The organism is Streptomyces sp. NPDC018000, from assembly GCF_044328025.1.
Lineage (GTDB): Bacteria > Actinomycetota > Actinomycetes > Streptomycetales > Streptomycetaceae > Streptomyces.
This window is the reverse complement of the sequence record NZ_JBIRGM010000002.1, coordinates 530,421-587,096: the sequence shown is the minus strand read 5'-3', so window position 1 is coordinate 587,096 and position 56,676 is coordinate 530,421. Positions and strand designations below refer to the sequence as shown.

49 protein-coding genes and 1 pseudogene (1 of these 50 cut by a window edge) are annotated in these 56,676 nt (G+C 70.3%); 16 read left to right on the top strand and 34 right to left on the bottom strand.

Going from position 1 to position 56,676, the window contains the following annotated elements; genetic code table 11:
• Positions 1–312, bottom strand: the 5' portion of a protein-coding gene (locus ACH4EW_RS07240; RefSeq protein WP_266365457.1) for a YbaB/EbfC family nucleoid-associated protein. Its footprint begins 24 nt before the window's first position; only the first 312 of its 336 coding nucleotides appear in the window; its start codon is at positions 310–312; the stop codon falls past the left edge of the window.
• Positions 313–669: 357 nt separating this feature from the next.
• On the opposite strand from ACH4EW_RS07240, the gene ACH4EW_RS07235 reads away from it, so the two are divergent.
• A complete protein-coding gene (locus tag ACH4EW_RS07235) occupies positions 670–1,458 on the top strand; it encodes an SLATT domain-containing protein (RefSeq protein ID WP_398252621.1) in 789 nt (262 codons plus the stop codon).
• A 94-nt stretch (positions 1,459–1,552) separates the two neighbouring features.
• Here ACH4EW_RS07235 and ACH4EW_RS07230 read toward each other — a convergent pair whose 3' ends face one another.
• The 3 genes from ACH4EW_RS07230 to ACH4EW_RS07220 form a co-directional block, all read right to left on the bottom strand.
• Positions 1,553–2,203, bottom strand: a complete 651-nt coding sequence (locus tag ACH4EW_RS07230; protein WP_398252618.1) for a hypothetical protein — start codon at positions 2,201–2,203, stop codon at positions 1,553–1,555.
• A 175-nt stretch (positions 2,204–2,378) separates the two neighbouring features.
• Positions 2,379–3,152, bottom strand: a complete 774-nt coding sequence (locus tag ACH4EW_RS07225) for a GntR family transcriptional regulator (protein WP_398252615.1) — start codon at positions 3,150–3,152, stop codon at positions 2,379–2,381.
• A 106-nt stretch (positions 3,153–3,258) separates the two neighbouring features.
• Positions 3,259–4,632, bottom strand: coding sequence for an aspartate aminotransferase family protein (locus tag ACH4EW_RS07220; RefSeq protein WP_398252613.1), 1,374 nt, complete (start codon positions 4,630–4,632; stop codon positions 3,259–3,261).
• A 294-nt stretch (positions 4,633–4,926) separates the two neighbouring features.
• Between ACH4EW_RS07220 and ACH4EW_RS07215 the strand changes: the two genes are divergently transcribed.
• The 3 genes from ACH4EW_RS07215 to ACH4EW_RS07205 are packed head-to-tail and all read left to right on the top strand — an operon-like array spanning position 4,927 to position 7,731.
• The gene (locus tag ACH4EW_RS07215) at positions 4,927–6,807 is read left to right on the top strand and encodes a serine/threonine-protein kinase (protein WP_398252611.1); all 1,881 of its coding nucleotides are present in this window, start codon (positions 4,927–4,929) and stop codon (positions 6,805–6,807) included.
• Positions 6,808–6,847: 40 nt separating this feature from the next.
• The gene (locus ACH4EW_RS07210; RefSeq protein ID WP_398252608.1) at positions 6,848–7,042 is read left to right on the top strand and encodes a hypothetical protein; all 195 of its coding nucleotides are present in this window, start codon (positions 6,848–6,850) and stop codon (positions 7,040–7,042) included.
• On the top strand, positions 7,039–7,731 hold the full coding sequence (locus tag ACH4EW_RS07205; protein ID WP_398252605.1) for a pyridoxamine 5'-phosphate oxidase family protein: 693 nt from the start codon (positions 7,039–7,041) through the stop codon (positions 7,729–7,731). The genes ACH4EW_RS07210 and ACH4EW_RS07205 overlap by 4 nt, the downstream gene beginning before the upstream one ends.
• Before the next feature lie 68 nt (positions 7,732–7,799).
• On the opposite strand, the gene dnaN is transcribed toward ACH4EW_RS07205, so the two are convergent.
• Positions 7,800–8,927 (bottom strand): DNA polymerase III subunit beta, encoded by a 1,128-nt coding sequence (gene dnaN, locus ACH4EW_RS07200; RefSeq protein ID WP_398252603.1) that lies wholly within the window; start codon positions 8,925–8,927, stop codon positions 7,800–7,802.
• Positions 8,928–9,304: 377 nt separating this feature from the next.
• A complete protein-coding gene (locus ACH4EW_RS07195; RefSeq protein ID WP_398252601.1) occupies positions 9,305–10,588 on the bottom strand; it encodes an adenylosuccinate synthase in 1,284 nt (427 codons plus the stop codon).
• A gap of 186 nt (positions 10,589–10,774) precedes the next feature.
• Between ACH4EW_RS07195 and ACH4EW_RS07190 the strand changes: the two genes are divergently transcribed.
• Positions 10,775–11,632 (top strand): diacylglycerol kinase, encoded by an 858-nt coding sequence (locus ACH4EW_RS07190; RefSeq protein ID WP_398252598.1) that lies wholly within the window; start codon positions 10,775–10,777, stop codon positions 11,630–11,632.
• Positions 11,633–11,710: 78 nt separating this feature from the next.
• Here ACH4EW_RS07190 and ACH4EW_RS07185 read toward each other — a convergent pair whose 3' ends face one another.
• Positions 11,711–12,247, bottom strand: a complete 537-nt coding sequence (locus ACH4EW_RS07185) for a GbsR/MarR family transcriptional regulator (RefSeq protein ID WP_398252595.1) — start codon at positions 12,245–12,247, stop codon at positions 11,711–11,713.
• Between the two features lie 100 nt (positions 12,248–12,347).
• Between ACH4EW_RS07185 and ACH4EW_RS07180 the strand changes: the two genes are divergently transcribed.
• Both ACH4EW_RS07180 and ACH4EW_RS07175 read left to right on the top strand, forming a co-directional pair.
• Entirely contained in the window at positions 12,348–13,280 is a 933-nt protein-coding gene (locus ACH4EW_RS07180; RefSeq protein ID WP_398252593.1) for an ATP-binding cassette domain-containing protein, read from the top strand.
• Positions 13,277–14,911 carry an ABC transporter permease gene (locus tag ACH4EW_RS07175; RefSeq protein ID WP_398252591.1) on the top strand — a complete coding sequence of 545 codons (1,635 nt, stop codon included), beginning with the start codon at positions 13,277–13,279 and terminating at the stop codon, positions 14,909–14,911. Before ACH4EW_RS07180 ends, ACH4EW_RS07175 begins: the two co-directional genes overlap by 4 nt.
• A gap of 102 nt (positions 14,912–15,013) precedes the next feature.
• On the opposite strand, the gene ACH4EW_RS07170 is transcribed toward ACH4EW_RS07175, so the two are convergent.
• The 15 genes and pseudogenes from ACH4EW_RS07170 to ACH4EW_RS07100 form a co-directional block, all read right to left on the bottom strand.
• Positions 15,014–16,243, bottom strand: coding sequence for a cytochrome P450 (locus ACH4EW_RS07170; RefSeq protein WP_398252588.1), 1,230 nt, complete (start codon positions 16,241–16,243; stop codon positions 15,014–15,016).
• Between the two features lie 128 nt (positions 16,244–16,371).
• Positions 16,372–17,034 (bottom strand): response regulator, encoded by a 663-nt coding sequence (locus tag ACH4EW_RS07165; protein WP_398253323.1) that lies wholly within the window; start codon positions 17,032–17,034, stop codon positions 16,372–16,374.
• An 11-nt stretch (positions 17,035–17,045) separates the two neighbouring features.
• Positions 17,046–18,389: a sensor histidine kinase gene (locus ACH4EW_RS07160; RefSeq protein ID WP_398252585.1), complete on the bottom strand. Its 1,344-nt coding sequence runs from the start codon at positions 18,387–18,389 to the stop codon at positions 17,046–17,048.
• 104 nt (positions 18,390–18,493) lie between these two features.
• Positions 18,494–19,369 carry an alpha/beta hydrolase family protein gene (locus tag ACH4EW_RS07155; protein ID WP_398252582.1) on the bottom strand — a complete coding sequence of 292 codons (876 nt, stop codon included), beginning with the start codon at positions 19,367–19,369 and terminating at the stop codon, positions 18,494–18,496.
• A gap of 131 nt (positions 19,370–19,500) precedes the next feature.
• The gene (gene kynU / locus ACH4EW_RS07150; protein WP_398252580.1) at positions 19,501–20,691 is read right to left on the bottom strand and encodes a kynureninase; all 1,191 of its coding nucleotides are present in this window, start codon (positions 20,689–20,691) and stop codon (positions 19,501–19,503) included.
• Positions 20,684–21,532, bottom strand: a complete 849-nt coding sequence (locus tag ACH4EW_RS07145) for a tryptophan 2,3-dioxygenase family protein (protein WP_398252577.1) — start codon at positions 21,530–21,532, stop codon at positions 20,684–20,686. The genes kynU and ACH4EW_RS07145 overlap by 8 nt, the downstream gene beginning before the upstream one ends.
• A gap of 228 nt (positions 21,533–21,760) precedes the next feature.
• Positions 21,761–22,174, bottom strand: coding sequence for a DUF3151 domain-containing protein (locus ACH4EW_RS07140; protein WP_398252574.1), 414 nt, complete (start codon positions 22,172–22,174; stop codon positions 21,761–21,763).
• Between the two features lie 57 nt (positions 22,175–22,231).
• Positions 22,232–23,803: an MFS transporter gene (locus tag ACH4EW_RS07135; protein WP_398252571.1), complete on the bottom strand. Its 1,572-nt coding sequence runs from the start codon at positions 23,801–23,803 to the stop codon at positions 22,232–22,234.
• A gap of 16 nt (positions 23,804–23,819) precedes the next feature.
• Positions 23,820–23,969, bottom strand: a pseudogene (locus ACH4EW_RS07130) (transcriptional regulator); the annotation flags it as partial.
• An 87-nt stretch (positions 23,970–24,056) separates the two neighbouring features.
• The gene (fbaA, locus tag ACH4EW_RS07125) at positions 24,057–25,079 is read right to left on the bottom strand and encodes a class II fructose-bisphosphate aldolase (RefSeq protein ID WP_398252568.1); all 1,023 of its coding nucleotides are present in this window, start codon (positions 25,077–25,079) and stop codon (positions 24,057–24,059) included.
• Between the two features lie 212 nt (positions 25,080–25,291).
• Positions 25,292–25,831, bottom strand: a complete 540-nt coding sequence (gene pyrE, locus ACH4EW_RS07120) for an orotate phosphoribosyltransferase (RefSeq protein ID WP_398252565.1) — start codon at positions 25,829–25,831, stop codon at positions 25,292–25,294.
• 99 nt (positions 25,832–25,930) lie between these two features.
• Positions 25,931–26,728 carry an aldose 1-epimerase gene (locus ACH4EW_RS07115; protein ID WP_398252562.1) on the bottom strand — a complete coding sequence of 266 codons (798 nt, stop codon included), beginning with the start codon at positions 26,726–26,728 and terminating at the stop codon, positions 25,931–25,933.
• Between the two features lie 22 nt (positions 26,729–26,750).
• A complete protein-coding gene (locus ACH4EW_RS07110) occupies positions 26,751–27,680 on the bottom strand; it encodes a carbon monoxide dehydrogenase (protein ID WP_398252559.1) in 930 nt (309 codons plus the stop codon).
• A 78-nt stretch (positions 27,681–27,758) separates the two neighbouring features.
• Positions 27,759–29,366 (bottom strand): polyamine aminopropyltransferase, encoded by a 1,608-nt coding sequence (locus ACH4EW_RS07105; protein ID WP_398252556.1) that lies wholly within the window; start codon positions 29,364–29,366, stop codon positions 27,759–27,761.
• Between the two features lie 17 nt (positions 29,367–29,383).
• On the bottom strand, positions 29,384–29,905 hold the full coding sequence (locus tag ACH4EW_RS07100; RefSeq protein ID WP_398252554.1) for a DUF2617 family protein: 522 nt from the start codon (positions 29,903–29,905) through the stop codon (positions 29,384–29,386).
• Positions 29,906–30,694: 789 nt separating this feature from the next.
• Between ACH4EW_RS07100 and ACH4EW_RS07095 the strand changes: the two genes are divergently transcribed.
• The 4 genes from ACH4EW_RS07095 to ACH4EW_RS07080 all read left to right on the top strand — a co-directional run bounded on the left by ACH4EW_RS07095 (position 30,695) and on the right by ACH4EW_RS07080 (position 34,412).
• Positions 30,695–31,864 carry a pyridoxal phosphate-dependent aminotransferase gene (locus tag ACH4EW_RS07095; RefSeq protein WP_398252551.1) on the top strand — a complete coding sequence of 390 codons (1,170 nt, stop codon included), beginning with the start codon at positions 30,695–30,697 and terminating at the stop codon, positions 31,862–31,864.
• Positions 31,865–32,018: 154 nt separating this feature from the next.
• Entirely contained in the window at positions 32,019–32,567 is a 549-nt protein-coding gene (locus ACH4EW_RS07090; protein ID WP_398252548.1) for a hypothetical protein, read from the top strand.
• Between the two features lie 211 nt (positions 32,568–32,778).
• Positions 32,779–33,684 carry a LamG domain-containing protein gene (locus ACH4EW_RS07085; RefSeq protein ID WP_398252545.1) on the top strand — a complete coding sequence of 302 codons (906 nt, stop codon included), beginning with the start codon at positions 32,779–32,781 and terminating at the stop codon, positions 33,682–33,684.
• A gap of 143 nt (positions 33,685–33,827) precedes the next feature.
• Positions 33,828–34,412, top strand: a complete 585-nt coding sequence (locus ACH4EW_RS07080) for a sigma-70 family RNA polymerase sigma factor (RefSeq protein WP_398252542.1) — start codon at positions 33,828–33,830, stop codon at positions 34,410–34,412.
• Between the two features lie 36 nt (positions 34,413–34,448).
• Here the strand turns inward: ACH4EW_RS07080 and ACH4EW_RS07075 are convergent, their stop codons facing one another.
• Entirely contained in the window at positions 34,449–35,393 is a 945-nt protein-coding gene (locus tag ACH4EW_RS07075) for a hypothetical protein (protein ID WP_398252539.1), read from the bottom strand.
• Between the two features lie 243 nt (positions 35,394–35,636).
• Here ACH4EW_RS07075 and ACH4EW_RS07070 point away from each other — a divergent pair, with 243 nt between their 5' ends.
• Positions 35,637–40,019 (top strand): FtsK/SpoIIIE domain-containing protein, encoded by a 4,383-nt coding sequence (locus ACH4EW_RS07070; RefSeq protein WP_398253321.1) that lies wholly within the window; start codon positions 35,637–35,639, stop codon positions 40,017–40,019.
• A 90-nt stretch (positions 40,020–40,109) separates the two neighbouring features.
• Here the strand turns inward: ACH4EW_RS07070 and ACH4EW_RS07065 are convergent, their stop codons facing one another.
• From ACH4EW_RS07065 to clpB, 6 genes are all read right to left on the bottom strand, one after another.
• On the bottom strand, positions 40,110–41,360 hold the full coding sequence (locus ACH4EW_RS07065) for a hypothetical protein (protein WP_398252536.1): 1,251 nt from the start codon (positions 41,358–41,360) through the stop codon (positions 40,110–40,112).
• A 10-nt stretch (positions 41,361–41,370) separates the two neighbouring features.
• Positions 41,371–42,069, bottom strand: coding sequence for a hypothetical protein (locus ACH4EW_RS07060; RefSeq protein ID WP_398252533.1), 699 nt, complete (start codon positions 42,067–42,069; stop codon positions 41,371–41,373).
• Positions 42,070–42,100: 31 nt separating this feature from the next.
• Complete coding sequence (locus ACH4EW_RS07055; protein WP_398252530.1) at positions 42,101–42,397, bottom strand: hypothetical protein; 297 nt, start codon at positions 42,395–42,397, stop codon at positions 42,101–42,103.
• Positions 42,398–42,462: 65 nt separating this feature from the next.
• Entirely contained in the window at positions 42,463–42,762 is a 300-nt protein-coding gene (locus ACH4EW_RS07050; protein ID WP_398252527.1) for a WXG100 family type VII secretion target, read from the bottom strand.
• Positions 42,763–43,143: 381 nt separating this feature from the next.
• Positions 43,144–43,704: a YbjN domain-containing protein gene (locus ACH4EW_RS07045; protein ID WP_398252524.1), complete on the bottom strand. Its 561-nt coding sequence runs from the start codon at positions 43,702–43,704 to the stop codon at positions 43,144–43,146.
• A 180-nt stretch (positions 43,705–43,884) separates the two neighbouring features.
• Positions 43,885–46,470, bottom strand: a complete 2,586-nt coding sequence (gene clpB / locus ACH4EW_RS07040; protein WP_398252521.1) for an ATP-dependent chaperone ClpB — start codon at positions 46,468–46,470, stop codon at positions 43,885–43,887.
• A gap of 202 nt (positions 46,471–46,672) precedes the next feature.
• Here clpB and ACH4EW_RS07035 point away from each other — a divergent pair, with 202 nt between their 5' ends.
• Positions 46,673–47,077 carry a pyridoxamine 5'-phosphate oxidase family protein gene (locus ACH4EW_RS07035; RefSeq protein WP_398252518.1) on the top strand — a complete coding sequence of 135 codons (405 nt, stop codon included), beginning with the start codon at positions 46,673–46,675 and terminating at the stop codon, positions 47,075–47,077.
• A 112-nt stretch (positions 47,078–47,189) separates the two neighbouring features.
• Here ACH4EW_RS07035 and ACH4EW_RS07030 read toward each other — a convergent pair whose 3' ends face one another.
• Positions 47,190–47,510, bottom strand: coding sequence for a (2Fe-2S)-binding protein (locus ACH4EW_RS07030; protein ID WP_093899390.1), 321 nt, complete (start codon positions 47,508–47,510; stop codon positions 47,190–47,192).
• 334 nt (positions 47,511–47,844) lie between these two features.
• On the opposite strand from ACH4EW_RS07030, the gene ACH4EW_RS07025 reads away from it, so the two are divergent.
• The gene (locus ACH4EW_RS07025) at positions 47,845–48,816 is read left to right on the top strand and encodes a helix-turn-helix transcriptional regulator (RefSeq protein WP_398252515.1); all 972 of its coding nucleotides are present in this window, start codon (positions 47,845–47,847) and stop codon (positions 48,814–48,816) included.
• Positions 48,817–48,919: 103 nt separating this feature from the next.
• Here the strand turns inward: ACH4EW_RS07025 and ACH4EW_RS07020 are convergent, their stop codons facing one another.
• The 4 genes from ACH4EW_RS07020 to dnaK form a co-directional block, all read right to left on the bottom strand.
• Positions 48,920–49,366 carry a heat shock protein transcriptional repressor HspR gene (locus tag ACH4EW_RS07020; RefSeq protein WP_398252512.1) on the bottom strand — a complete coding sequence of 149 codons (447 nt, stop codon included), beginning with the start codon at positions 49,364–49,366 and terminating at the stop codon, positions 48,920–48,922.
• Position 49,367: 1 nt separating this feature from the next.
• A complete protein-coding gene (dnaJ, locus tag ACH4EW_RS07015) occupies positions 49,368–50,552 on the bottom strand; it encodes a molecular chaperone DnaJ (protein WP_398252509.1) in 1,185 nt (394 codons plus the stop codon).
• 93 nt (positions 50,553–50,645) lie between these two features.
• Positions 50,646–51,287, bottom strand: coding sequence for a nucleotide exchange factor GrpE (grpE, locus tag ACH4EW_RS07010; protein WP_398252506.1), 642 nt, complete (start codon positions 51,285–51,287; stop codon positions 50,646–50,648).
• Positions 51,284–53,137 carry a molecular chaperone DnaK gene (gene dnaK, locus ACH4EW_RS07005; protein WP_398252503.1) on the bottom strand — a complete coding sequence of 618 codons (1,854 nt, stop codon included), beginning with the start codon at positions 53,135–53,137 and terminating at the stop codon, positions 51,284–51,286. The genes grpE and dnaK overlap by 4 nt, the downstream gene beginning before the upstream one ends.
• A gap of 330 nt (positions 53,138–53,467) precedes the next feature.
• On the opposite strand from dnaK, the gene ACH4EW_RS07000 reads away from it, so the two are divergent.
• Together ACH4EW_RS07000 and ACH4EW_RS06995 are read left to right on the top strand one after the other, a co-directional pair.
• Positions 53,468–54,133 (top strand): sugar transferase, encoded by a 666-nt coding sequence (locus ACH4EW_RS07000; RefSeq protein WP_398252500.1) that lies wholly within the window; start codon positions 53,468–53,470, stop codon positions 54,131–54,133.
• A gap of 102 nt (positions 54,134–54,235) precedes the next feature.
• Positions 54,236–56,527: a (Fe-S)-binding protein gene (locus ACH4EW_RS06995; RefSeq protein WP_398252497.1), complete on the top strand. Its 2,292-nt coding sequence runs from the start codon at positions 54,236–54,238 to the stop codon at positions 56,525–56,527.
• Positions 56,528–56,676: the final 149 nt, after the last annotated feature.

The window sequence follows — 56,676 nt, the reverse complement described above, 5'->3', positions numbered from 1 at the left end:
GCCCAGGCCCTGGGCCAGCGGGCCCAGCTTCTGCTGCTGGAGCTGCTGCGCGTTCTCGTTCGCTGCCTGGACTGCGGCAACGACGAGGTCCGCGAGCGTCTCGGTGTCCTCCGGGTCGACGGCCTTGGGGTCGATCACCAGAGCACGGAGCTCGCCGGAGCCGGTCACGGTCGCCTTCACCAGACCGCCACCCGCCTGACCCTCGACCTCGGTCCTGGCCAATTCCTCCTGGGCCGCGGCGAGATCCTGCTGCATCTTCTGGGCCTGCTGCAGCAGCTGCTGCATATTGGGCTGACCACCACCGGGAATCACGGTCACTCCTGGCAATTCGACGACAAAATGTTTCGGTATGCCGAGCCTACGTGGTCACCGCGCAGGGCGCCCCACCCACTGGCGAGCAACTCTTTCGAGTGAGTTCCAGGCGGCGTCGGCGTGACTCCTATACCTGATCACAGGCCCTGCGCACCCGGGGATTCCGCGATTTCGACTCCACGGCCCACCATTCGGCGGTAGGAAGGGCATGCGCATCAGGACACACAGGCGCACTGCTCGTCACGCAAGGTTACGTACCAGAGACAGTCGGCCACGCCGGAGAGCAGTGATCAGCCAACCGTCGAAGACACCGCCACACATCAGGCGTCGCTACGCAGAATGGAGAGGAGCAGCCCGGTGAGTCAGCCGGAGATGCAGCCCGAAGGGCCGCCCCGCAACGAGCCCGGCTCGGCCGGTTCCTCCGGTTCGGGCTCCGGCGCGCGCGGCCGGGATGCGCGGGGCCGGGATCTGACTGGTACGCCGTTCCCGCCCGGCGACTGGGGCGAACCCGCCGAACGCCTCGACGAGCTGTACCGCTGGGTCGAGGCCGACGCCCTGCACACCGCTGACTGGTACCTGCGCGACCGGGTGTGGAAGCGGCGCGGAGCCAGGACTCTGCGGATGGGCACGGCGGCCGGGGCGTTGGCGGGCGCCGCGCTGCCGTTGCTCGATCTCACCGGGGCGCTGGGCGGGGCGGCGGGCTGGGGCTATCTGTCGCTGCTGCTGGGCGCCGCGTGCATGGCATGCGACCGGTACTTCGGCCTGACCTCGGGCTGGATAAGAAACCTCGCCACCGCCCAGGCCGTGCAGCGGCGCCTTCAGGTGCTGCAGTTCGACTGGGCGTCGGAGTGCGTACGGGAGGTGCTCGGCCCGACCGAGGGGACGGCGAGCGAGGCCGCCGAGCGGTCTCTGGGGGTGCTTCGGCGGTTCTCGGAGGACATCACGGAGCTCGTACGGACCGAGACCGCGGACTGGATGGTGGAGTTCCGGGCCGGGCCCGCGCCGATGGGGATGCAGGCACTGTCGTCGGGCAGCGGAGGCGGCGGCCGTACGGACCAGGGGTCGCTGCCGGGACGGTTCCCGATGCAGCAGACAATGGCCCGGCCGAACATGCCGCGGCAGCGGCCCCCGGAGTCCCCACGGTGATCCCACCGCGGTGACACCGCAGGCGCCTGACTGCCTCGGCACCTGTGCAGGCATCTGTACCGGTACGAGTACCGGTACAGATGTCCTCCCTGCTTCAGCTGAAGATGATCATGGAGCCTTGGGCGAGGCTGCGGGTGGCCGCCGCGTGCAGGCCCAGCCAGGCGTGCCGCTCACGGGCGAACGGACTGTCGTCGTACGGAATCGGGCTCGCCGGCTCCTCCACGGAGGTCGGTGCGATGGGCGGCAGCGGAGCGGCCGGCGGGTGCGCCGGGTCGATACCGATGGACGGGGCGACGAACTCCAGCTCCCGCAGCAGTCCGTGCGCGGAGCCGAGCGGGCCGCCGCCCTCCAGCAGTTCGTCGTTGGAGAGCGGGGCGGCGAAGTCCAGCGGAACGTATGCCCCCGCATGGTCGTAGTGCCAGGCCAGGTGGGACTGCCGGGCCGTCGCCTCGAACATCTCCAGCAACTGCTCGTAGTCCCCGCCGAGTTCGTCGACGGGCGTGACGGCGAGGCCGCTGAGCTGGAGCAGATAGGCGCGGCGCAGGAAGTGCAGTGCGTCGTAGTCGAAGGCCGCGACCGGGGCGACGTCACCGGTCAGGCCCGGCATGTAGGCGTACACGGGGACGGGCGGCAGTCCGGCCGCGCTCAATGCCTTGTCGTAGACGGCGATCTCTTCGGCGAACGGATTGTCGGGGCTGTGGCACAGCACATCGACGAGGGGGACCAGCCACAGGTCACAGGCCACGAAGTCTCGCTCTCCCCACGGGTACGCATCGGAATATTCATAACGGTCGGGACAGCGTAATGCGGTGGGCTCGTTGCGCACAGTGGCCGACGGTTACGGGCAGGGGGCCGGCCGCGGCCCGTGGCCCCGGTCGGTCCGATCAGCACGTGGGGGGCCGGGGCTCCGCCACGTGCGGTCAGCGCGCCGGGGACTCCGGCTCCGGCGCTCCGGGGGCCGTGGCCTGCCCCGTCGACCGCGGCCCGTGGCCCGGGTGCGCGGGGTTTCCGGCCGCGAGCCGGTCCGCCCAGCTCAGCGCGTGTGCGTTGTAGTCGTCGATCACCGCGCGCACCGCGTCGTGGCTGCCGAGCGTGATCGCCGCGACCAGTTCCGGATGACCCTGCCAGAGCCAGTCCCTGGCGCCCACGTCATGGCGCAGATACGGCACCGCGAAAACCCATGCCTGGACGCGCAGCCTGTGCAGGAAATCGTTGATGTACGTGTTGCACCCGAGCGCGCCCAACTCGCGCCAGAAACGCAGGTCGTAGCCGATGAGGATTTCGAGGTCACCGCCCTGCGCCGCTCGTGCGGCCTCCTGGGCTCTGCGGCGTACGGCGACCAGGCAGTCATGGTGCGTCACCCTCTGTGCGGCCGACAGTGCGGGCTCGTAGAAGACGCCGCGGATGACTCCGTCGATGACCAGGGCGCGGGCCTCGACCATCGACCGGTAGTCGGCGACGGTGAACTCACGCACCCGGAAACCGCGGTGCTGATCCGATTCGAGCAGGCCCTGCGCGGAGAGATCGAAGAGCGCCTCACGTACCGGAGTCGCCGAGACGCCGTACTGCTCGGCGATCTGCTTGACGGTGAACCCCCGTCCCGGTTGCAAACGCCCGGCCAGCACTTCATCACGCAGCGCGTCCGTGATCTGCTGCCGCAGCGTACTGCGGGTTACAGCTCGGCTCGCGCACATGGCGCCCCTCCCCCGTTTTCGGCTTTCGATCACCTTAAGCCAGGGTTGCCGTGCCCGGATCCGGGCAGGGGAGGGGCGCCGTGCTGCGGGGCCGCGCGGGCCGCCGCTACACGGTGTACTCGTCCGCGACCGACAGCGCCGCGTCGAGAGCGGCGAGGCCCTCCTTGGCCTCCGCCTCGGTGACGTTGCAGGCCGGAACGGCGTGGGTGCGGTTCATGTTGACGAAGGGCCACAGGCCGTTCTTCTTCGCGGCCGCGCCGAAGGCCGCCATGGCCGCGTTGGCCTCGCCTGCCGCGTTGTACGGAACCAGCGGCTCGCGGGTCTCCTTGTTGCGGACCAGGTCCAGCGCCCAGAAGGCGCCGAGGCCGCGGACCTCACCGACCGACGGGTGGCGCTCGGCCAGCTCGCGCAGGCCGGGGCCGAGGACCGTCTCGCCGATGTGGGCGGCGTTCTCGATGACCTTCTCGTCCTCCATGACATGGATGGTGGCGACAGCGGCCGCGCAGGCCAGAGGGTGACCGGAGTAGGTCAGTCCGCCCGGGTAGGCGCGGGTCTCGAAGGTGGCGGCGATCTCGGCGGAGATGGCGACACCGCCGAGCGGTACGTACCCGGAGTTGACGCCCTTGGCGAACGTCATCAGGTCCGGCACCACGTCGAAGTGGTCGGCGGCGAACCACTTGCCGGTGCGCCCGAAGCCGGCCATCACCTCGTCGAGGATGAAGACGATTCCGTACCGGTCGCAGATCTCGCGTACGCCCGCGAGATAGCCGGGCGGCGGCGTCATGATGCCGGCCGTGCCGGGGATCGTCTCCAGGATGATCGCGGCGATGGTGGCGGCGCCCTCGAAGGCGAGGGTGTCCTCCAGGTGCTGGAGTGCGCGGGCGCACTCCTCGGCCTCGGTCTCGGCGTGGAACGGCGAACGGTAGAGGAACGGGGCCCAGAAGTGGACCACGCCCGCCGAGCCGTTGTCGGAAGGCCAGCGGCGCGGGTCACCGGTCAGGTTGATCGCGGTGGAGGTGGCGCCGTGGTACGAGCGGTAGGCGGAGAGCACCTTCGTACGGCCGGTGTGCAGCCGGGCCATCCGGACGGCGTTCTCGACGGCCTCCGCACCGCCGTTGGTGAAGAAGATCTTGTCCAGGTCACCGGGGGTGCGCTCGGCGATGAGGCGTGCGGCCTCGGAGCGCGCCTCGACCGCGAACGCGGGGGCAAAGGTGGCGAGCTTGCCCGCCTGCTCCTGGATCGCCGCGACGACGGTGGGGTGCTGGTAGCCGATGTTGGTGTAGACGAGGCCGCTGGTGAAGTCCAGGTAGCGGTTGCCGTCGTAGTCCCAGAAGTACGCCCCCTCGGCGCCGGCGACGGCGAGCGGGTCGATCAGGCCCTGGGCGGACCAGGAGTGGAACACGTGCGCGCGGTCGGCGGCCTTCACGGCCGCACCGGCAGCGGAGTCGACATGCGGGGCATGAGGGGCATGAGGGGTCATGCGGTGAGCGTAGGTCTCGCAGGGAGCGGATCGACATGACCACCTTGTATGGCGTGGGGCGCTTTGGTGGGCAGGGTGTCGGGTCGGGTGCGGGGCGGTATACCCGCGGCTTCCCGGACGCGGGAATACCGGTCGCAGTTGGGCATTTCCAGCCCGGCGCTCGAGGACGGAACCGGACGAGGAAGCACCGGGCACCTCGCAGACGGGCCTGGAACCCGGGCCCGCCGGGGCACGACCCGCGCCGCTATTCTCAACGCGTTCCCGCGTATCGCCGCACGGGGGAGGACGCACACCATGGAAAAGCTCGGTCCCGCCGACCCACAACGCATCGGCGCCTACCGCCTGCTGGGCCGGCTCGGCGCAGGCGGCATGGGCCAGGTCTACCTGGCCCGCTCCGACCGTGGCCGCACCGTCGCGATCAAGCTGGTACGCGGCGAACTCGCCGAGCAGCAGGAGTTCCGCGACCGCTTCCGCCAGGAGGTGCGGGCCGCCCGCCAGGTGGGCTCCGCCTGGACCGCCCCGGTGCTGGACGCCGACACCGAGGCCGCCGTGCCCTGGGTCGCGACCGGGTACGTCGCCGGGCCTTCCCTCCAGGCCACCGTCTCCGGCCGCGCGGGCGCCCGCGCGGGGACGGCTTCCGGCGCGTACGGTCCCCTGCCCGAGCGTTCGGTTCACATCATGGGCGCGGGTCTCACCCACGCCCTCCGGGCCATCCATGCCGCCGGGCTCATCCATCGCGACCTCAAGCCCTCCAACATCCTGCTGACGATCGACGGGCCGCGTGTCATCGACTTCGGTATATCCCGGGCGCTCGACACCGTCACCGACGGCGGCCTCACCCGCACCGGGGCCCTGGTCGGTTCGCCCGGCTTCATGTCGCCCGAGCAGGTACGGGGCGAGAGCGTGACGCCGGCGTGCGATGTGTTCTGCCTCGGCTCGGTACTGGCGTACGCGTCGACCGGCCGGCTTCCGTTCGGGGCGTCCGACAGCGGCGTGCACGCGCAGCTGTTCCGGATCGCGCAGGAGGAGCCGGACCTCACCGGCGTTCCCGTGAACCTCGTCGAACTGGTCAGGGACTGCCTGCACAAGGACCCGGCCGCCCGTCCGACGACGGACGCGGTCCTGGAACGCCTGGCCGGCAGCGATTCGACGGAACCCTGGCTCCCGGGCGTGCTCATCGCCCAGTTCGGGCGCCTCGCCGTCGAACTGCTGGACTCCGAGGATCCGGAGGAGGCGGCCGGACCGGACCCCGTCCCGGGCAAGGCACCCACAGCGCCCGCAGCACCCGCACCGCCCTCCGACCGCCCCACCCCCGAGCCGCCGCCCGGCGCCGTCCACCCGCTCGCCACGATGGCCGACGCGCCGGCACCCGCACCCGCCCCGCCCCTCGGACCGCCGCCCTCCCCCGCGTACGGCTATCCACAGCAGCCGCCTGCCCAGCAGAACTACGCCGGTTACGGATATCCGCAGCAACACCACCAGCCGCCGGTGCCGCCTCAACAGTCCGGCTTCGGCGCCGCGCACCCGCACGGCCACCTCTGTCCCACTGCCGCCCCGCAGCCCGGGCCCGGCCCCGCCCGCCGCGGGCGGGGTTCGACCATCGCCCTCGTCACGATCGCCGTGCTCGTCGCCATCGGCGCGGGCGGGTCCGTCTACGCCCTCATGAACGACAAGGGCCCGGCACCCAAGCCGTCTCCCACCGCCTCATCGTTCTCTTCCTCCCCGGGCTCCCCCGTCACCGACGATCCGTCGTCCCCGGACGCCGGCCCCTCCCCCTCCGACGACAAGAAGAACGACGACAAGAAGAACAGTGACGGCCCCGTCCCGGCCGGCTACCTCGGCACCTGGTCGGGCTCCATCGACAACGCCGCGGGCCACTCCACCCGGGAACTCGTCATCCAGCAGGGCACGGTCGGCCGGACCGTCCTCACCCTCACCGCGGACGGACCGCTCGACAACGGCAGCTCCTACCACTGCGTCTTCCAGGCCGACCTGACCGCCGAACCGTCCCCGAACGGACCCGTCGAGGTCGGCCCCTCCACGGTCGTCGTCGGCGAACCCATGTCGTCCTGCACCGCGGGCAAGCCCACCACGCTGACCTTGCTCCCGGACGGCACCCTGAGCCGGGAAACCCCGGAAACCGGCGAGAAGCTCACGTACACCAAAGCCGACTGATCAGCCCAGCAGCGCGGACACCGCGTTCAGCAGCAACAGGGTGTGGACGCGTGTCGCCGGACCGGTCATCGGCGCTGTCGCCGACGCCACCGCACTGCGGACCGCCCTCGCACCGCTGATCGCCCTGCCCGCCCTCGGCTGGAGTCTCCTGCGTACCCTGACCGAACCCGAGTTGCCCGATGCGGCCACCAACCGCCCGTCGGCCATGCCTCAGCGAGAGGACCCACCACCGTGACCGACACCGTGAGCATCCCGCCTCATGACCGGCAGTTGCCGGAGACCGCGCGCACCCGCCACCGCCGTCTCCGCGAGCAGGGCAGCCTCGACCGCGATGCACTCGATGCGATCCTCGGAGCCGGCTTCGTCTGCCATCTCGGTGTCACCGTCGACGGAAACCTCCTGGTGGTCCCCACCGTGTACGGCACCGACGGCGCCAACCTCTACTTCCACGGCTCCGTCGCCAGCCGCAGCCTGATCGCCTCCCCCGAAGCGACGGTCTGTGTGACCGTCACTCACATCGACGGCCTCGTCCTGGCCCGGTCGGTCTTCGAGCACGGCGTCAACTACCGCAGCGCCATGGTCTTCGGCATGCCCCGTCCAGTCACCGACCCGGACGAGAAGCTCGCGGGTCTGCGCTGCCTGACCGAGCAAGCGACACCCGGTCAGTGGGACTACGCCCGCCGCCCCAGCCGCAAGGAGCTCGCCGCGACGTCCCTGCTCGCCCTTCCGCTGGACGAGGCCTCGGTGAAGATACGTACCGGGGCACCGGACGACGGCGACAGCGAAGACGCGGAACTCGGCCTGTGGGCGGGCGTGCTGCCCTTGCACACGACCTGGGGCGAGCTGGAACCGGACCCCCTGCTGCCCCCGGACATCGAGGCCCCGGCCCATCTGACCCGCCGGGCCCGCACAGCGATGAACTGAGCCGGGCGGGGCGCTCACCGGGCGTCCGGGGAGGGCGTCCGGGAACGTCGGGGGATGTCCGGATCGCGCTACACCAACGGCTTGGCCGACATCAACAGATGCCGGTGGGCGGGGCGCGCCGCCTCGTCCGCCGCTGCCTCCCGGGACGCCCATCCGGTGACCATCGCACGCTGGCCGGGGCCCATCAGCTCGAACCGGACCACGGGCGCGTCGAACGAGGCCAGGGCGTCCGTCAGGTACGAGGGGTTGAAAGCGACCGTCAGCTCGTCGGTGCCATCGAGCATGGCAGGCAGACGTTGGGAGGCGACATCGTCCTCGTAACCCGCCTGCAGAAGCACCGACTGGCCGGAGAACGTCAGTTGGAGCGGACTGCCGCCCTCCGCGACCACGGCGACGCGCTTGACGGCCTCGACCAGAGGCAACCGGTCGGTGACCGCGCAGACGGCGTCCGCCATCGCGAACAGCTTGTCGTGGCGCGGCAGTCGGCCGTCCAGCAGACGAACCGTGGTGCGCATCCCGGCCAGCTCGAAACCGATTGAGCCTTCGTCCAGGGCGAGTTGGACCAATCCGACCCGGCCGAAGGAGCGGGCGATCTCGGTCAGCCTGCGTGCGGAGACCACGACATCGGCCGAGACGTCGTCCTGCCCGGGCTTCCACGTGAGCGTACGCACCGCGAACCGGTAGCGGTCCGTCGCGGCGAGCGTCATCGTGTCGCCGTCGAGCGCCAGCCGGATACCGGTCAGGGTCGGCAGTGTGTCGTCCCGGCCCGCCGCCACCGTCACATGGGCGACGGCCGCGGCGAACTCCTCCGCGTCCACCGCACCGAGCACCTCCGGAAGTGACGGGAGCGCCGGATAGTCGTCGAAAGGCAGCACAGAGAGTCCGAACCGGGCACTGTCACTCGTCAACGAGAACCGTGAGCCCTCGACCGCGCACTTCACCGCGCCCTCGGGCAGCACCCGGCAGACGTCGAGCAGCCGGCGGCCCATGACCAGCACCCTGCCGGCCCGTACGGTCTCCGCCTCCACCTCGATGCACGCGGAAGCCTCGTAATCGAGGCCCGAGATACGCAGCCGGCCGTCGGCCGCCTCCAACAGCAGCCCGCCCAGCACGGGAACGGGCGAGCGCGTGGGCAGCACACGGGCTGCCCAGGCCACGGCGTCGGTCAGTGCACTGCGCTCAATGCGGAACTCCATGGCGGCGGCCTCTCCCGGTCGTCTCTGATCGTGATCGTGAGCCGACACTAGGGGCCACCACTGACAACGGAAGCAGGAAAGACGGTCGCGGACGACGACAGCGGCCACCCCCGTGAGCCGCTGCCGTCGTCCCAGGAGCGCAGGGGCGCAGGGGCGCAGGGGCGCAGGGGCGCAGGGGCGCAGGGGCGCAGGGGCGCAGGGGCGCAGGGGCGCAGGGGCGCGGGGGCGCGGGGGCGCAGAAGCGGAGGATGCGTGCACGCGCGGGAACGGGCCGACGACGTACTGCGCTCGTCCTCGACCACCGGCACCCGCATGTCTCCACGGCAGGAGCTTCGCGGGCGCACCACATGTCGTGATGCGCCCGCGTCCCGGTCGGCCTACAGGAAGGAGTTGATCTCGATGGTCTCGGTGCGGCCGGGACCGACACCGATCGCGGAGATCGGGGCGCCGGACATCTCCTCCAGCGCCTTCACGTACGCCTGCGCGTTCTTCGGCAGGTCGGCGAAGGTCTTGGCCTTCGTGATGTCCTCGGACCAGCCCGGCAGCATCTCGTAGACCGGCTTCGCGTGGTGGAAGTCGGTCTGGCTGTACGGGAGCTCCTCGACGCGCTTGCCGTCGATCTCGTACGCGACACACACCGGAATCTGCTCCCAGCCGGTCAGCACGTCCAGCTTGGTGAGGAAGAAGTCGGTGAGACCGTTGACCCGGGTCGCGTACCTCGCGATCACCGCGTCGAACCAGCCACAGCGACGGTCGCGGCCGGTGGTGACACCGCGCTCGCCGCCGATCCGGCGCAGCGCCTCGCCGTCCTCGTCGAACAGTTCCGTCGGGAAGGGGCCGGCGCCGACACGGGTGGTGTACGCCTTGAGGATGCCGATGACCCGGCTGATCTTCGTCGGGCCCACACCGGCACCGGTGCAGGCGCCGCCCGCGGTCGGGTTCGACGAGGTGACGAAGGGGTACGTGCCGTGGTCGACGTCGAGCAGCGTGCCCTGACCGCCCTCGAAGAGGACGACCTTGCCCTCGTCGATGGCATTGTTCAGGACCAGCGTCGTGTCGGCGACGTACGGCTTGATCTGCTCCGCGTACTGGAGCATCTCCTCGACGATCCTGCCGGAGTCGATGGCACGGCGGTTGAAGACCTTGGCGAGGAGCTGGTTCTTCTGCTCCAGGGCCGCCTCGACCTTCTGCTCCAGGATCGACTCGTCGTAGAGGTCCTGGACGCGGATGCCCACACGGTTGATCTTGTCGGCGTACGTCGGGCCGATGCCACGGCCGGTCGTGCCGATCTTGCGCTTCCCGAGGAACCGTTCCGTCACCTTGTCGATCGTGACGTTGTACGGGGTGATCAAATGGGCATTACCGCTGATCAGCAGCTTGGACGTGTCCACGCCGCGGTCGTTCAGCCCACTCAGCTCGGAGAGCAGGACGGCCGGGTCGACAACGACACCGTTTCCGATGACCGGGGTGCACCCCGGCGAAAGGATTCCGGAGGGGAGGAGATGAAGTGCGTACTTCTGGTCACCGACGACCACCGTGTGGCCGGCATTGTTGCCGCCTTGGAAGCGCACCACATAGTCCACGGAACCACCGAGGAGATCGGTGGCCTTCCCCTTGCCCTCGTCACCCCACTGAGCACCGAGCAGCACAAGTGCGGGCACAGGCGTACACCCCTTCCGGGCGGGGCATGTCCAAGGTCAGGGGGCGTACGTAAACGTCGTACATGCCGTACGACGATGTACGACAGGGCCTGAACCGTCGAACCGGGTGCCCCGGTATAGACGAAGCCCCTGGCGCAATAGCGCAAGGGGCTCTTGCACCAAGATGCTACCCGAGGAAGGACCGAGGTGTCGGCTGCCCAGCCCCCCGGCGACGGTGCGCACCAGCTGCTGGTGGTCATCGACCCGGTAGCCCGCCGGACCGACGGCGAGTCCGTCCGTATCGCGAAGGACGTGCTCAGCGCCGGTTCGCACGCCAAGATCTGTCTGCCCGACGGGCCGGAGGAGTTCGCGCGGGCCTTGTCCCGCCGGGGCAGTCGGCGGCCGGTGGTGGTCGGCGACGACCGGGCGCTGCGGCGGGCGGTGGCCCTGCTGCACCGGGAGCGGGAGCCGGCCCAGGCCACGCTCTCGCTGATCCCGGTCGGCGCCGTGGCCGCGCTGGAACTCGCCCATTCGCTCGGCGTGCCCCTGGGCGCGGTGGCGGCGGCGCGCACCGCGCTGGACGGCGCCGTGCGCAGGCTCGACCTGCTGGTCGACGACAGCGACGGCGTCGTCCTGGGCGCGCTGCGCATCCCGGCCTTGAGCGCGCTGCCGAGCGCGGTGGCCGCCCGTACGGGGGTCACGGCGGTCTGGGACACCTGCCGGTCCCTGGTCCGCACCCTGGTGCACCCCACCCCGCCGGCGCCTGCCGCCCCGCCCTGTACGCACCGGCTGCGGGTCGAGGCGGACGGCGTCCTGCTGAACGACCTGGACCGCCCGGTCGAGTCGGTGACGGTGGCCTCGCAGGGCGGCGACGGGGGCCTCGCGGAGGTGGTGATCCGCACTCCGGCGTCCGAACCGGTCACGGCGGAGGCGAAGGCCGTCACGGTCTCGGGCGCGGACTTCCGCTACCGCGCGGACCTGCAGGTCGGCGGCCCGGTCCGGACGAGGACATGGACGGTGCGGGCGGGGGCCTGGGGACTGATGCTGCCGGTGGCCGAGGGGTAGCCTCCGGCGCGGGCCGGAAGGACGGGGCGGGGTCCACCGGACGGTGCGGACAGGCCGGGGCGGGCGCCGCCCACTTCGTCAGGGGCGCCCGCGCTCGTCGGCCACCGGGAGGTCGAGTGTCTTGCGGTGCTCGCGCCAGCGGTCCATCATGCCGCCCAGCTCCGACTGCAGGAACTCGAAGAACGCCGCTGTCTCGGCGAGCCGGGCACCGGCCGGGGTGTGCTCGCCCAGGGTGCGGACACCGCCCTTGAGGGTGTTCTCCCAGCGGGTGAGGACCCGGTCGCGGTTGGCGAAGGTGGCGTACCAGACCTCGTTGTGCAGGCGGTAGCGGTCCCGGCGCGAGCCCGGGTCGCGTTCGCGGCCGACCATGCTGACCTGGGTGAGGTAATTGACCGCGCCGGACACGGCCGCCGGGCTGATCTGCAGCGCCATGGCGAGCTCGGCGGAGGTCATCGACCCGTCGTCGTCCGCGAGGAGCGCGGCGAAGACACGGGACGCCATCCGCTGCATCCCCGCCTCGGTCATGTCGGACGCGAACCGCTCGACGAACCGCGAAACCTCCTCCGCGTCCCGCTCGTCGCGCATGCTCTGTTCGGTTTCGCTGGTGCTGGTCATGACCCGCTCGTCTCCCCTGATTCCCCGGCCCCCGCCAAGTCCCAACTTTATACGCTTCCTTAACTTCACAATTTTGTGAAAGTAGCGTACCTTCAGAAACATGACGAATGCAATCACGGTTGCCGGGCTGCACAAGTCGTTCGGCCGGACGCGCGCGCTGGACGGCCTCGACCTCACGGTCGAGGCCGGTGAGGTCCACGGCTTCCTCGGACCCAACGGATCCGGGAAGTCCACCACCATCCGGGTGCTGCTGGGGCTGCTGCGGGCCGACTCCGGCGTCGCCCGGCTGCTCGGCCGCGACCCGTGGAACGACGCGGTCGAGCTCCACCGGCGGGTGGCGTACGTCCCGGGTGACGTCACGCTGTGGCGCAACCTCTCCGGCGGTGAGGTGATCGATCTGTACGGGCGGCTGCGCGGCGGCCTCGACCGGACCCGGCGCGCCGACCTCGTCGAACGGTTCGAGCTCGACCCGACGAAGAAGGGGCGTACGTACTCCAAGGGAAACCGGCAGAAGGTCGCGCTCGTCGCCGCGTTCGCCTCCGATGTGGATCTGCTGATCCTGGACGAGCCGACGAGCGGTCTCGATCCACTGATGGAAGAGGTCTTCCAGGACTGCGTCGCCGAAGAACGTGCGCGCGGGCGGACGATCCTGCTGTCCAGCCACATCCTCAGCGAGGTCGAATCGCTCTGCGACCGGGTCAGCATCATCCGCCAGGGGCAGACGGTGGAGACGGGCTCGCTGGCGGACATGCGCCATCTGACCCGTACGAACATCAGCGCCGAGCTGGCCGGTGCTCCCAACGGGCTCGCGCATCTGCCCGGCGTCCATGACCTCGACGTCCAGGGCCTGCGGGTCACACTCCAGGTCGACACGGACAAGCTGGACGCAGTCCTCAAGTCGCTCTCCGCATCGGGGGTACGGACGCTGACCAGCACCCCGCCCACGCTGGAGGAACTCTTCCTGCGTCACTACGCGGCCGACGCAACGGGCGCGTCGGCCAACGGCGAGGGTGTGGGGGTGGCGGCACGATGACTGCCGTGGCCATGAGCACACCGGCCGGTGCAGAACGCCGGACCGGGCCGGGTACCAGGCAACTCGCCGGCACCTGGCCCCTGCTGAGGCTCGCGCTGCGGCGCGACCGGATCATGATGCCGATCTGGGTGATCACGCTCGGCGCTTCCTTCTCCTCCGTCGCGAAGTCCCTCGCCTCGCTGTACGACACCGCCGCCGGGCGCGCCGAACTCGCCGCGTCGATGAACGCCAACAGCTCGCTCCGGGCGCTGTACGGACCGGTCTTCAACGACTCCATCGGCGGGCTCGTCAGCTGGCGGATGGTCGGCTTCGGCGGAGCGCTGGCGGCCGTCATGAGCCTGATCGTCGTCATCCGGCACACCCGGGAGGAAGAGGAGACCGGCCGTCAGGAGATGCTCTCCTCCGCCATGGTGGGCCGCCGCGCCCCGCTGACTGCCGCGCTCCTTGCCGCGCTGATCGCCAACGCCGCGCTGGCGCTGTTGATCACGGCCGGTATGGCCGGGTCCGGCGCGGGCGGCGCCGGAGCGGTGGCGCTCGCGCTGTCGGTCGCCGGGATCGGTGTGCTGTTCGCCTGCACCGCGGCGATCGCCGCACAGTTCACCGAGAGCGCACGGTTCGCGAAGGGACTCACGGCGGCGGTGATCGGTGCCGCGTTCGTACTGAAGGCCGCGGGCGACTCGGCGACGGACGACGGCTCGTCCGTACTGACGTGGCTCTCCCCCATCGGCTGGGCGGAGAATGTGCGCGCGTACGCGGACGAGCGCTGGTGGGTGCTGCTCGTCATCGCGGCAGCCGTCGCGGTGCAGGCCGGCCTCGCGTACACCCTGGCGGGCCGGCGCGATGTCGGCATGAGCTTCCTGGCGACCCGGCCCGGGCCCGCGCAGGGGCGGATCTCCACGGCGTTCGGTCTTGCGCTGCGGCTCCAGCGCGGTTCGCTGATCGGGTGGACGCTGTCGTTCGCCGTGGTCGGTGTCGTCTTCGGCGGGCTGACCGGCGGGGCGGCGGATCTCGTCGGCGACAACGCGAAGACGCAGGAGATCTTCGAGCGGATGGGAGGACAGTCCGGGCTGACCGATGCGTTCCTCGCAGCGATGGTCTCCATGCTCGGGATGGTCGCGGCGCTGTACATCGTCGCGACGGTGCTGCGGCTGCACGGCGAGGAGACCGCCGGGCGCGCCGAACCGGTGCTGGCGGGCGGGGTGAGCCGGATCGGGTGGGCGGCCGGTCATCTGGCCATCGCCTTCGGCGGTGCCGCCCTGATCATGGCGGTCGGCGGCCTCGGCCTGGCCGTCGGCTACGGCCACGAACTCCCGGCCGTGCTGGGTGCGTCGCTGGTGCAGCTGCCGGCGATCTGGCTGCTGGGCGGAGTGGCGGTCCTGCTGTACGGGGCGCTCCCGAGAGCGGCGGTGGCGTCCTGGGGCGTGGCCGGGGTCTGTCTGGCACTGGGGTGGATCGGGCCCGCCATCGACCTGCCGCAGCCGGTGATGGACATATCACCGTTCACGCATCTGCCGAAGCTGCCGGGGGGCACGGGGATGGAATGGGGTCCGGTACTGGTGCTCACGGCGGCTGCGGTGGTGCTGGCGGGAGCCGGGGTGGCGGCGTTGCGCAGACGCGATGTCCTGACGTGACGCGGGGGCAGGGCTGCCCCGGTTGCAACCTCCCTGCGGTGCACCCGCGTCACCCGGATCATGGAGCGCACCGCGCCCGGCCCGCCCCGCCTGCTCACCCCGTCACAGCTCGACGCGCAGTTCCTTCAGGCCCCTGATCACATAGCCCGGGTTCCACTCCGGCTCGGCCGCCAGTCGCATGTTCGGGGCGCGGCGCAGCAACTCGCCGAAGGAAGCGGTCAGTTCGACCCGGGCCAGCGGGGCGCCCAGACAGAAGTGGATGCCTGCGCCGAAGGTGATGTGGGGGTTCTCCCGGCGGGCCAGGTCCAGGGTGTCCGGTGCCGGGAAACGGGCCGGGTCGCGGTTGGCGGCGCCGAAGAGCAGAGCCACCTCGGAGCCACGCGGAATGACCGTGCCGTCGATCTCGATGTCGTCGAGGACCCAGCGCTCGAACATCTGCAGCGGAGTGTCGTACCTCATCAGCTCCTCGATCGCCGTCGGCAGCAGCCCGTGGTCGGCGCGCAGGGCTGCCAGCTGCTCGGGGTGGCGCAGCAGCGTCCACCAGCCGTTCACCGTGGTGTTGACGGTCGCCTCGTGGCCCGCGTTGAGCAGCAGCACACAGGTGGAGATCATCTCTTGCTCGCTGAGCCGCTCCCCTTCGTCGTGGGCGGCGATGAGCGCGGAGATCAGATCCGTACCGGGGTTCCTGCGCCGCTCCTTGATCAGCTCGCGCAGATACGCGGAGAAGTCGAGCGAGGCACGGACGGCGGCACGGGCGGTGTCGTCGGACGGATTCAGTTCAAACATTCCGCAGATCGCCGCCGACCATGGCCGCAGCGGGGCACGGTCGGACTCCGGGATGCCGAGCATCTCGGCGATGACGGCCACCGGCAGGGGTTCCGCGACGGCCGTCAGCAGATCGCCGCCGCCCGCCTCGACGAACGAGTCGACCAGCCCGGCGGCCAGCCGCCGCACGGTCGGGACGAGCTGCTCGACCGTACGCGGAGTGAACGCCTTGGAGACCAGGCGCCGGATCCGGGTGTGATCGGGGGCCTCCAGGTCGAGGAGCCCCTGGCCGTTGAGGGTGTGGAAGGGCTCGTGCTCGGCGGGCGGCGGCGTACGGCCGAACTCCTCGTGGGTGAAGCGGTGCAGATAGGTACGGCCCAGGCGGCGGTCACGCAGCAACGCGGACACATCGCCGTGGTGCGGGACGAGCCACTGGTCGGCCGGCTCGAAGTAGTGCACCCGGCCGGTGGCACGCAGCGCGGCGTAGGCGGGGTACGGGTCGGCGACGAACGCCGGGGACCAGGGGTCGAAGGGGGCTTCGGCCGCGGAACGTGAGGACAGGTGCATATGTGGACGCTAACCGGGCCCGACAGCCGCCGACCAACCACCCCCTGGCCATGCCTGCCACCCGCCCCTGGGCCCCGCCCCGACCACCCACCCCGGGCACCGGGCTTCCCCCCGGGCCCCGGGACTGCTCAGGAAGGCGTGACCAGCCGGGCCTCGTACGCGAAGACCGCCGCCTGCGTGCGGTCGCGCAGCCCCAGCTTCACCAGGATGCGGCTCACATGCGTCTTGATGGTGGACTCGGCGACCACCAGATGCGAGGCGATCTCGGCGTTCGACCGGCCCTTCGCGATGAGGACGAGCACCTCCGTCTCGCGCTCCGTGAGGTCGCCGATCCGGGCGAGGGCGGGCGGCCGCGGGGTCTCGGCGAGCTTCGAGAACTCGTTGATCAGCCGCTTGGTGACGGTCGGGGCGAGCAGCGCCTCGCCGGAGGCCACCACCCGTACCCCATCGGCGAGTTGACGGGCGGAGGCGTCCTTGAGGAGGAAGCCGGACGCCCCGGCGCGCAGCGCCTGGTACACGTACTCGTCGAGGTCGAAGGTGGTCAGAACCAGCACCTTGGCGTCCGCGTCGGCGGCGACGATCTCGCGGGTGGCCTCGATGCCGTTGAGTTCCGGCATCCGGATGTCCATCAGCACCACATCGGGGCGCAGCGCCGCGACCTGCGCGATGGCTTGCCGGCCGTCGACGGCCTCGCCGACGACCTCGATCCCCGGCATGGCGTTGAGCAGCACCGAGAAGCCCTCGCGGACCATCATCTGGTCGTCGACGATCAGCACCCGGATGGCCGGGATGGTGGGGATGGTCACGCCTGTTCCGCCTGTTCCGCCTGCACCTTGTGCGACTCACCCGTATCGCAGGCGGGTTGGACGGGGATGAACGCGGCGATCTCGTAACCGCCCTCCTCCGTCGACCCGGCCGTCATGTCGCCGTTCAGCATCGCGACCCGCTCCCGCATCCCCGTGATCCCGTGACCGGCCCCAGGCGAGGGCTTCACCAGACCGGTCGGCGGCCCGTTGACGACCCGCAGACCGAGTCCGCCGAGCACATAGCCGATCTCCACCTTGGCGGTGGCGCCCGGCGCGTGCCGCAGCGTGTTGCTGAGAGCCTCCTGAACGATCCGGTACGCCGACAGCTCGACGCCCTGCGGGAGTTCACGCACCGCACCGGTGACGGTCTTCTCCGCCTCCAGGCCCGCCTCGCGCACATTGGCGAGGAGTCCGTCGAGCTGCGCGAGGGTGGGCTGCGGGGCGTCCGGCGCCTGGTAGTCCTCGGCCCGTACGACGCCGAGGACCCGGCGCAGTTCGGTGAGGGCGGCGACCGCGTTCTCCCGGATCGTGACGAAGGCCTGCTCCAGCTCGGGCGGCGGATTCTCCACCCGGTACGGGGCGGCCTCGGCCTGGATCGCGACGACCGACATGTGGTGGGCGACCACGTCGTGCAGCTCCCGGGCGATGGTGGTGCGCTCCTCAAGCAGTGTGCGCCGGTCGCGTTCGACGGCGGTCACGGTGCGCTGCACGGTCACCTCGCGCTCCGCGTCGCGACGGATCTGCACCACAGTCACCAGCAGCAGCGCGAACGCGGAGGCCAGGGCGAAGGCGGAGGTGGTGGAGGAGGGGTGCAAGCCGCCGCCGACATTGTCCATCACGGTGCCGAGCAGCGCGGTGAAGCCCCACATCCAGGCGGCGGTACGGGGCCGGGTCCGGGCCGCGACCACCACCAGCACCGTCAGATGCGAGAGAGAGGTGCTGGGCGTCCATGGCCAGGAACCACCGTCGGCGAACGCCGCGAACGGAGTGAGAGCCAGCGATATCCAGAACGCGCCGACCGGCCTGACCAGCGTCATCAGCACGGCGGCCGCCGGGACCAGCACGAGCGGGACGACTGCTACAGCGAAACGCGGAGCGGAGCCGGTCGAGGCCAGGCCTATGAAGGCCACGAACAGCGCGGCTGCGCCGACCAGCGCGTGAGGTGTCCACGCGATCCGCTCACGCATTCGCTCCGACAGTTGCCGGAGCAGCGGCCCGTCGGTCCGCATCCGCTCCAGCGGACGGTACGCGAAGGCATCGTGGAATAGGTCCTGCCGCAGGCCGCCCAACGCCCCCGCGGCCAGTCGGAACTCGGGGCTTCTGCTCTTGGTCTCGGTCACGTTTCCAAGGTAGGGGCCGGATCGGCCCGGGTCGTCAGCAGTGATACGGATCCTGCGCCGTCCGTCGCAAGTACTACGGTGCCCGTACCGCCGCCGGTCCCCGCTCACCAGGCCAGCTGGGCGAGCTCCTCCGCCACCACCGCGCACGCGTCGGTGGCCGGGTCGATCAGCGGGAAGTGGCCGACGCCGGGCAGCAGGGTCAGGCCCACCGTCTCCCCCGCCTTCGCCGCCGCGTCGACGAACGCCTCCGAGACGGCCTGTGGCACATCGATGTCGGTGGTGCCCTGCACCACGGTGGTCGCAATCCCGGTGGGCAGCAGCACGGCCGGGTCGGCGTGCGGGGCCCGTGCCTCGAAGTCCTCCTCTCGGCCGAGGAATTGACCGACCGCCCCAGAGCACACGTCCAGCTCGACGGCCGTGGTGAAGTCCGCGATCGGTGCGAGGGCGACGACACCCCGCAGCGGCGGCGGTACGGGCAGCCGCCACGGCGAGTCCTCGGGCAGTACGTGCCGGGCGGCGGCCCACAGGGCGAGCTGTCCGCCGGCGGAGTGCCCGGTGACGACGATCCGCCGGGCGTCGGCCTGCGGAATTTCCCGGGGCAGCAGGGCAGGCAGCGCGTCCATCGCCGCGGCGACATCGTCGAAGGTCTCCGGCCAACGGCCCGCGACCGGACCGGAACCCCGCTGCTGCGGAATCTCGCTGCCGCACCGGTACTCGACACTGGCGACCGCGAAACCGCGCCGGGCCAGGAAGTCCGCGAACGGCGACACATGCTTCCGGTCGTACGGCGCCCGCCACGCCCCGCCGTGCACGACGACCACGACCGGCGCACCGGTCCGGCCGTCGCGCGGGGCGTAGAAGTCGATCACCTGGTCGGGGTGGCTGCCGTAGGCGGCGGTTGCATCGGGGGCGACCGGTGGGCGCGAGAGTGCCGACTCGGTCTCGGCTGCGTCACGATCACGCGCGGAAGAATCCGACATGCTGCTCAACCGTCCTGTATCCGAGCCCAACAGCTCAACAACCCAACAGCCCAACTGGCCTGACCTGCGGGGACGGTACCAGCACGGAAGGTTCCCGTCCCCGCCGACGGATCACGACAGGGGCCCCTGGATCACGCCCCCAGCACCTCACCCAGTACCCGCGCCGCACGCTCCACGTCCGCGAACCCCACGTACAGCGGCGTGAACCCGAACCGCAGCACGTCCGGCCGCCGCAGATCCCCGACGACACCCCGCGCGATGAGCGCGCTCATCACCGGTTCCGCGTCCTCGCACCGCAGCGCGACCTGGCTGCCGCGCTCCGCGTGCGCGGCCGGGGTGACGGAGGTGACCCGGCCCTCGGGCACATACGCGGTGACGCACTCCAGGAAGAAGTCCGTCAGCGCCAGGGACTTGGCCCGTACCGCCTCGATCGACACCCCGTTCCACACGTCCAACGACGCTTCGAGCGCCAGCATGGAGAGGATGTCGGGGGTGCCGACCCGGCCGCGTACGGCACCGTCCGCCGGGACGTATCCGGGTGTCATGCCGAATGGGTCGGCGTGCGACGTCCACCCCGGCAGGGGCGAGTCGAAGGCGGCCTGGTGGCGTTCGGCGACGTACAGGTAGGCGGGCGAACCGGGGCCGCCGTTCAGGTACTTGTACGTGCAGCCGACCGCGAGGTCCACGCCGTGCGCGTCGAGGCCGACGGGCAGGGCGCCCGCGCTGTGGCACAGGTCCCAGACGGCGAGGCCGCCCGCCGCGTGCACGGCCGCGGTGAGTCCGGGCAGGTCGTGGAGCCTGCCGGTGCGGTAGTCGACATGGTTGAGCAGCACGGCCGCGGTACGGGGGCCGAGGGCGTCCGGCACCTCGGCGGGGGCGACCGGGACGAGCCGGTGGCCGGTCATCCTGGCCGCGGATGCTGCGATGTACCCGTCCGTGGGAAATGTCGTCGCGTCGACGAGGATCTCGTCGCGGCCCTCCGGTGCCAGCCGGCTCGCGGCGACGACGGCCTTGAAGACGTTCACGCTGGTCGAGTCGCCGACGACGATCTGCCCGGCGGCGGCCCCGACGAGCGGGGCGATCCGGTCGCCGATCCGCTCGGGTGCGGTCCACCATCCGCTCTCGTCCCAGGACCGGATGCGCAGCTCACCCCACTCGCGGGTGAGGACCTCCTGCATCCGGGCGGGTACATGGGCGGGCAGCGCACCGAGCGAGTTGCCGTCGAGGTAGACGGTGTCGTCGAGGGTGAACAGCTTGCGCAGATCGGCGAGGCGGTCGGCGGCATCGAGTGCCGCGGCCCGCGCGGCGAAGGTCTCAGACATGGCTGCGCGCCGTCCACAGCTCGGGGAAGACGTTCTTCGTGGCCCGTTTCTCCAGCCACGCGACCCCGGCAGAACCACCGGTCCCGGTTTTCGAACCCATCGCGCGCCGGGTGGCGAGAAGATGGTCGTTGCGCCAGCGCCACACCAGTTCGCCGACATCGGTGAGCACCTCGCCGAGCCGGACCAGCTCGTCGTGCTGGTCGGGGTTGGCGTAGATCTCCGCCCAGACGGCCTCGACCTCGGGGGACGGCTCGTACCTCTGCGTCAGGTCCCGGTCGAGCACGGCCTGCGGTACGGCATGGCCGCGCCGGGCGAGCAGGGCGAGCGTCTCGTCGTACAGACCCGGTTCGCCGAGCGCCTTCTCCAGCTCCGCGTGGACGCGGGGCGCACCCCGGTGCGGCACGAGCATGGACGCGGACTTGTCACCGAGCAGGAACTCCATCCGCCGGTACATCGCCGACTGGAAGCCGGAGCCCTCACCGAGGGCGGCGCGGTAGGAGTTGAACTGGGCGGGGGTGAGCTGGGCGAGCGGTGTCCAGGAGGCGTTGAGCGCCTCCAGTTCCCGCAGAGACCGCTTGAGCGCGTCGCGTGCGACGGGCAGCCGGTCCTCGCGCAGGGCGTGCGCGGCGGTCTCCCACTCGTGGACGATGACGGTGAACCACAATTCCATGACCTGGGTGGTGATCAGGAAGACCATTTCGCCCGGATCGTCGGAGCGAAGGTGCTGGAGATGGGTCAGGACATCCGCCTGGACATAGTCCTCGTACGGAGTCGTTCCCGCGAAGTCGAGGTGCGGGGTCTGCGCACCGGTGGCTTCGCGGTCGGGGGGGATGGTCGACATCGCTGTCTCCTCGACACAAGCTTCCGGGTAGCGGTCCGCCCCTTCCCTGAGGTGGTGGAGCTCCGGTCCCCTGCCCGCATCCTAAACGGAGCCCGCAGGAGCCCGCAGGAGCGCGCAGACCCCGCAGATACCGGCGCATCTGCGGGGTCCGGAACATCACAAGGTGTACGTATACGCCCCTGGTGCCGGACAGCCCTTACGACCTGGGGGCGATAGGGCCGCGTTTCGTCAGCCGAGGGTTTCGGCGGCGGTCGGCGAGGAGTCGCGCAGGAACGTCGAGCAGCGCTCGTACTCCTCCTGCTCGCCGATCGCCCGGGCGGCCCGCGCCAGGGCGTGCAGGGCGCGCAGGAAGCCGCGGTTCGGCTCGTGCTCGAACGGTACGGGGCCGTGGCCCTTCCAGCCGGCCCTGCGCAGCGCGTCGAGGCCGCGGTGGTAGCCGGTGCGGGCGTAGGCGTACGACTCGATGACGCGGCCGCCCTCGAACGCCTCGTCGGCGAGCTGTGCCCAGGCCAGGGAGGAGGTCGGGTACTTCGCGGCGACATCGGCAGGGGCCGTGCCGTTCGCGAGCAGCTCGCGCGGCTCCGGGTCGTCGGGCAGGTGGGTCGGGGGAGGCCCCCCGAGCAGGTTCTCGTGGATCGACATGGGTTCAAGTGTGCCTGGCGCACGCACGCCGGGGGTACCCGGGCACCGTGCGGTGGGTCAGTTCGCGCCGGGGGTACCCGGGCGCCGTGTGGTGGGTCCGGAGGGCCGGTTCGCGCCCGGTTTGCCCTTCTCCTCAGGCGTGGGTTCCAGGGGCGGGGCGACAATGCCGCAGTGCACCGTGCACTCGGGGTGCGCCTTCTCCTTCTCGTCCGCCGTGACGGGAGGCTTACGTACGGTCGCCCAGGCGATCAGCGAGCCCAGCGCGAGCAGCCCGGCACACATCGGCATGGCCCGCCGGAACGTCGCGGCGAACTCGTCGGCGTTCCGGTAGGCCTCCGGTCCCATCCCGGCGAGCAGCGGCAGCGCGGCCACCGCGATCAGCCCTGCGGCGCGGGCGGCCGCGTTGTTGATCCCGCTGGCGAGACCTGCCCGTGCTGTGTCCACGGAGGCCAGGACGGTTGCGGTGAGCGGTGCCACCAGGGTGACGAGTCCGATGCCGAGCACACCGACCGCCGGAAGCACATCGGTGAGGTAGGCGGAGACGGAGTTCGACCCCGGCCCGACCCTCATCATCAGCAGCATCCCGGTGGCGGCGACCAGTGGGCCGACGGTGAGCGGGATGCGGGGCCCGATGCGCTGCCCCAATTCGCCCGCGGAGGCGGAGAACAGCAGCATCAGCACGGTCGCGGGCAGCAGAGCCGTGCCGGCGCCGAGAGCCGAGTACCCGGCCACGACCTGGAGCTGGATCGCGGAGAGGAAGAAATAGCCGCCGAGCGCCGCGTACACGCAGAGGGTGATGATGTTGACGACGGTGAACTGCCGGGACGCAAACACCGAGGGCGGCAGCATCGGCTCCGTCCGCCGCCGCTCCACCTGCACGAATACCGCCCCGAGCACGATCCCGCCGACGACAGCCCCGATCACCACCGCGGACGCCCCCTGCCCCGGCGCCTCGATCAACGCGTAGGTCACCAGGGCGAGGGCGAGCGCGCCGAGCACGGCGCCCAGTACGTCGAAGCGCCCGTGCGCGTCGGGGTCACGCGATTCCGGGACGTGGCGCAGCGCCGTCGGCAGACAGACCGCGGCGAGCGGCACGTTGAGCAGGAACACCCACCGCCAGCCGGGCCCGTCGACGAGCCAGCCGCCGACGAACGGCCCGATGGCGGCGCCGACCCCGCCGAACCCCGACCACAGCCCGACCGCGCGGGCCCGGTCGTCCGGGTGGAAGCTCGCCTGGATCAGTGCCAGCGAACCGGGTGTGAGGAGCGCCCCGCCGATGCCCTGGAGGGCGCGGGCGGTGATCAGGACGGCGGCATTCGGCGCGATGCCGCACAGCACGGACGCGGTGGCGAACCAGACGACTCCGACGACGAAGACCCGCCGCCGCCCGTACCGGTCGCCGAGGGCGCCGCCGAGAAGGATCAGCCCGGCGAGGGTCAGCATGTAGGCGGTGACGGTCCACTGGAGGGCGGCCAGATCGGTGCCGAGGTCCTTGCCGATGCGGGGCAGGGCGACGTTGATGACGGTGGAGTCGAGCATGGCCATGCTGGAGCCGAGGACGGTGGTGAGGACGACCCAGCGTCCGGTGGGGGAGGCGACGCGGATGGCTCCCGTCTCTGCGTCAGGCATATGAGCAGCATCGCCGCTCCGGGCCGGAAGGGCCATCGGGGTGGGGGCGGCTCGGCGGCAGCAGTCCATCCACCCCGAACCGGTCCGCGCCCCCGTCCCACTGGACGCACCAGGTGCCCCGGCGGTCGACGAGGGTGTCGAAGTCATAGCGGGCACTGGAACTCACAGGGCCCCCTCGCTTCTTCTCCCGGACATGCTCCGGGCCCGGCACCCCTTGGGATGCCGGGCCCGGAGCCACACTTCGTACCGGCTGCTACTTCAGCCTGGTGCCGGTGGAACGCAGGTTGGCGCAGGCCTCCGTGACACGCTTGGCCATGCCCGCCTCGGCGGACTTGCCCCAGCTGCGCGGGTCGTAGACCTTCTTGTTGCCGACCTCGCCGTCGACCTTCAGCACACCGTCGTAGTTGCGGAACACGTGGTCCACGATCGGGCGGGTGAAGGCGTACTGGGTGTCGGTGTCGAGGTTCATCTTCACGACGCCGTTCTCCAGCGCGGTGGCGATCTCCTGCTCGGTGGAGCCGGAGCCACCGTGGAAGACGAAGTCGAAGGGCGACGACTTGCCGTACTTGGCGGCGACACCCTGCTGGAGGTCCTTCAGCAGCTCGGGACGGAGCACGACGTTGCCCGGCTTGTAGACGCCGTGGACGTTGCCGAAGGAGGCGGCCAGCAGGTAGCGGCCCTTCTCGCCCAGGCCGAGCGCCTCGGCGGTGCGCAGCGCGTCGTCGACGGTCGTGTACAGCTCGTCGTTGATCTCGTGCGTGACGCCGTCCTCCTCGCCACCGGTCGGAGTGATCTCGACCTCAAGAATGATCTTGGCGGCGGCGGCCTTGGCAAGCAGCTCCTGGCCGATGGCCAGGTTGTCGGCGAGGGTCTCGGCCGAGCCGTCCCACATGTGGGACTGGAACAGCGGGTTCTGGCCCTTGGCCACGCGCTCGGCGGAGATGTCGAGCAGGGGACGTACGTAACCGTCCAGCTTGTCCTTGGGGCAGTGGTCGGTGTGCAGCGCGACCGTGACGTCGTACTTGGCGGCGACGATGTGCGCGAACTCGGCGAGAGCGACGGCGCCCGTGATCATGTCCTTGTTGTGCTGGCCGCCCAGGAACTCCGCCCCACCGGTGGAGATCTGGACGATGCCGTCGCTCTCCGCCTCCGCGAAGCCGCGCAGTGCAGCGTGCAGGGTCTGGGTCGACGTCACATTGATGGCCGGGTAGGCGAACTTGCCTGCCTTCGCCCGGTCGAGCATCTCGGCGTAGACCTCGGGGGTTGCGATGGGCATCTGTCCACTCCTTGGGATGTGCGAGTGTGCGTTGCTGGTTCCCTGACCTGGGGGCGACGTCATCGTCGCCCCCATCTTCCCAGAATCTCGCTCCGGCTCCACCCGTCCCGTCCCCCGCTACCCGGACGAGCGATCCACGGGCATGCGTCGAGGGCGGACCGTTTCACGTGAAACAGCCCACCCTCGACAGAAACCGCAGGTCAACCCCTACGTCAGGCCAGATCGAGGTCTGCCACCGTGTAGGCGTGGACGTACGGCAGCCCGGCCTCGACAATGGCCGGAGCCGCTCCCCGCTCCACGATCGTGGCGACGGCGACGACCTCGCCACCGGCCTCGCGCACTGCCTCGACGGCCGTCAGCGGCGAACCGCCGGTCGTCGAGGTGTCCTCGACGACCAGGCAGCGGCGGCCCTTCACATCCGTGCCCTCGATGCGGCGCTGCATCCCGTGCGCCTTCTGCGCCTTGCGGACGACGAACGCGTCCAGCTCCTGCCCACGCGCGGCGGAGGCGTGCAGCATCGAGGTGGCGACCGGGTCGGCGCCCAGCGTCAGCCCGCCCACGCAGTCGTAGTCCAGCTCGGCGGTCTCGTCGAGCATGACCTGACCGACCAGGGGAGCGGCCTTGCCGTCCAGCGTGATGCGGCGCAGGTCGATGTACCAGTCGGCCTCAAGACCCGAGGAGAGGGTCACCTTGCCGTGTACCACGGCCTTGTCCTTGATCTGCTGGAGCAGCTCAGCACGTACGTCAGTCATGGCTACGAGCTTAGGGCGTGTTGCAGGGCGGGCCCCGGCCGGACGGGACTTTCGAAGCACGCCCTGGTGCCGACCGCCTCAGGGCCTGCACCCCGCCGGTCAGAGCCTGCGCCAGCTCCAGGTCGTCGCAATCTCCAGCGGCTCGATCGGAGTGACATACCGGGGCGCGGTGTTCAGCCCGTTCGGCGGGCCGGACTGCGGCTCCACACAGACCGCCTCGGCCTGCTCGTCGTAGATCACGACCCACTCGGCCCGGCTCTTCACGGTCAGTTCCAGCTGCTGCGGCCAGGTGAGCGTCACATCGACGCCGTCCGGCATCCCGAAGCAGTCGTCCCACGGGCCGGGCAGGGGCGGGACGCGGCGGCCGGTCGGCAGATGGTTCTCGCCACGCTCCTCCTGCCAGGCCGCGTCGAAGGCGATCTTCACGTTCTTGCCGCAGCCGAGATCCCGCAGGAACCAGGGGTGCCAGCCGGCCTGCGCCGGGAACGAATCCCCGTACGTCTCGATGCCGAACGCAAGCGTGAGCGAGTCCTCGGACAGCTCGAAGGTCTGGGTCACCCGGCCCGGATACGGCCAGGGGTCGGCGAGGTCGTAGTAGAAGGCGGCCTGCCGCTCGCCCACCCGGGCGGTGCGCCAAGCGGTGTCCCTGCCGGTGCCGTGGATGGCATGCGGCGGGGAGTTCAGCGGCAACCGGTGCGAGACGTCACCGTTGTGGAATCGCCCGTTCTCGGTGCGCCCGCACCACGGCACCATCGGGAAGCAGCCGTAGCGCTCCCCCTGCCGCAGCAACTCGGTGCCGCCGATCCGCAGACTGCTGATACGGCAGCCGTTGGCGGGGTTCACAGTCAATTCTGCGTCGCCGACGGACAGCCGGACGTCCTTCTCGCTGCTACTCACCCGACCGACATTACTGGCGCGGCTACCTCCGCCGCCTCAGCGCCCGGCCCACCACGACAGCCGTCGCGAGCGCGAGCGCGGCGGCGGGGGCGACCCAGCGGAGTGTGGCGCCCGCGGTGGTCGAATCGGGGGACGGTACGGGGGCGTACCTGCCGCGCGGCGGCGCGTGGTCGACCTCCTCGGCGCTGCGGCCGATCATGGTGCGCCTGGCATGCGCGGCCTCGGCCGGGGGACCGTCGGGGACGGTGAACTCGACCTCCGCCACGGGGTCGAGCGACGGCGGGGGCACGGGGGCGTCGAAGACGGCGCCCGTGCCCGGGGGGTTCTCGGTGGAGGGCGTCTCGTCCGCGGTGGCGCCGTCGTCGGTGTCGTCGGCGGCTTCCGCCGCAGTACTCCGGGTAGTGTCAGCGCCGGTCGCGTCGGCCTCCTCGGCCGCCTCCTCGATGGCCTGCTCCACCGCTTCCCCGACGGACCGCTCGGCCTCGCCGAGGGCCTCGCCCACCTTGTCGCCGCCCGCCAGCGTCTCCGTCACCAACTGCTGCGCAAAGCGGTCCAGCAGCCGGCGGGCCGTCGCGAGCGCCGTCGCCGGGTCCAGCTCCAGGATGCGGCCGTCGCCGCTCGCCGTACCCGCGAACCCGATCGCCGTGCCGTCGTCCTTCTGCGTCAGGCTGATCGTCAGAGCCAGCTTCGCCGAGCCGGTCCCCCGGGCCTCGACGCCCTCGCCCGCCACCAGGATTCCGTCGTCCGGGCCGCTCTGCAGGGAAACGGTCAGCACACCGCGGTACGTGATCGTGTGGCCGTCGACCCGGACCTTGAGCCGGCCGGACAGCAGGCCCGCGGACGCGTCGGCGTCCTGCTGGAGCCCCGGTACACAGCGCGCGACGCGGGCGGAATCGCCCAGCGTCCGCCGCAGGGACGGGGCCGGAACCGGAACGAACACCTCATGCTCCATGGAAACCGAGCCTACTCAGCCCAGGCCATCACGTCAGCGGTTCCGCGTCGCAAAGCCGCCGGGCGTACGGCGTCCGGCTCACCGGTCCCCCCAGTACCGTGGATGCACCAGCGTCGACGGCGGCAGCCCGTGCAGCCGCCCGCTCTCCGCTTCCCGTCCCGCACGCATCAGCGAGCCCCGCGTCAGCGACCGCAGCATCGGCGCCCCCTGGGCGAGGCGGAGCGCCGGCGCCCCGGCCGACCGGGCGAGGACGAAGCCCCAGCCGTGCATGGCCTGCGCCCGGTGCGTGGCCCGGTCGGGGCCGGCCGCGACATCGGAGAGCCTGCCGCTGATCCGGTACGGGCGGGTGTGCAGGCCCGCCGCCCTCATCGACGCCTCCACCGTCCAGTACGCACGCGGCCGGGTCACCGGCGGGCCCCCGTGCACCACCAGCCGGCCGCCCGGCGCGAGGACCTCGGCGACCAAGCCGTAGAACTCCGCCGAGTAGAGCTTCGTGCCGGCGAAAATTCCGGGGTCGGGCAGATCGGAGATCACCACGTCGTAGCCACCGTGCGCCTCCCGCAGCCAGGTGAAGGCGTCCGCGTCGACGGCCGTCAGCCGCGGATCACGGTACGCGTGGGCGTTCAGCGCCGAGAGCGCACGGTCGGTACGGGCCAACCGGGTGACGCCGGGGTCGGGCTCGACGAGGGTGACGCTGCGTACGTCCGGGTAGCGCAGCACCTCCCGGGCGGCGAGACCGTCGCCGCCGCCCAGGACCAGGACACGGGCGCGTGGGCCGTTCATCGCCGGGTGCACCAGCGCCTCGTGGTAGCGGTACTCGTCGCGCGCGCTGACCCGCAGCCGCCCGTCCAGATACAGGTCCAGGGAGCTGCGGCCCGCCCCCGTCAGTACGACCTCCTGGACCCCGGTCTGCACCGCGACCCTCACCCCGTCCCCGTACACCGCGCGCCGAGCCGCCCGCTCGAAGTCGTCGACCAGTGCGGTGGCGGTGGCGAGTACGGCGATCACGGCCACGTTGACGAGGATCAGCAGCCACCGCGAGCGCGGGGTGAGGTCCCGCCGGAACACCCACAGCACCAGCGCCCCGCCCGCCGCCGCGTTGACCGCGCCGGTGAACAGCGCCCCGGTGAGCTGTCCGAGCACCGGCAGCAGCAGAAAGGGGAACGCGAGCCCGCCGACCAGCGCGCCCACGTAGTCGGCGGCGAACAGATCCGCTACGGTCCCGCCCGCGTCCTGCCGGTCGACGCGCTGGATCAGCGTCATCAGCAGCGGGATCTCCGCACCGGTCAGGACGCCGATCGTGAGCGAGAACCCCACCAGGGCGTGCCGCGACTCCCCGATCCAGGCGAACGACGCGTACAGCACGACCGCCGAGGAGCCGCCCACGAGTGCGAGCGCCGCCTCGATCAGCCCGAAACCAACTGCGGGACGACTGCGTAAACGTTTCGCGAGGAGCGAGCCGACACCCATCGCGAACACCATCACGGAGAGCACGACGGACGCCTGGGTGACGGAATCGCCGATCAAGTAGGAGGCGAGCGCCACCAGTTCGAGCTCGTAGACCAGACCGCAGGCGGCACAGATGAAGACAGCGGCCAGCACGAGACACCGACAGGTCCTCGGCCGTACGGGAAGACGCGCCGTGCCGCTCCCTGTCGTTGGTGAGGTCGTACGTGGCGCGCCCACAACGGAGTTGGGCCGCGTCAGAGTGCTGCCACCGGCATCCGAACTCCCACTTGGGTGCGCGTCACCACCAACTGCCCCTCCTGCGGGTACGCATGCCAGGTGCGCCACCGCACCTGGTCCTCGGTCCGCTGGGCGAGCAGGGCGGTGAAGGCGTGCGGGCTGCCGGGGAACGTCCCGGCGAGACCGTGGGGATGGTCGGTCACGAGCGCGAGGAGCTCCTGCGCACGCTCCGCGAACGAGCCCGCCGAGAGCGTCTCGACGCGGGCCGCGAAGTCGTACTTCCACTCCCCGAGCCGCTCGGAGACACCGAGCGGGAGCGGGGTGCTGCTGCCGGGGATGCACGCGACGGTTTCGGAACAGGTGCCCTGGTTCTCCTCCAGGAGCACCTGGTGGGAGGCGCCGAGCAGGCGCAGTTGGAGTCGGGCACCGGCGAGATCGAGGTCGAGCACGGCCAGGGCGGGGAGTGGTTCGCGCCCCAGCGCCCAGGCCAGGTCGGCAGCACGGGTGTCGGAATAGGCCGTCTGGAGGGTCGTGAGCATGGGTCGGCTCCGCAAACAAGCGTGGACACATGGACAGGGGACGCCTCCGACGTGCTGCACGTGGGAGGTGGGAAGCGCCCGATCAGGTCCAACTCGGGTCCGAGGGCTGGATGTTCTCTCAACCGAGGGAATCACGAAGTAAGCCGCGCCCACAGCTTTTTTACCCAACTTGACGCGGTTTCCATCCCCTCGGGGGCCTCTCGGTTCATCTGTTCAACGGCATCTCGCGGAAAGCCCAAACAAAAAGGTGCCCGGCGGGAGTTCCCCCGCCGGGCACCTGTGGGACACCGAGCCGCACGGGCCCGGCACCGGGCGTGTGGCCCTGCCCGGTCACGGATCAGCTGCCCCGTGTCAGCTGCCTCCGCCGCATCCGCCCCCGCCGCCGCACGAGGAGCCGCCACCGCACGAGGAGTGACCGCCACCGCACGAATGCCCCCCGGAGTGACCACCGGAGTGACCGCTGCTGCTTCCGCAGGAAGAGCCACCGCCGCTGTCACCTCCCGCCCACCAGCTGCCACCCTCGCCCCCGCCGCCGCTCGAACCCCGGCGCGCGCTCCGCCCGCGCCTCTTCTTCCGGTTGCCGGCCCCCACCAAAAAGATGACCAGCCCGATCACGGCAAGCGCGATCAGCACCGAAACAAAAGTCCCCACCGACCTCACGTCCTTCCGTTCCCCCGAAGCGAGGCCCCCCGCTTCCGTCCGCTTCCTGCGTGAGTGGGGGATGCCCCCGGCCCCGTACGGCCAAAGCAGACTTGAGCAACTCCAGAGCTTCCGCACAGGATTGCGGTCATGACACAGGGACGACCGCTGCTCAACCGCCGCCTCGCCGAGTTCGGCACGACGATCTTCGCGGAGATGTCGGCACTTGCCGTACGGACCGGCTCCATCAACCTCGGCCAGGGCTTCCCCGACACCGACGGCCCCGAGGAAATCAGGGAGGCCGCGGTCCGGGCACTGCGCGCCGGGCACGGCAACCAGTACCCGCCGGGCCCCGGCATCCCCGAACTGCGCACCGCGATCGCCGACCACCAACAGCGCTTCTACGGCCTCCCCTTCGACCCCGACACCGAGGTGCTGGTCACCGCCGGCGCCACCGAGGCCATCGCCGCGGCCCTGCTGGCGCTGCTGGAGCCCGGCGACGAGGTCATCGCCTTCGAGCCCTTTTACGACTCCTACGCCGCCTGCATCGCGATGGCCGGCGCGAAGCGTGTACCGCTCACCCTGCGTGCCCCGTCTTTCCGCCCAAACCTCGATGAGCTGCGCACCAAGATCACCCCGCGAACGCACCTCCTGCTCCTCAACACCCCGCACAACCCAACGGGGATGGTTCTCACCGCCGAAGAGCAGAGCGCCATCGCCGCACTCGCCATCGAGCACGACCTGCTTGTCGTCACCGACGAGGTGTACGAGCACCTTGTCCATGAGGGCACGCACCGCCCTGTCGCGGCCCTGCCCGGAATGCGTGAGCGTACTGTCACCATTGGCTCGGCCGGCAAGACCTTCTCCTTCACCGGATGGAAGGTTGGCTGGGTCACGGCGAACGGCCCGCTCGTCTCCGCCGTCCGGACGGCCAAGCAGTACCTGACGTACGTCAGCGCGGGCCCCTTCCAGTACGCGATCGCCGAAGCGCTGCGCCTGCCGGACACGTACTTCGACAGCTTCCGCGCCGACCTGCGACGCAAGCGCGACCTGCTCGGCGACGGGCTGCGAGCGGCCGGGTTCGAGGTCTACGAACCCCAGGGCACGTACTTCATCACCACCGACATCTCCCCGTTCGGCGAGAAGGATGCCTACGCCTTCTGCCGCGCCCTCCCCGAACGCTGCGGCGTCGTCGCCGTCCCCAATTCCGTCTTCTACGACACGCCCGACGTGGGCCGCAGCCAGGTCCGCTTCACCTTCTGCAAGCGCGACGACGTTCTTCAGGAGGCGGTCGGCCGCCTGCGGCGCCTGGCGTCCTGAACCCGCGCGCGCCCTCCCTGGCGATCAGGACGACGATCCCGGCGACGGTGCTGTCTCACAGGCCTGTCACAACTTACCTGCACACAGAACCACTTCCGGATCGGACGCGTGCTCACCAGTGACACATCTCTGCCCGCACCTCCTGAGGACATTCATGACGCGCAGATGGCTGCTCATCACCACGATCACCGTATTGACCGTCGCGCTGGCCTTCGTCGTCGTCCAACTGGTGCGCGGCCAGGACTCCGGAAAGGAACAGGCCGGACCGAATCCGGCCGAGCCGAAACAGGCCGGGGCGAAACCGGCCGCGTCGAGCCGGACCGACGACAAGAAGAACAGCAACGGCCCCGTCCCGGCCGGCTACCTCGGCACCTGGTCGGGCTCCATCGACAACGCCGCGGGCCGCTCCACCCGGGAACTCGTCATCCGGCAGGGCACGGTCGGCCGGACCGTCCTCACCCTCACCGCGGACGGACCGCTCGACAACGGCAGCTCCTACCACTGCGTCTTCCAGGCCGACCTGACCGCCGAACCGTCCCCGAACGGACCCGTCGAGGTCGGCCCCTCCACGGTCGTCGTCGGCGAACCCATGTCGTCCTGCACCGCGGGCAAGCCCACCACGCTGACCTTGCTCCCGGACGGCACCCTGAGCCGGGAAACCCCGGAAACCGGCGAGAAGCTCACATACACCAAGGCCGACTGATCAGCCCATCAGCGCGGAACGTCACAACTCCCCATGTTCCACTGCCCCGTACAAGGAGTCGCCGCATCTCCCGGCACACGGGCGCACGTCCAGGGGCGGACAGGTCCGCCGTCTCACACGCCTGTTACAACTTACTTGCACACAGAACCACTTCCGGTTCGGACGCGTGATCACCAGTGACACATTTATGCCGCATCTCCTGAGGACATTCATGACACGCAGATGGTCGCTCATCACCACGATCACCGTATTGACCGTCGCGCTGGCCTTCGTCGTCGTCCAACTGGTGCGCGGCCAGGACTCCGGAAAGGAACAGGCCGAGGCGAAGCCGGCCGCGTCGAGCCCGGCCGCGTCGAAGCTGGCCAAGGCGAAGCCGGCCAAGACGAAACCGGCCAAGGCGAAGAAGCCGGCCCCGTCGAGCCCGGCCCCGTCGAAACCGGCCCCGCCGAAACCGGCACCGTCGAAACCGGCCGCGCCGAAACCGGGTGGCCACGCCGAGTCGCTGCAGGGCCTCGGCTGGTGGCCCCTGCACCAGTCCGGCTCCGCGAAGGCCGGCGAGCAAAACGCCGTGGTCAGCGGCGGCACGCAGTGGACCGACGGCCCCGAGGGCGGTGCCTTGCACCTGGACGGCACCAGCGGATACGCGGACTCCAACACCCGGCTCGACACCGTGAGCAAGGACTACTCGGTCGCCGCGCGGGTGCGCCTCACCCCCGAGGGCATGACCGGCATGCGCACGGCCGTGTCCCAGGACGGCGACGGGATCAGCACGTTCTTCCTCCAGCACTCCGACCAGGACGGGAACTTCGCCTTCAGCTTCTTCGGTGCCCGTACGGTCGCGACGACGCCCAAGCCGCAGCCCGGCCGCTGGTACCACTTGACCGGCACGTACAGTCAGAAGGACCAGCGGATGCAGATCTACGTGGACGGTCGGCTCGCGGGAACCAGGTTGGCCTCCAACGGCGTGAAACCCACTGGCACTGTGGTGATCGGACGCGCCAAGTTCGAGGGGAAGGCGACCGACTACTGGAACGGTGACATCGCCGACGTACATGTCTACGACCGGGAGTTGACGTCCCGCGAGGTGAGCTCGCTTTCCTCTCACGAACCGGGCTGACCGGCGCTGACGGGGCGAGTTCACCGCCGCCGCAGGCCGACGGGCGTCGCACAGGCGCACGGCGCCTCGCGGCGGCGCCTGCCGGTTGTCCCGCAGCCGGCGGAACCCGTCTTCCCCCACAGACGACCGGAGAGGAAAGGCCCTTGTCGGCCAGCGCTTCGACCGAAGACCTCATTCCTGGCCCCCGCGCCGCGGAACCCCATGCCGACGAGTTCCTCAGAGCGCTCTACCACTTCCACGGCAGCGCGTTGCTGAAATTCGCCGCACGGCGGATGGAGGGCGACTGGCACCGCGCCGAGGACGTCCTCCAGGAAGTCGCCATACGCGCCTGGCTGCACGCCGAGGAACTCGACCCGACCACGGACTCGGTGCGGCCCTGGCTGTTCACCGCGCTGCGCAATCTGGTCATCGACGGCCACCGGGCCCGCCAGGCCAGACCGCCGGAGACCGGTGACCCCGAACTCGCCCACCTGCCGGTGCCCGACGGCGTGGACCAGATACTCACCTCCCAGGTGCTCATCAACGCGTTGCGGGAGCTGCGGCCGGCACAGCGCGAGGTCCTGCTGCACGTGCACTACCTGGGACGCAGCGTCAATCAGACGGCCGAGATCCTCGGCGTGCCGCCCGGCACCGTCAAGTCCCGGACGTACTACGCCGCCCGCGCCCTGCGCGAAGCACTGCACAGCCACGGGCTGTACGCGGGCGGCCTGTACCGCGAGGCCGGATGACACTTACGACCTGGGGGACGATCGGCAGCGGCATCGTTATGACAGACGTCCCGCGTGCCGGGTGATCTCCAGGCCGAGCGGCCCGGTGTCGAGCGACCCGCCCGCATCGGCACGCCAGCGCCACCCCGTGGGCGCCTCGCCGACCACCAGCAGCGCGTCCCCGCGCCGCAGACCGGCCAGTGCCCCCTCCCGTCGCGGGAGCTGCGAGGCGTCCACGACGAACAGATGCGGCGCCTCGCCCTGGACGGCGATCCGGCTGCTGCCCTCGATCAGCCGGAAGATCTGGGTGACGTCGGGCGATCCGGGCTCCGGCGCTCCCGTTCCCGACGCCGCCGATGCCGTGGCGAACGCCTCCTCCAGGGTGGCCGCGCCGTGCAGACGCGAGGTCCGCGGCTCGTTGCCGGAAAGAAGCCCGCCGTCGGCCAGGGATCCCACCAGGGTGACCTCGGCGAGCGCCCCCACCGGGCCGGCGAGCGCCTCGGTGACGACGGCCCGTACCAGGCTGCGCACCTCCTTGTCCGGACCCGTCACCGAGACGGGCCCCGCCGCCCGGGAGAGGTCGACCAGCACGCGGTCGGGTCCGTCCAGGCCCACCGTCACCGTCAGCGCGTACGGCAGGGCCGGTTCGCCCTCCGGGCCGGGGCGGTGCAGATCGTCGGGCGAGATCGTCCAGCGCTCGCCGTCCGCCTCGACGGTCCAGGGCGCGGGGGCGGTCTCCTCGGCCCCGGCCAGCAACAGTGCGAGCCGCTCCTCGGAGTAGACGACGGCGTACAGGTCGGGCAGCGACCGGCCGGAGCGCAGGCACTCGCCCGTCAGCCGGCGCAAGCCCGCGTTGACCACGTCCAGCGCCTCCCGGCCCACGACGGCCGCCGAGGCGGCGACGGGCTTCGGCGGGCGGGGCTTTCGCTCGGTGACGATCAGCGCGGCCACCGCCCCGATCAGCGCCAGCCCCAGCACCACGGCCAGGACGTACCAGATCATCTTCTGACTCCTTGTCGGGACGCCCCGGCGGCGGAGCCGGGACGGTCGAGAACGAGGGCGGCACAGTCGCTGCGCAGTGCACCCGATGGCCACTACGGCGCCCGTCCGTGGATGGTTCACCGGTGCGCCGGGTGAACCATCCGCGGACGGGCGCCGTAGGTCCCGTCAGTGGCACGGGAGCCGCCGAGTGCGGCTGCCGATGCCCCCCATTCACGCCGGCTGGAGGACGTTCTCGTGTCGTTGATGTTGACCGTGGTCGAGGAGGGCGGTGACGCGTTCGACGTCCACCTCGACGCCGACCCCGACACGCCCGTGGGCGCTGTCGCGGAGGCGCTGGCCGGGGCGGGAGGCGTCCACCGGCCCCCGGAGGGCCTCGGCCTGTACGCCGGCGACCGGCTGCTGCCCGCCGATATGCGGCTGCGGGACGCGCCGCTGCACCACGCGGCCATCGTGGGCCTGGGCCGCCCGGCGGGCACCGTGTCGGCCGAACCGCACGGGCTGGTGGAGGTCCGTGCGGTCGGCGGGACCGGCGCGGGCGCCGTGCACCGGCTCGACATGGGCGAGTACCGGATCGGGCTGGCCCACGACGGGACCGCCCAGGTGCTGCGCGCCGTACCGGACCGTCCGTTCGCCGTCCTGGCGGTGGGCCCCGGAGGACGCTGCCGTATCACGCCCGACGCCTCCGCGCCGGGCGGCGGCACCCTGCAACTGGACCGCGAGGACCTCGCCGAGGCGACCGCCTGGCCGGCCGGCGCACAGCTCCTCGTCGGGGACAGCCTGCTCGAACTCGCCCTCCCGCAGAAGCCGGACGCGGCCGTGCAGCCGTCGGAGGACGGCACCGGCTGGGACTACAACCGGCCGCCGCGGCTGCGGCCGGCCGAGACCGCCACCCGCTTCACCCTGCCTTCCCCGCCCGCCCCGCCCGCCCCCCGGCCGCTCCCGTGGATCACCGCGGCGGCCCCGCTGGTGATGGCGGGGGCCGGGGCGCTGATTTTCGACCGTATGTCGATGCTGCTGTTCGGGCTGCTCTCCCCGGTCGCGATCCTCGGCAACTATCTGATGAGCCGGCGCACCGGGCGCCAGACCCACTCCGACACTGTCGCCGCCTACGAGGAGAAGAAGGCACGCATCGAGGGCGACGCGGCGCAGGCCCTGGCGGACGAACGCACCGCCCGGCGCCGCGGTTTCCCGGACCCGGCCGAGGTCGTCCTGACCGCCGTCGGCCCCCGGCGCCGCCTGTGGGAACGCCGTACCTCCGACGCCGACTTCCTCGAACTGCGCATCGGAACCGCCGATCTGGCCTCCGACGTGGTGCTTCAGGACCCGACGAAGGACGAGCACCGCCGCGAGGACCCGCGGACCGCGTACGACGTCCCGGTGACCGTCCCGCTGCGGGAGCACGACGTCCTGGGCATCGCCGGCGAGGGCCCGGCCGCACGCGCCGTGGCGCGCTGGGCGGTCGCCCAGGCCGCCGTCCTGCACAGCCCCCGTGACCTCCAGATCCATCTGCTGACGACCGGCGAACGGGGCCGGGACGGCTGGTCCTGGCTGCGCTGGCTGCCGCATGTGCGCAAGAAGTCCGGCGACACCCCGGCCAGCATCGGCTACGGCACGGAGACCTGCGCCCGGCGGGTCGCCGAACTCACCGCGCTGATCGTCGAGCGCGCCGGACGGGCGGACCGGCGGAACCGGCCCGCCGGGCCCGATGTGCTCGTCATCCTCGACGGAGCCCGCAGGCTGCGTTCGCTGCCCGGCGTGACGCAGATCCTGCGCGACGGACCGGCCGTCGGCGTCCGCGCGGTCTGCCTGGACGCCGAGGAGCGGCTGCTGCCCGAGGAGTGCCACGCCGTCGTCGCCGAGGAGCCCGGCGGAACCGTACGGGTGGGACGCTCCGGGAGGGGCACCGTCGGGGGCATCCGGCCCGACGCGGTGTCCCTGGACTGGTGCCGTTCGCTGGCCCGCGCGATGGGCCCGCTGCGGGACCCGGGCGGGGCCGACGAGGAGGCCGCGGTGCTCCCCGGTTCCGCGCGGCTGCTCGACGTCCTCGCCCTCGACCCGCCGCAGGCCGCCGGTATCCGGGCGCGCTGGACGGCCGGGGGCCGCTCGACCCGGGCGGCCGTCGGCGTCTCCCTGGACGGCCCGTTCTACCTGGACCTGCGGCGCGACGGCCCGCACGGGCTGGTCGCCGGTACCACCGGCTCCGGCAAGTCCGAACTCCTCCAGACGCTGGTCGCCTCGCTCGCGGTGGCGAACCGTCCGGACGCGATGACGTTCGTCCTGGTCGACTACAAGGGCGGCTCCGCGTTCAAGGACTGCGTCGACCTGCCGCACACCGTCGGCATGGTCACCGACCTCGACGCCCACCTCGTCGAGCGGGCCCTGGTGTCGCTGACGGCGGAACTCACCCGGCGCGAGCACATCCTCGCCGCGGCCGGCGCCAAGGACATCGAGGACTACGTCGAGCTGCTGGAGCGCAACCCGGCGGGCCGCGCGCCGATGCCCCGGCTGCTCATCGTCATCGACGAGTTCGCCTCGATGGTGCGCGACCTGCCGGACTTCGTGAAGGGTCTGGTCAACATCGCCCAGCGGGGCCGCAGCCTCGGCATCCACCTGATCCTCGCGACGCAGCGCCCCAGCGGCGTCGTCTCCTCGGAGATCCGCGCCAACACCAACCTGCGCATCGCGCTCCGGGTGACGGACGCCGGCGAGAGCCAGGACGTCCTCAACTCCCCCGAGGCCGCCGGGATCTCGCAGGGCACCCCCGGTCGCGCCTACGTGCGCCTGGGCCAGAACTCCCTCGTGCCGTTCCAGTCCGGACGCGTCGGCGGCCGTCGGCCCGGTGCCGCGGCGACATCGCTGCCGGCACCCTGGGCGGTGACGGTCGGCTGGGAACGGCTCGGCGAGCCGCTCCCGCCGCGGCCCCGCGCCGCGGCCGTACCCGCCGAGGTGGAGACCGACCTCACCGGGCTCGTCACGGCGATCCGCGAAGCGGACCGGGAGATGGGCATCCCCGCGCAGCACAGCCCCTGGCTCCCGCCGCTGCCCGAGATCCTGGTCACCGGCGAACTGCCCCCGCCCCCGCCCTCGGACTACGACCTCGCGCCCGTCGCGTACGGCGTGGTGGACCTGCCCGCACAACAGGCCCGGCTGCCCCTGGTGATCGACCCGGCGACGCTCGGGCACCTGCACATCATCGGCTCGCCCCGGCAAGGCAGGTCGCAGACACTGCGCACCATCGCCGGCACTCTGGCCTTCGCCCATTCCCCGGACCAACTGCACATGTACGGCATCGACTGCGGCAACGGCGCACTGCTGCCCATCGAGAAGCTGCCGCACTGCGGGGCCATCACCCAGCGCAGCCAGCCCGACCGGGTGGCCCGGCTGCTCGCCCGGCTGAACGGGGAGCTGACCCGGCGCCAGGAGATGCTCGCCACCCGCGGCAGCGCCGATCTGCCGGAGCTCCGCCGCGCTCTGCCGGAGGCCGAACGGCCGCCGCACATCCTGCTGTTCATCGACCGGTGGGAGGTCTTCGACAAGCAGCTCGGCGAGTACGACTCCGGGAACCTGCTGAGCTCCGTGCTGACCCTGCTCCGGGACGGCGCGAGCGTCGGCATCCATCTGGTGATGACCGGTGACCGGGCGCTGTTCTCCAGCCGGGTCAACGGCTCCACCGAGGACAAGCTCGTGCTGAAGCTGAACGAGAAGTCCGAGTACGGGATGATCGGCATCACCCAGCGCAACGTGCCCGACGAGATCCCGCCGGGCCGCGCGTTCCGTGCCGCCGACAAGGCGGAGGTGCAGATCGCGCTCCTCACGGACAACCCGGAAGGCCAGGCGCAGGCCGTGGCGCTCCAGCAGATCGCCGAGCACTGCCGCGAGCGGGCCGCCCAGCTGCCGGGCTCCACCCGGCCGTTCCGCGTCGACACCCTGCCGGACCGGCTCACCTGGGAGGAGGCGACCCAGTACGTGCCGCAGCCGCTGTCGTCCGCACGGTGGGCCCTGTCCGGTGTCGGCGGCGACGAACTCACGGCGTTCGGGCCGGACTTCGCCATCACGCCGACCTTCCTCGTCGCCGGACCCGCCCGCTCCGGCCGCAGCACCGTCCTGGCGACGCTGGCGCTGTCGCTGCTGTCGGTCCAGACGCCCGTCGTCGTCGGCGCGCCCGCCAGGTCGCAGTTGCGCCAACTCGCCGGACGGCCCGGGGTCCTCGCGGTCTTCGACGAGTCCGACATCGACCCCACGGCGCTGGAGGAGGCGCTGGCGTCCTCGCCGCAGGGGGCCGTGGTGATCCTGGACGACGCCGACCTGCTGCTGAAGACGAAGGCCGAGCCCGTCCTCACCCAGATCGCCAAGTCCGGTGCCGAGATGGGCCGGGGCCTGGTGATCGCCGGGCAGACCGACCGGCTCTCCTCCGGCTTCTCCGGCTGGCACACCGAGGCCCGCCGCAACCGGTGCGGTCTGCTGCTGAAGCCGCAGAACATGAGCGACGGCGAACTGATCGGCGTCAAGGTGCCCCGCAGCCGCCTGGGCGCGACCCGCCCGGGACGGGCGATCCTGCACCTGGGCGACGGCGTGCTGCGCACCGTCCAGGTCCCGGAGACGGTGCTTCCGCCGGCCGGGAACTGAGCGCCTGGCTCTGAAATCCCACGGAAGAGGGCTCCCGCCCCGGCGACGGCCGGGGCGGGAGCCCTCACGCATGACGGGACGCGGCCCGGATCAGGTCGATCCCTCCACATAGCTGGGGTCGCGCACGATCGTGCCCTGCGTCCCGTGGGGGACGGCGCCGTTGATCGCCCAGCCGAGGCCGGCCACTCCGATGAGGTTCGAGCTCTGGTCGATCCACCCCGCCGTCTTCGTCCAGATGTTGGTGATGCCCGGCAGCTGCTTCACGATGCCCGGTGTCTTCAACACGACACCGGGGATGTTCTTCAGCAGGTTCGCGACCAGCTCGCCCGGGTTCTTGAACCCGGTGAACGCCTTGATGGTGGGGACCACGCTCTTGATGTTGATCTGGATCGTCTTGAGGTTGTTCCCGACGGTCTTGAGGGTGTTCGCGATCCCGCCCAGATTGGCGATCTTGATCAGACCGATACCGCCGAGCACCAGCCCCAGGCCGCTGAGAACCATGTCGAGCACATCCCACTCGCCCGACTGAATACTGTCGACGATGTTCATGATGAACGGGATGGCAGCGGTGACCAGACTGGCGATCGTCAGGATGAGCCCCAGGCCCTGCAATCCGGGGATGAGCATGGCAATGATGCCCAGGGCGGCGCTGATGAAGCCGAGCACCTTCTTGAAGATGTCCTTGATCTTCTCCCACAGGCTCTTGCCCGGGACCGCCTCGCTCGTCGCCTCGTCCAGGGCGCGGGCCGCCGTCGAGGCGTCCGTCTCGCGCAGCTCCCGCGCGTCCTCGGCGAGCATGCGGGCGGCGTCGAGATCCCGCTGGGCGCTGTCGACGTCCCCCTGCGCCCGCGCCTGGTCGTTCCGGGCATTCTCCATGGCCTGCCGCGCACTGCGCCGGGCCGCCTCGTCGTCCGGCGGGGGCGGGTCCGCCGCGTCCAGGCCGCTGATCACGGAGCCCGCCGCGGCGGCGGCGTCGGTGGCCCGCTGCAGCCGCTCCTTGGCGTCCCGCCCTTCGACCAGGGCGTTGTCGGCCTTGCGCTGATGGTCCCCCAGCTGGTCGGAGTAAGTGTCCAGCGCGCGGGCCGCCTTGTCGTACGAACTGTGCAGCTTCTCCACCTGATTGGCCAGGTCCCCGAGCTTGTCCCGGAGTTTCTCCATGGCCTTGCCCTCGCCGAGCTGGCCGTTCTTCAGGCCGCTGACGATGGGGAGCGCCTGCTCCGCGTCGTCAGCGACGGACCGGTACTGGCCCGCGAGCTTCGCGAGCATCTCCGCATCGCCCGGCGTCGGGTCGTCCGAGAACCCGAAGACCGTCTCCCAGTCGGACACCGCTGGCCGCGCCATTGCCGCGCCCTCACTTTCCGTTCTCGTCCGTGCCCTGCGGGCTCTGTGCGGCCGGCGCAGCCGTGCCCTTGCTCTTGACTTCCACGAAGCGCAGCGTCCCCGCGATGGCGTCGAACACCTCGAAGAACTGGTCCTTGAGCTCCACATTGGGCGTGGAGCTGGAGACCAGCAGGTATTCCCGGCGGTTCGGGATCGGGAACAGCGTGTGCAGCAGCGCCGTACGCACCGGCGTGCCCTTGTAGTCGATGTCCTCGATCGAGGCGATCCGCCCGACCGGTCCGACGTCCGGAAGCTCCAGCAGATCCACCTCGCGCGGCGGATACCCACTGCTCTGCGGGTCCCCGGCCTGCATGCTCGCCCCGAACAGCACCTCGGCCAGATCCGCCGACTGGTCCTCCGGCACGGGCATCCGCAGCACGACGGACGTGGCACTGAGCATCGCGTCCCCGCCGGGGAACCTGACCATCCCCGCCGCCTGGAGCGCCCCCCGGGCATAGGCCTCACGGGCGGTCCGGCGGGTGTCGCGGATCAGGCCGTCGAGCCGCTCGCGGGAAAGCTGCGGAACCCCCTTCGCCTGGTGCTCGATACGGCGGCGGATGGACGCGTCCCGGGTGCTCGGGTCGAGGTCCAGATACCACCAGGAGCCGGGGTAGCGCATCTTGTAGTGCGCGGGCGCCCCCGTAGCCCGGTCCGTGACCGGATGCGTCATCACGCATGTCCCTTCTGCCAGCAGGCTCTCGTCAGGTCTTCTTGGAGTCGTCCAGCGCCTTGACGGTCTCGTCGTCCGTCTGCGTGAAGGCGTCGGAGATCTTCTTCGTGTTCTCGGAGAAGACCTTCACGTTGTCCTTCACCTTCTCGTGGCCCCTGCCCCATGCGTCGTCGAAGTCGGCGAGGGAGTCGGCGAGCCTCGAATCGCCCACGTCGCCCTTCGATCCGACGTCGCTGAGCCGCGCGGTGTTGTTGATCCGCTCCCCGATGTCCTCAAGTGACTTGACCGTCTCGTTCAGGTCCTCAAGGGGGACACTGATGCGGGTCATCGGTTCCTCCTCTCCGGCCGCCGCCCGGTCCCGCCGCAGAAGGGCGGGACCGGACACAGGGCACGTCAGCCGATGGAGCCGGACGTCTGGTCGTCGGTGTCGACGAACGCGTCGGCGACCTGCTTGATGAACTCGCTGACGCCCTGCAGGCCCTCGATCGCCTTGTCGGTGCCGTTCTTGTACTCCTCCCAGAACGGACGGAACTTGGTCTCGGAGCCCGGCGTCGAGTAGGCCGCCTCGACCATCTCGTCCATCTTGGTGTTGGCCTCGTGGAGGCTCTGCTGCATCAGTTCCTTCTGGTGCTGCAGCCAGATCGACGCCTCCCGCATCTCTTCCGGGCTGATGTTGATGTTGCCGCCGGCCATGTCGGCTCCTTCTCTCGTTTCGGGTCGCCGCGGCCGCTGAGCCGCGCACACCGGGCTGTACGGGGCACCCGGCGGGGCGGTTCATGCCTGTTGCGGAACAGTGACGAAAGTGGCGGGCCGACTCCCTGATCAGGCCTGCGAACTGGCCCCCATGGCCCGCAAGGCCCATCCCCAGCTCTGGCGTGACGCTCCCTCACCGAACCGGACAGCCGCGCGACACGGGGAGGTGCGGTGCCGGAGAAGGCAGCGCCGGGCGGCCGGCAGCACCGGAGGCAGACCGAGATTCTCGTGCGGCACACACACCCCGTGAAAACAGCCCGGCCCGGGGCGGCGGTCTCCATGACCGTCGCCCCGGGCCGGGCTGTCACTGCTGTGCGGGACTCAGGCGTCCGGTGCGGCCTGCTCCGTGCCGTCCGTCTTCTCCTCGGCCGGCGTCAGGCCCAGACGCTCCTGCAGCCACTTGTCGAACTCGATCGAGGCGCGCACCCAGCTGACCGTCGACGAGACGAAGTGCTCCAGGCTGACACCCGTACCGATGAGCATCTGCGCCTCACCGATCAGACGGACCGAGGCCTCGGTCTCCCCGGAGCCCTCCTCGGGCTCGTGGGTGTGCGTGTAGACCTTGGGCCACAGGGTGCGGCGGTTCCAGTCGTCGACCGCGTCGAGGAGGACCGGGCGCTGGTCCGCGGCGTGCGGGCGGTCGTAGAACGTACGGACCGAGAAGACCTGCTGCTCGTCCTCACCACGGAACATGAAGTACGTGCGGAAGTCCTCCCACGGCGCCGCGAGGTCACCCTCGTCGTCGACGACGTACTTCAGCTCCATCTGTTCGAGGAGCTGCTTGACGAGGTCCTGGTCAGGGACGACGGGGCCCTCCGGTCCTGCGGCCTGCGGTTCGGGCTGGCCCCCGAAATTCGGAATCGAGGACGGATCGATGCTCACCGTGTTTTTCCCTTCGTGCGGTTGCCGCCATCCTCTCCCATGGCGGGCGGGTGATGGCAAGCCCTGAGGGGCCCGATCCGCCACAAGCTGATACGCAGCCGGTACGGACCGGGCCCGCCGGGGCCCTTTACGGGGGATCGCGACGCGGGGCCGGGGCGATCACGGCACCCGGCCGGGCGGTCACGCCGCCGGGCCGACGAGCAGGTCGTCCCCGACCCGGTCCACCCGGACGGTGTCCCCGTCCTTGACCTCGCCCGCGAGGATCTCCTTCGCGAGCCGGTCGCCGATCGCCGTCTGGATGAGGCGGCGCAGCGGCCGTGCTCCGTAGGCCGGGTCGTTGCCCTCCTCGGCCAGCCAGGCCAGGGCGGCCGGGGTGACGTCGAGGGTGAGCCTGCGGTCGGCCAGACGTCCCGCGAGCCGGTCGATCTGGAGCTTCGCGATGTGCGAGAGCTCGTCGCCGGACAGTGCGGAGAAGACCACCAGGTCGTCGAGCCGGTTGAGGAACTCCGGCTTGAACGAGGCCCGTACGACCTCCAGGACCTGCTCCTTCTTCACCTCGGGCTTGGTCAGAGGATCGACCAGGAACTGGCTGCCGAGGTTGGAGGTCAGGATCAGGATGGTGTTGCGGAAGTCAACCGTCCGGCCCTGTCCGTCGGTGAGCCGGCCGTCGTCGAGGACCTGGAGCAGGATGTCGAAGACCTCGGGGTGGGCCTTCTCGACCTCGTCCAGCAGGACGACGCTGTACGGGCGGCGGCGGACCGCCTCCGTGAGCTGGCCGCCCTCCTCGTAGCCGACGTAGCCGGGCGGGGCACCGACGAGGCGCGCCACGCTGTGCTTCTCGCCGTACTCGCTCATGTCGATGCGGACCATGGCCCGCTCGTCGTCGAACAGGAAGTCGGCGAGGGCCTTCGCGAGCTCCGTCTTGCCGACACCGGTCGGGCCGAGGAAGAGGAACGATCCGGTGGGCCGGTCGGGGTCGGCGATTCCGGCGCGGGTACGGCGTACCGCGTCCGACACCGCCCGCACGGCCTCGGTCTGTCCGATGAGGCGCTTACCGAGCTCCTCCTCCATGCGCAGCAGCTTCTGGGTCTCGCCCTCCAGCAGTCGTCCGGCCGGGATGCCGGTCCAGGAGCCGACGACGTCGGCGATGTCGTCCGGGCCGACCTCGTCCTTGACCATCGTGTCCTTGGCGGCCTCCTGCTCGGCCTCGGACGCCTCCGCCAGCTCCCGCTCCAGGCCGGGGATCTCCCCGTACAGCAGCTTGGAGGCGGTGTCGAAGTCGCCGTCGCGCTGGGCGCGTTCGGCCTGGCCGTGCAGTTCGTCGAGGCGTTCCTTCAGTTCACCGACGCGGTTGAGGCCCTGCTTCTCCTTCTCCCAGCGGGCGTTGAGGCCGCGCAGCTCCTCCTCCTTGTCGGCGAGGTCGCGGCGGAGCTTCTCCAGGCGCTGCCTGGAGCCGGGGTCGGTCTCGTTCTTGAGGGCCAGCTCCTCCATGCGGAGGCGGTCGACGGCGCGCTGGAGTTCGTCGATCTCGACGGGCGAGGAGTCGATCTCCATGCGCAGCCGGGACGCCGCCTCGTCGACCAGGTCGATGGCCTTGTCGGGGAGGAAGCGGGAGGTGATGTAGCGGTCGGACAGGGTCGCGGCGGCCACCAGCGCGGAGTCCGCGATGGAGACCTTGTGGTGGGCCTCGTAACGGCCCTTGAGACCGCGCAGGATCGCGATGGTGTCCTCGACGCTCGGCTCCGCCACCAGCACCTGCTGGAAGCGGCGCTCCAGGGCCGGGTCCTTCTCGATCCGCTCGCGGTACTCGTCGAGTGTCGTCGCGCCGACCATGCGGAGCTCGCCGCGGGCCAGCATCGGCTTGAGCATGTTGCCCGCGTCCATGGAGGAGTCGCCGCCGGCGCCCGCGCCCACGACGGTGTGCAGCTCGTCGATGAAGGTGATGATCTGCCCGTCGCTCTCCTTGATCTCGGAGAGGACGGTCTTCAGCCGTTCCTCGAACTCGCCGCGGTACTTGGCACCCGCGACCATCGCGCCGAGGTCGAGCGAGACGAGCCGCTTGTTCTTCAGGGACTCGGGGACGTCGCCCTTGACGATGCGCTGGGCGAGCCCTTCGACGACGGCCGTCTTGCCTACGCCGGGCTCGCCGATGAGCACCGGATTGTTCTTCGTACGCCGCGAGAGCACCTGGACGACACGCCGGATCTCGTGGTCACGCCCGATGACCGGGTCGAGCTTGCCTTCCCTGGCGGCGGCCGTGAAGTCCGTACCGAACTTCTCCAGGGCCTTGTACTGGCCCTCCGGGTCGGGTGTGGTCACCCGGCGCCCTCCCCTGCTCTTATCGAATGCGTCCAGCAGCCTCTTCGCGCTGGCCCCCTGCCCGCTCAGGATCTCACCGGCGCGGCCGCCCTCGGCGGCGATGCCGATCAGCAGGTGCTCGGTGGAGAGGTAGTCGTCGCCGAGTTCCTTCGCGCGCTGCGCGGCATCCGCGATGACGGCGAGCAGCTCGCGGTTGGGCTGCGGCGGGGCGACGGTCGACCCGGTGACACTGGGCTGCGCGCCCAGGAGCCGCTCGGTCTCGGTGCGTACGACGATCTGGTCGGCCTCGACGGCGGCGAGCAGATCGATGATGTTCTCGTTGTCCTCGCCCGCGAGCAGCGCGAGCAGCAGATGCCCGGGGGTCAGATCAGGGTGCCCGTCCTTCACGGCCCTGCTGGTGGCCGCGTTGATGGCGTCCCGGCTCTTGTTGGTCAGCTCGGCGTCCACGTGCGCTTTCTCCTCCTTGCGGTGGCTGATCTCTCCACAACACTGACTAGGTCAACGTGTACAAAGTTGAGTCTATTCCACTCAACCTATTTCGCCCATGGGGGCTCCGACTCTCCTCTTCAGATGTTCCGAGTGAACCGGCCGGGGCGAACCTCCGCCACCGCGGGGCAGGGGCACGGGGCGTGCTGCCTACGCTGTCCCCATGGCAGTCGACGTGACGAATCCCGGCCCCGAGTACCTCGCGTTCTGGCGCGAGTACCACCTGTGCACCCTGACCACTCCCCGCTCCGACGGCACGCCGCACGTGGTGCCGGTGGGCGTGACGTACGACCCCGAGGCCGGACTCGCGCGCATCATCACCAACAAGAGCAGCCGGAAGGTCGCCAACGTCCTGGCCGCGGGCCCGGACGGCGCCCGGGTCGCGGTCTGCCAGGTCGACCGCGGCCGCTGGGCAACGCTGGAGGGCCGGGCCACGGTGCGCACGGAGCCGGATGTGATCGCCGACGCGGTGAGCCGCTACGCGGAACGCTACGAACGCACGCCGGCACCCAACCCGGACCGCGTCGTCATCGAGATCGCCCTGGACCGGGCGCTCGGCAGGGTGTGAGGAAACCCGCGAGCTTCACCCCGGGCAGCACAACGGCGCCATCGTGTTCAGGTCACGATGGCGCCGTTGTGTGGGGGAAGTGACTGAGCGACATGTAACGACGGGGGATCGCTCAGGCACTGCGGGGGGTGGCGGAAATAGTCTCTGGCTCGAACAGCTGGTGGTCACGCCGGTCGAGGTTGACGAAAATCATGTCGTACCGGATCGCGCAGCGGACGGGCTGCGGAGCTCCACGCGGCTTGCGGAGGCACCGGTAGGCACGTACTTCGTCGTCTTCTTCACGTGCGACAACGATCGGGTCGCCGAACAGAGTGACCATCAGCGAGTCGCCACAACGGGGAATGGCTGTGACGAGATCGATGAAATGCCAGCCCGATCGGTAGGCCGTGGCCATCTCCCGCCGGAAGGTCCGGTCGTCCGGCGGAATGGTCATGCGCCTGCGGCCGCGCCGGCCGGCTGACTGTCCCAGGACACGTCATTGGTGGCGAGTCCGTCCGCCGTCACCCTGCTCGGCGCGTCATTCCTCTGACTGTCCCACGAGACATCCCCCTGAACCGCTACGGAGAATGCTGCGGCAGCGAAGGCGACGGCAAGAACCGAGCGAAGCAATCTCTTGTACATGGTTGGCTTCGTCCTCACTTGGTAGGTCCTCTCCCCCGGCTCCACCTAGACGATGTCGCAACCCAGCACGTCGAAGCCACAGGAGCGATGCATCATGTTCCTGTACGTTCAGGACCCTGGGGGGTGGAGATTTGCTCACAACAAGTATGAAACCTACGCATCCTCACCCCATCACCGAACTGTGCGACGAGGGTGCACGGCTGTACGCCGCCGCTCTGGGTGCCGGGCGTATCGGCCGCGCGGAGGTCGAAGCAGCTCCCTGCCTGTTGGAATTCGCTCTGCTGCACCCGGACCCGGACGACGCCACATGGCTTCGCCCGGTCCCTCCCTCATCCGTGCTCGCGCAGCGCCTGCATCCCATAGAGCGAGAGATCCGGGACCGCCGCCGGATCACCGTCGAATTGACTGACGCTTTCGAGCCATTCATGGCCATCAGCGCCCAGCCCTCGGTGACCACGCATGCGATCACCGTCCTGGAAGGGCTGCGGACCATCAATGCGACGCTGGACACCGCGACCGCCCAATGCACCGAAGAGATACTCACCATCCAGCCGGGCGGCGTCCGCAATCTGGATGTCCTCACCCAGTCGCTGGAACGCGTGGAGGGACCGATCAGCCGCGGCGTACGGCTGCGCACTCTCTACCAGCACACAGTGCGTCACGGCCCCGGCGTCTTCGCCTACTTGGAGCGGCTGCACTCGGGACATGTGGAGGTCCGGACGCTGGAAGAGCTGATCGACCGCATGATCATCTTCGATCGCTCCGTGGCCGTCATCCCCGCACGCCGTGACCGGCAGGTGGCGCTGGAGCTTCGCCACCCCGGCCTCGTGGAGTATCTGGTATCCGTATTCAACCAATTCTGGCAACTGGCGACCCCTCTCACCGAAGAGGCTCCGTACACCCCTCCCGATGACGGCATCACCGGCATTCAGCGGTCCATAGCCAAACTCCTCATCGAGGGATACGTCGACGAGGCGATCGCCCGACGCCTCGGCATGAATGTCCGCACCTGCCGCGCTCATGTCGCCAAGTTGTCCGCCACTCTCGGAAGCAACAGCCGCGCCCAACTCGGCTACCTCATCGCCCAATCAGGAATCCTCGACAAGACGCCGAATTAGACCGGCAGATGTGCGCGCCGGCCCCGCGCACACGGGCGAGGCCCGCCACCCGGGAAGGAACGGGTGACGGGCCTCGCCTGTCGTGCGGGTACGCCGAACCCGCTCAGTCCTTCGGCCTCTTCGGCCGCCAGACCACCAACGCGCTGGTCTGCTGCACATCCTGATAGGGCACCAGATCGCGTCGGTACGAGGCATGCACCTGGGCCTCGCGCTGCTGCATCGCCGCCGCCGCGCCGTCCACGGCCGACGAGAGTTCGGCGATGCGCTGCTGGAGAGCCGCGACCTGGTTCTCCAGCTCGATGATGCGCTTGATGCCGGCGAGGTTGATGCCCTCGTCCTGCGACAGCTGCTGCACGGTGCGCAGCAGCTCGATGTCGCGGGCCGAGTAGCGCCTGCCGCGCCCGGCCGTACGGTCGGGGGAGACCAGGCCGAGGCGGTCGTACTGGCGCAGCGTCTGCGGATGCAGGCCCGAGAGCTGGGCCGCAATCGAGATCACGTACACCGGCGATTCATCGGTCAGTTCGTACGGATTGCGTCGTCGGCCGTCCACCTCAAGCTCCCTTCGCAGCCTGGAACAGCTCCGCCCGCGGGTCGTGGCCCGCGGTCGCCTTCCGGTATGCCTCCAGCGCGTCCCTGGCCTCGGTGCTGAGATCCCTGGGCACCGTCACCTCGACGGTGACCAGCAGGTCGCCCCGGGTGCCGTCCTTGCGTACGGCGCCCTTGCCGCGGGCGCGCATCGTACGCCCGTTGGGGGTGCCGGCCGGCAGTTTCAGGGTGACCGGCGGACCACCGAGCGTGGGCACTTTCACCTCGCCGCCGAGTGCCGCCTCCGTGAAGTCGACGGGCACGGTGACCGTGAGGTTGTCGCCCCTGCGGCCGAAGACCGGGTGGGCGTCGACATGGACCACGACATACAGATCGCCGGCCGGACCACCGCGCTCGCCCGGGCCGCCCTTGCCGCGCAGCCGGATCCGCTGGCTGTCCGAGACGCCCGCCGGGATCCTGACCTGCATGGTCCGGGAGGACTTCGCCCGTCCGCTGCCCTTGCAGACGTCGCAGGGGTCCTGGGCGATGAGGCCCCGGCCCTTGCAGTCCACGCAGGGGTCGGTGAGCGAGAAGCCGCCGCCGGTGCCACGCGACACCTGGCCGGTGCCGAGACAGGTGGGGCAGACCCTGGGGGTGCCGTTCTTGTCACCGGTGCCGGAACACGCCTTGCAGGGCGCCTGGCTGGACATCCGCAACGGGACCGTGGCCCCCTCGACCGCCTCGCTGAAGCTGAGCGTCACCTCGGACTCGATGTCCTGGCCGCGGCGCGGCTGCACCCGTGTCCCCGCACCGCCCCGGTTGAACAGGCCGCCGAAGACATCGCCCAGACCGCCGCCGCCGAAACCGCCGGCTCCGCCGCCCGCGCCACCGCCCTGGGTGCCTCCGAAGAGGTCGCCCAGGTCGAAGTTGAAGTTGCCTCCGGCACCTGGGGGGCCGGCCCTGAAGCCACCGTTGCCGAAGAGGGCGCGCGCCTCGTCGTACTCCTTGCGCTTCTTGCTGTCGCCGAGGATGTCGTTCGCCTCGGAGATCTCCTTGAAGCGCTCCTCCGCCTTGTCATCGCCCTTGTTGGCGTCCGGGTGGAACTCGCGGGCGAGCTTCCGGTACGCCTTCTTGATCTCGGCGTCGGTGGCGTCCTTGGGGACGCCGAGGACCTTGTAGTAGTCCTTCTCGACGAAGTCCTTCGTGCTCATCGACGTCCCTCCTTCCGGACGATCGGCCATGCGACCGGCCCGTTGGGCGGTCGCATGGCCGGGCGGTGGGCAGCGAGGTGGTCAGACGGGACGTCAGGCCTCCTCGGTGCCACCGCTCTCCTCGTCGGTTGCCTTCTCTTCCTTGGCTGCCGCACCCGGCTGGGGTTCGGCCACCGCCACCCGCGCGGGGCGGATGGTGCGCTCGCCGATCCGATACCCCGGCTGCAGGATCGCCACGCAGGTCGTCTCGGTGACATCCGGCGCGTACGAGTGCATCAGGGCTTCGTGGATCGTCGGGTCGAAGGGCTCGCCCTCCTTGCCGAACTGCTGCAGGCCCAGCTTGGCGACGACCGTCTCCAGCGATTCGGCCACCGACTTGAACCCGCCCACGAGCTCGCCGTGCTCACGGGCCCGGCCCACGTCGTCGAGCACGGGCAGTATCTCGGACAGGAGACCCGCAACTGCGATCTCCTTGACCGTGGCCCGGTCCCGCTCGACGCGGCGACGATAGTTCTGGTATTCGGCCTGGAGCCGCTGGAGGTCGCCCGTCCGCTCGTTGAGCGCGGTGCGGGCCTGGTCCAGCTGGGCCGTCAGACCGACTGTCTGTGCTGCGTCCCCGGCCTCGGACGCCTCCTCCTTGGAAGAGGAAGCGGCGTCCTTCGGCTCAGCTCCGTCAGAGGTGGCGCCGGAGGGGACGTCGGGCTTCTCCTCGAAGCCCGGAGTCTCCTCGGTCACATCGCACCGCCCTTCGCGTCCTTCTCGTCGTCCACGATCTCGGCGTCGACGACATCGTCGTCGGCCTTGGCCTGCTGGGCGCCCGGCTGCGGGTCACCCTGCGGGCCACCCTCGGCCTGGGCGTTGGCGTACATCGCCTGGCCCAGCTTCTGGGAGACGGCCGCGACCTTCTCGGTGGCGGTACGGATCTCGGCGGTGTCGTCGCCCTTGAGCTTCTCCTTCAGCTCGGTGAGCGCGGTCTCCACCTCCGTCTTCACGTCAGCGGGGACCTTGTCCTCGTTGTCCTTGAGGAACTTCTCGGTCTGGTAGACGAGCTGCTCGCCCTGGTTGCGGGACTCGGCGGCCTCGCGACGGCGGTGGTCCTCCTCCGCGTACTGCTCGGCCTCCTCACGCATCCGGTTGACCTCGTCCTTCGGCAGCGAGGAGCCGCCGGTGACGGTCATCTTCTGCTCCTTGCCGGTGCCGAGGTCCTTGGCGGCGACGTGCATGATGCCGTTCGCGTCGATGTCGAACGCGACCTCGATCTGCGGGACGCCACGCGGGGCCGGCGGCAGGCCGGTCAGCTCGAACATTCCGAGCTTCTTGTTGTACGCCGCGATCTCGCGCTCGCCCTGGTAGACCTGGATCTGCACGGACGGCTGGTTGTCCTCGGCCGTCGTGAAGATCTCGGAGCGCTTGGTCGGGATCGTGGTGTTGCGCTCGATGAGCTTCGTCATGATGCCGCCCTTGGTCTCGATACCGAGGGACAGCGGGGTGACGTCGAGCAGCAGGACGTCCTTGACCTCGCCCTTGAGGACACCGGCCTGGAGCGAGGCGCCGATGGCGACGACCTCGTCCGGGTTCACACCCTTGTTGGCCTCCTGGCCACCGGTCAGCTCCTTGACGAGCTCGGCGACAGCCGGCATACGGGTGGAGCCACCGACGAGAACGACGTGGTCGATCTCGGACAGCTGGATGCCCGCGTCCTTGACGACGTTGTGGAACGGCGTCTTGCAGCGCTCCAGGAGGTCGGCGGTCAGCTGCTGGAACTGCGAGCGCGTGAGCTTCTCGTCCAGGTGCAGCGGGCCCTCGGCGGACGCCGTGATGTAGGGCAGGTTGATCGTGGTCTCGGTCGAGGACGAGAGCTCGATCTTCGCCTTCTCCGCGGCCTCGCGCAGACGCTGGAGAGCCATCTTGTCCTTGGACAGGTCCACGCCGTGCCCGTTGGCGAACTGCTTCACCAGGTAGTCGACGACGCGCTGGTCCCAGTCGTCACCACCGAGGTGGTTGTCACCGTTGGTGGCCTTCACCTCGACGACGCCGTCGCCGATCTCCAGCAGCGAGACGTCGAAGGTGCCGCCACCGAGGTCGAAGACGAGGATCGTCTGGTCGTCCTTGTCGAGGCCGTACGCCAGCGCGGCGGCCGTCGGCTCGTTGACGATACGCAGGACGTTCAGACCCGCGATCTCGCCGGCCTCCTTCGTCGCCTGACGCTCGGAGTCGTTGAAGTACGCGGGGACGGTGATGACCGCGTCGGTCACCTTCTCGCCCAGGTACGCCTCGGCATCGCGCTTCAGCTTCTGCAGGATGAAGGCGCTCATCTGCTGCGGGTTGAAGTTCTTGCCGTCCAGCTCGATCTTCCAGTCAGTGCCCATGTGGCGCTTGACCGAGCGGATGGTCCTGTCGACGTTGGTCACCGCCTGGCGCTTGGCGACCTCACCGACCAGCACCTCACCGTTCTTCGCGAAGGCGACGACGGACGGCGTGGTCCTGGCGCCCTCTGCGTTGGTGATGACGGTGGGCTCGCCGCCTTCGAGAACGCTGACGACGGAGTTAGTCGTGCCCAGGTCGATGCCGACCGCACGTGCCATTTCAATTCCTCCAGCTTGACTACTTGAGTGGAACTGGCTCAAGGATGCACGACGCCCCGCCCCGGTGTCAACAGACTTGAGTCGAGCAGACTCAACTATCGTGCATGCGCCTCGCACGCCCGGGAGATCGAGGGCGACACCCGCCCGTTTCGCGGGTCACCCAGCCCGCCCCATCATCGCGCCATGGGATCGTTCTGTTACAAAACGCCGTGAGCCACATAAAACCGGCACTCGATCCGCCCGACCCCCAGGCAGGTGCGAACGATGCAGACTCAGAGGCAGAGGCAGAGGCAGAGACAGAGGCAAAGGCGGAGACAGAGGCCGGTCCGCGTGCGGACACAGCCACAGGAGCGGACATGGAAGTGGCTGCGCAAATGGAGGCGGGAATGGACGCGGGCGCGGCCGTCGGCCAAGCGCGTACTGGACCTGACCCTCGGCTCGGCCCTGCTGGCCCTTGCCGCCCCCCTGCTCGCCGCGGGCGCCCTCGCCCTCGCCGCGCAGCGGGCCCCCGGCGGCGTACTGACCCACTCACCCCGGATCGGCCTGGGCGGCCGCCTCTTCGTACTGCACTCGCTGCGCACCCGGCGGCTTCGGCTGGATCTGCTCTCCCGGCTGCCGCACGTCGTACGGGGAGACCTCTCCCTGGTCGGCCCGGAGCCCCTGGCGCCGGACGACGAGCGGGCCCGGCCCCCCGGAGCCGATTCCGATACTCCTGGAGGCTTCGCCGCCACCACCGCGAGACACTGGCGGCAGGAACTCAAACCGGGCCTCATCGGCCTGGCGCAGGTACGCTCCCGCTCCGGAATGCCGTGGGACGAGCCGGCCCTGCTCGACCAGCACTACGCCGAGCACCACTGGGTGGGACTCGACCTGGCCATCCTGGCGAGAGCCGTACAGGCTGCGCTGTGCAGGGCGATCCGCGGACTCGCCCGGCGCGGCAAAGCACACCTGAGCGACACAGATCACCGCCGGTGCGGCTACAGCGCGGCGGAATAAGTGGGTAGTGTCAGCACAGACTGATTAAGTTACTGCTTAGTAATCGCCAGTATTCGCTTGTAGACGCTGGATCCCACCCTCGCAGGCCCGAGGAGCCCCCAAATGCAACTCGCCGCGATCATCGTGTCGCTGGTGCTGACTGTGGTCGGCGTTGCGCTCATCGCCCGAGCCGTCGCGCAGATCTACCGGTTCGTCACGCTCGGACAGCCGGTCCCGGCAGGCAGCCGCACCGACAACCCGAAGCAGCGCACCATCACCCTGGTCAAGGAGTTCCTCGGCCACACCCGGATGAACCGGTGGGGGATTGTCGGCTTCGCGCACTGGTTCGTCGCCATCGGCTTCCTGACGCTGCCGCCGACGCTGCTCCAGGCGTACGGGCAGCTCTTCGAGGCCGACTGGGTCCTGCCGGTCATCGGCGACTGGGCGCCGTTCGAGATGTTCACCGAGTTCATCGGTCTGATGACGACGGTCGGCATCCTCGTGCTGATCGCCATCCGACTGCTGAACCTGCCCTCCCGGGCCGGCCGCAAGTCCCGCTTCGCGGGCTCCAAGTCCTGGCAGGCGTACTTCGTCGAGTACGTCATCCTCATCATCGGCCTGGCGATCCTGACCCTGCGCGGTCTTGAGGGCGCGATCCACCACGTGGAGAACTACGAGGCCTCGTACTTCATCTCGTACCCCCTGGTCCTCGCGTTCAAGGGCCTCCCGCTCGGCACGCTGCAGAACCTCATCTACTTCACCGCGATGGTCAAGATCGGCGTCTCGATGATCTGGATGATCACGGTCTCGCTGAACACCAACATGGGTGTCGCCTGGCACCGCTTCCTCGGCTTCCCGAACATCTGGTTCAAGCGGAACGCGGACGGCGCGGTCGCGCTCGGCGCGCTGCAGCCGATGACGTCGGGCGGCAAGGAGATCGACTTCGAGGACCCGGGCGAGGACGACATCTTCGGTGTCTCCCAGGTCGAACAGTTCTCCTGGAAGGGCATCCTCGACTTCTCCACGTGCACGGAGTGCGGTCGCTGCCAGTCGCAGTGCCCGGCCTGGAACACGGGCAAGCCGCTCTCCCCGAAGCTCCTGATCATGTCTTTGCGCGACCACGCGCACGCCAAGGCCCCGTACCTGCTCGCCGGCGGCGGCAAGGACATGGAGGGCAACGAGAAGGCGTCCGAGGAGCAGCTGAAGGACGTCCCGGCCGCGGCTCTCGCGGAGGCCGAGCGCCCCCTGATCGGCACGGTCGAGGAGAACGGCGTCATCGACCCGGACGTGCTCTGGTCCTGCACCACCTGCGGTGCGTGCGTGGAGCAGTGCCCGGTCGACATCGAGCACATCGACCACATCGTCGACATGCGCCGCTACCAGGTGATGATCGAGTCCGCGTTCCCCTCCGAGGCGGGCACGATGCTGAAGAACCTGGAGAAGAAGGGCAACCCCTGGGGACTCGCCAAGAAGCAGCGCGTCGAGTGGACCAAGGAGGTCGACTTCGAGGTCCCGATCGTCGGCAAGGACGTCGAGGACCTGTCGGAGGTCGACTACCTGTACTGGGTCGGCTGCGCGGGCGCCCTGGAGGACCGGGCCAAGAAGACCACGAAGGCCTTCGCGGAACTCCTCCACATCGCAGGCGTCAAGTTCGCGATCATGGGCGGCGACGAGAAATGCACGGGTGACTCGGCCCGCCGCCTGGGCAACGAGCCGCTGTTCCAGCAGCTCGGCCAGGAAAATGTCGCGATGCTGAACATGGCGTTCGGTGAGGACGACGAGGACGAGTCGACGAAGAAGCCGAAGTCGTCGAAGAAGATCGTCGCGACCTGCCCGCACTGCTTCAACACCATCGCGAACGAGTACCCGCAGCTCGGCGGCGAGTACGAGGTCATCCACCACACCCAGCTGCTCCAGCATCTCATCGACGAGGGCAAGCTGATCCCGGTGACCCCGGTCGAAGGCCTGATCACGTACCACGACCCGTGCTACCTGGGCCGTCACAACAAGATCTACACCCCGCCGCGCGAGATCATGTCCGCCGTTCCCGGCCTGCGCCAGCAGGAGATGCACCGCCACAAGGAGCGCGGCTTCTGCTGCGGTGCCGGTGGTGCGCGGATGTGGATGGAGGAGCGGATCGGCAAGCGCATCAACAACGAGCGCGTCGACGAAGCCCTCTCCCTCAACCCGGACATCGTCTCCACCGCCTGCCCGTTCTGCCTGGTCATGCTGACCGACTCGGTCAACGGCAAAAAGGCTGCGTCCGACAGCGACTCTGCCGCGGGAGTCAAGGTGAAGGAGTCGGTCCAGGTGGTCGACGTATCGCAGCTGCTGCTGGACTCCGTGAAGACCCCGGCCGACCCGGCCGGCGAGGAGGAGTCGGCGGACGCACCGGAGCCGGAGCCGGTGAAGTAGCTCGGGCTGTCGTGCGACAGAAGCGGGGGGGGCCGCCCCCCCGGGCGGGGCCCGCCCCGCCGGGAAAAACGGGGGGACCCCCCCCCGGGGACCCCCCGCAGGGAGACACCCGCCCCCCACCCCCCGCCCGGTGAGACGCCCCCCCCCAC

What these genes read in the sequence shown, in the direction of transcription:
- ACH4EW_RS07225 (WP_398252615.1), bottom strand. Translation starts at nt 3,152, where the DNA reads ATGTGCGCGAGCCGAGCTGTAACCCGCAGTACGCTGCGGCAGCAGATC.
- ACH4EW_RS07220 (WP_398252613.1), bottom strand. Translation starts at nt 4,632, where the DNA reads ATGACCCCTCATGCCCCTCATGCCCCGCATGTCGACTCCGCTGCCGGT.
- ACH4EW_RS07215 (WP_398252611.1), top strand. Translation starts at nt 4,927, where the DNA reads ATGGAAAAGCTCGGTCCCGCCGACCCACAACGCATCGGCGCCTACCGC.
- dnaN (WP_398252603.1), bottom strand. Translation starts at nt 8,927, where the DNA reads ATGGAGTTCCGCATTGAGCGCAGTGCACTGACCGACGCCGTGGCCTGG.
- ACH4EW_RS07185 (WP_398252595.1), bottom strand. Translation starts at nt 12,247, where the DNA reads ATGACCAGCACCAGCGAAACCGAACAGAGCATGCGCGACGAGCGGGAC.
- ACH4EW_RS07180 (WP_398252593.1), top strand. Translation starts at nt 12,348, where the DNA reads ATGACGAATGCAATCACGGTTGCCGGGCTGCACAAGTCGTTCGGCCGG.
- ACH4EW_RS07175 (WP_398252591.1), top strand. Translation starts at nt 13,277, where the DNA reads ATGACTGCCGTGGCCATGAGCACACCGGCCGGTGCAGAACGCCGGACC.
- ACH4EW_RS07170 (WP_398252588.1), bottom strand. Translation starts at nt 16,243, where the DNA reads ATGCACCTGTCCTCACGTTCCGCGGCCGAAGCCCCCTTCGACCCCTGG.
- ACH4EW_RS07155 (WP_398252582.1), bottom strand. Translation starts at nt 19,369, where the DNA reads ATGTCGGATTCTTCCGCGCGTGATCGTGACGCAGCCGAGACCGAGTCG.
- kynU (WP_398252580.1), bottom strand. Translation starts at nt 20,691, where the DNA reads ATGTCTGAGACCTTCGCCGCGCGGGCCGCGGCACTCGATGCCGCCGAC.
- ACH4EW_RS07145 (WP_398252577.1), bottom strand. Translation starts at nt 21,532, where the DNA reads ATGTCGACCATCCCCCCCGACCGCGAAGCCACCGGTGCGCAGACCCCG.
- ACH4EW_RS07140 (WP_398252574.1), bottom strand. Translation starts at nt 22,174, where the DNA reads ATGTCGATCCACGAGAACCTGCTCGGGGGGCCTCCCCCGACCCACCTG.
- ACH4EW_RS07135 (WP_398252571.1), bottom strand. Translation starts at nt 23,803, where the DNA reads ATGCCTGACGCAGAGACGGGAGCCATCCGCGTCGCCTCCCCCACCGGA.
- fbaA (WP_398252568.1), bottom strand. Translation starts at nt 25,079, where the DNA reads ATGCCCATCGCAACCCCCGAGGTCTACGCCGAGATGCTCGACCGGGCG.
- pyrE (WP_398252565.1), bottom strand. Translation starts at nt 25,831, where the DNA reads ATGACTGACGTACGTGCTGAGCTGCTCCAGCAGATCAAGGACAAGGCC.
- ACH4EW_RS07110 (WP_398252559.1), bottom strand. Translation starts at nt 27,680, where the DNA reads ATGGAGCATGAGGTGTTCGTTCCGGTTCCGGCCCCGTCCCTGCGGCGG.
- ACH4EW_RS07100 (WP_398252554.1), bottom strand. Translation starts at nt 29,905, where the DNA reads ATGCTCACGACCCTCCAGACGGCCTATTCCGACACCCGTGCTGCCGAC.
- ACH4EW_RS07095 (WP_398252551.1), top strand. Translation starts at nt 30,695, where the DNA reads ATGACACAGGGACGACCGCTGCTCAACCGCCGCCTCGCCGAGTTCGGC.
- ACH4EW_RS07090 (WP_398252548.1), top strand. Translation starts at nt 32,019, where the DNA reads ATGACGCGCAGATGGCTGCTCATCACCACGATCACCGTATTGACCGTC.
- ACH4EW_RS07085 (WP_398252545.1), top strand. Translation starts at nt 32,779, where the DNA reads ATGACACGCAGATGGTCGCTCATCACCACGATCACCGTATTGACCGTC.
- ACH4EW_RS07075 (WP_398252539.1), bottom strand. Translation starts at nt 35,393, where the DNA reads ATGATCTGGTACGTCCTGGCCGTGGTGCTGGGGCTGGCGCTGATCGGG.
- ACH4EW_RS07070 (WP_398253321.1), top strand. Translation starts at nt 35,637, where the DNA reads ATGTTGACCGTGGTCGAGGAGGGCGGTGACGCGTTCGACGTCCACCTC.
- ACH4EW_RS07065 (WP_398252536.1), bottom strand. Translation starts at nt 41,360, where the DNA reads ATGGCGCGGCCAGCGGTGTCCGACTGGGAGACGGTCTTCGGGTTCTCG.
- ACH4EW_RS07060 (WP_398252533.1), bottom strand. Translation starts at nt 42,069, where the DNA reads ATGACGCATCCGGTCACGGACCGGGCTACGGGGGCGCCCGCGCACTAC.
- ACH4EW_RS07055 (WP_398252530.1), bottom strand. Translation starts at nt 42,397, where the DNA reads ATGACCCGCATCAGTGTCCCCCTTGAGGACCTGAACGAGACGGTCAAG.
- ACH4EW_RS07050 (WP_398252527.1), bottom strand. Translation starts at nt 42,762, where the DNA reads ATGGCCGGCGGCAACATCAACATCAGCCCGGAAGAGATGCGGGAGGCG.
- ACH4EW_RS07035 (WP_398252518.1), top strand. Translation starts at nt 46,673, where the DNA reads ATGGCAGTCGACGTGACGAATCCCGGCCCCGAGTACCTCGCGTTCTGG.
- ACH4EW_RS07030 (WP_093899390.1), bottom strand. Translation starts at nt 47,510, where the DNA reads ATGACCATTCCGCCGGACGACCGGACCTTCCGGCGGGAGATGGCCACG.
- ACH4EW_RS07025 (WP_398252515.1), top strand. Translation starts at nt 47,845, where the DNA reads ATGAAACCTACGCATCCTCACCCCATCACCGAACTGTGCGACGAGGGT.
- dnaJ (WP_398252509.1), bottom strand. Translation starts at nt 50,552, where the DNA reads ATGAGCACGAAGGACTTCGTCGAGAAGGACTACTACAAGGTCCTCGGC.
- dnaK (WP_398252503.1), bottom strand. Translation starts at nt 53,137, where the DNA reads ATGGCACGTGCGGTCGGCATCGACCTGGGCACGACTAACTCCGTCGTC.
- ACH4EW_RS06995 (WP_398252497.1), top strand. Translation starts at nt 54,236, where the DNA reads ATGCAACTCGCCGCGATCATCGTGTCGCTGGTGCTGACTGTGGTCGGC.